Origin of the sequence: Bradyrhizobium sp. 2S1 (genome assembly GCF_011516625.5) — a bacterium.
In the GTDB taxonomy this organism is placed as follows: Bacteria; Pseudomonadota; Alphaproteobacteria; order Rhizobiales; family Xanthobacteraceae; genus Bradyrhizobium; species Bradyrhizobium septentrionale.
The window spans coordinates 6,698,911-6,756,581 of record NZ_CP147717.1 but is presented as its reverse complement, the minus strand read 5'-3'; the positions used below and the strand labels follow the sequence as shown (position 1 = coordinate 6,756,581).

Sequence of the window (57,671 nt, the reverse complement as noted above, 5' to 3'; positions counted from 1 at the left end):
CTGGGCATTATAGGCCTGAACGAAGCCATCCTTCGACTTCATGATGCGGCTTTCCGGATCGGTGAAGTTGCGTTGCGCCTTGGGATTGGGTTCCTCCGATGGCAGCGCCGCCGGTTTGCCCGGCTTCTTGCGGCCTTCGGCCTGGCGCTGCTGTTCCTTTTCGGCCTCGATGCGGCGCTCTTCCTCCGCCGCCAGTTTGGCGTCCGCTTCCAGCGCCGCCATCGCTTGCTGGATCTTCGCCAGCCGTTTCTGCTTGTCGACGGTCCAGTCCGGCAGTTCGTCGCTGTTGCCGAAAGTCTCATCCTCCGAGGCATCCGCCGCCTCGGCGGCCGCCAGCATGCGAGCGACCTCGGCCTTCAATTCCGCCTCGCGCTTCTTCATGCGCTCATAACTCATCGCCTTGTGTTTCGACGCGTTCGCCTTGATCTTCGTACCATCCAGCGCGACATGACCGAGCTTGACCAGCCCGGCCGTCTCGCACAACTTCAGAACCTGCACGAATAGCGCGCCGAGCGCCTTCAAATGTCGCTTGCGAAAGTCGCTGATCGTCCGAAAATCCGGCGCATCCAGCGCCACGATCATCACAAAATCGTTCCGCTCCCGGCAGGCCTTGGCAATCCGACGCGACGAATACAGCCCACTCGCATAGCTATGCAGCAGCAGCGCCACCATCATCCGCGGATCAAACGGCGGCTGCCCAAGCCCGCTCACATAGCTGCCCATGATCTCCCTGAGATCGAGGCTCTCCCGCACCAGATCAACCATAAACCGCGAGACATGGCCTTTCGGCACGAAGTCCTGCACATTCGGCGGCAGAAGCAGCGTCTGATCGATGTTCCAAGGCCGAAAATACTTGCTCATCGCCCAATGTTGAATCAGACCCGACCAGATTTGAACAGCGACTATCCAGACAAGCTCCTAGACTGCGCGGTTCTGCGTCGGCGAGCGGCCGCCGCCATCGGCGACCAGCACCGCCCCGGTCACGAACGACGCCTCGTCGGAGGCCAGGAACAGGCAGCACGCGGCGATCTCGGCGGGCTCGGCCATCCGCCCCAGCGCGATCCGTCGTTCGACGCCGCGGAACTCGGCATCGGCGGTGGTGCCGTTCTGCTCAGCAAGCAGCTGCATTTCATAGGCGCTCATCGGCGTCCGCACCCAGCCCGGCGCCACGGCATTTGCGCGGATGCCGTCGGCGCCGTGCGCGTAGGCCAGCGAGCGCGTGTAGGCGACGACAGCCGCCTTGCTGGCCGCGTAGCTTGCGCTAGCCGGGCTGGCATTGAACGCAGCAACCGAGGCGATGTTGACGATCGCGCCGCCGCGCGGCCGAAGCAGCGGCAGCGATGCGCGGCAGACCCGCATGGTCCCCGTGAGGTTGACGTCGAGCGTCCTGGCCCAGACCTCGTCGGAGACGCTTGCGGGCTGATCCGGCACGATCAGGCCGGCGGCATTGACGACGATGTCGAGCCACGCGCCGCAGGCAGCGACGGCCTTGGCAATGTCGTCCGGCCGGGTGACGTCGCCATGGATCGCCTGCCCTCCGCACTCGGCCGCAGCGGCCTGAAGGTCGGTGTCGCCGAGGCCGAACAACACGACGCGCGCGCCGCTCAACGCCAGCAGCGCCGCCGTGGCCCGGCCGATCCCCGTGGCTGCGCCCGTCACCAGCGCCGTCTTTCCTTCCAGCCGCGGCATCAGAGCATGATCCGGAAAAGTGGAAGCCGGTTCTCCGAAAAGATCATGCTCATCTAGAGTCCCCACTGCCGCTCGACGGCAAATCCGGTCTCCGGCAGCGTCGAGCCGCCGTCGACGACGATGGTCTGCCCGGTGACATATTTGGCCTCGGCGGAAGCGAGATAGAGCATCGCGCAGGCGATGTCGTCGGCACTCCCCATGTGTCCCATCGGAATGAAGCGTTCGAGCTTCGCCTTGTTCTCCGGCGCGCTCATGGTGCCGCGGCCCGGCTTTTCGATGAAGCCGGCCTCGACGCCATTGACGGTGATGCTGTCGCGCGCCAGCTCGAGCGCAGCACCGCGGATGAACGCGTTGACGCCGGCCTTCGCCGCCGAGTAATGCGCACCGCCGCCCATCGCGACGCGCGCCGACACTGAGGATGTCACGAGAATGCGTCCGAAGCTGACGGCGCGCATATGCGGAACTGCGGCCTGCGCGAGCCAGATGCTGGCGTTCAGATTCAGCGCCAGCGTCTCGTCGAGCTTCGCTTCATCGAGCTCCTCGATTGAGGCCCACGGACAGCCGCCGGCATTGTGCACGACGATGTCGAGCCGGCCATGCTGGGCCGCGACGCCGTCGACCATTGTGCGCAAGCTAACCCGGTCGAGCCTGTCGAACGGGACGCAATGTGCCGCCCGTCCAGCAGCCGCCAGCTCGCGCGCCAGCGCCTCGGCCACATCAGCCGTCCGGTTGGCGATCACCACGGTCGCACCGGCCTGCGCGAGGCGCCTCACAATGGCCGCGCCGATCCCGCGGCCGCCGCCGGTGACGATGGCGACCCGGCCGTCGAGATTGAAGGGAAACGCCTGCATCAGATTGCTCCCGTGCCTCGCAGCAGATCGATGAACCGCGCAAACGCCGCGGTATGCCTGTCGACGTCTTGCGCCGACGTCGCCGGACACATCAGCAGCATGGTGTGGAACGGCGTGACCAGAATGCCTTCGTTCATGTAGAACGCATGCAGCAAGGTCTCGAGATCGGGCTGCCGACCCGCAATGACGTCGGCGCCGCTGTGCGGCGGCTTTGGCATGAACATGATCTCGGCGCGCGCGCCAATCTGGGTGACGTGCCAGGGCAGACCGGCCGCCTCGATCAGCCTGCGGGCTTCCTGCGCAAGCCAGGTCGCAGTTCCGATCATCCGCTCGTAATTCTCAGGCGTCAGCACCTTCTCCAGCACCGCGCGCATGGTCGCGACCGTCAGCGCGTTGCCGGCCAGCGTGCCACCGAAACCAAGATGCGCGGACTGCCGCTCGCGCGGATTAACGTGCGGGACAATCTTCCAGAGCCGCTCGGCGATCTCCTGGCTAAGACCAAACACGCCGGCGGGGATGCCCCCCGCGATTGCCTTGCCGGCGACGAAGATGTCGGGCTCAAGCCCGTGGATCCCGGTATAGCCGCCCGGCCCGCACGACAATGTGTGCGTCTCGTCGATGATCAGGACGGTGCCGGCGCGGCGGGTCAGGTCGCGCAATGCGCTGTGAAAACCAGGATCGACCGGGATCATGCCGAAATTCGTCATCAGCGGCTCGGTCAGCACGCAGGCGATATCGCCTTGCGCAAGCGCCGCCTCCAGCGCAGCGACATCGTTGAACTCGACGACCCGGCTCACGGCGTCATGATCGATGCCGTTGGGGTGGATCATGTTGCGCAAGCCGACGCGGCCGTCGCGGATCTCGACATGCGCCTCCTCGACGCCGCCATGATAGCAACCGGAGAACACAAGCACCTTGCGCCGGCCGGTGATCATGCGCGCGATGCGGATCGCAGCGCGGTTGGCATCGGTCGCCGACGTCGTCAGTGTCCAGTACTTTGGACCGAAGCGGCGCGACAGCTCCTCTCCGACCCAGAGGCTGTCCTCGGTCGGCAGCATCATGGTCGCGCCACGCTTGAGCTGAGCCAGCACAGCCTCCGTCACCGCCTCCGGCGCGTGCCCACACATGCCGCCGGTGTCGCCGAGGCAGAAATCGAGGTAGTCGCGGCCGTCGATGTCCCTGATATGCGCGCCCTGCGCCTCGTCGGCATAAACAGGAAAACCGCCCGCCCAGCGCCGCATCCAGTGCGACGGGCCACCATAGAGATAGTGTTGCCTGCCTTGCTGCCAGGCCGCTGCCGATCGCGGATGCAGCGCCCGGAAGCGCTCCTGCTCGGCATCGAGCAATCGGTTCAGAACGCCGCTGCGCTCAGAAGTTGCAGTTGTCATAGCGCGATCCAGGCGGTCTTGAGGTCGGTATAGGCGTCGAGCGCGTGCAGCGACTTGTCACGTCCGAAGCCGGATTGCTTGAAGCCGCCGAGCGGCACCGTGATGTCAGCGCCGCCATAAGTGTTGACGTGAATGACGCCGGCCTTGACGGCGCGCACCATGCGATGCGCCGTTGACAGACGGGAGGTCCACACCGCCGACGCAAGGCCATAGGGTGTCGCATTGCCGAGCGTGATGGCATCTTCCTCGCCGTCGAACCGCGTGACTGACAGCACCGGGCCGAACACCTCCTCGCGCCAGACCTCCATCGACGGCGTCACCTAGTGAGGATCGCGGGCGCCATGAAGTTGCCGCCGCTCTCGGCGCGAATCTGCTCGCCGCCAATCAGCCGCTTCGCGCCCTGCTGTTCCGCGCGGGCAACGGCATCCAGGTTCCTGCGCAGTTGCACCTTGCTCGCGACGGCACCGATATCGGAGGTCAGTTCGAGCGGATCGCCGACCCTGAGCTTCGTGGTGGCGGCGAGCAGCTCGTCCATGAAACGATCGTAGATCGAGGACTGCACGAGCAGCCGCGAGCCGGCAACGCAGACCTGGCCCGAGTTGCGGAAGATGCCGTTCGCCGAGACCTTGGCCGCCTGCTTGATGTCGGGCACATCGGCAAAGACAATGTTGGGTGACTTGCCGCCGAGCTCGAGATGGACCCGCTTCAGGTTCGATCGCGCCGAACATTCCAGCAGGCGGCGGCCGACAGCGCCAGAGCCGGTGAAGGCGAGCGCGTCGACATCCATGTGCAGCGCGAGCGCCTCGCCGGCGGATGCGCCGCGGCCGGTCACGACGTTGAGCACGCCGTCCGGCAATCCCGCCTCCGTCGCGAGCTCGGCAAGCCGCAACAGCGTGAGCGATGCAAGCTCCGGCGGCTTGACCACGACCGAGTTTCCGGCGGCGAGCGCCGGGCCGATCTTCCAACACCCGATCATCAGCGGGAAATTCCACGGCACGATCACGCCGACGACGCCAAGCGGCTCGCGATGCACCAGCCCGAGAACGTCACCTGAGGTCGGCGCGATCTCGCCGTAGACCTTGTCGATGGCCTCGGCGTAGTAGCGGATGGTGCCCGCCGCCGACAGCGGTTCGGCCTTGTAGGCCATGCCGATCTCGGTGCCGTTGTCGCGCACGCCGAGCACCGCGATCTCGAGCGCGTGCTGCTCGATCAGATCGGCGAAGCGCAGCAGCACTTTCTTGCGTTGCGCCGGCGCCGCGCGCGACCATGCTCCCTGCTCGAACGCATCCCTGGCGCGTTTCACCGCGCGGTCGATATCGGCTGGATCGCCATCGGCGATCGTGGTCAGCACCTGGCCATCGATCGGCGACACGACATCGAGCCGTGCCTTGCTGAGCGGCGGCATCGGCCGGCCGCCGATAAAGAGGTGCTGGGCCGGAATGGCGGCCGACCGTAGTCGATCGATCTGGGCTTGCTGCATGCTACTCATTTGTGGTGACCGGAGCGGCCCTCAGCGGACCTGCTCACATGACGCAATCCTCGCCAAATCAAGGCTTTGCCAGCAATCAACCGATAGGTGGATGTCACGGCAGGCGCCGTCCCCATAGCGTGATCGCACGATGGCCGAGCGCTCCGCCTGCGCTATGCAAACCGGTTGTCACCCTCCCTTACGCCTGCCGGCGAGCCGAAGGTCATGTCCGAGATTACGCAGCCCCGCATTCTCCTGATCGGTACCGGAGACACCAAAGCCGACGAACTGCTGTTCATGAGCGAGTGCATCGCGCGTGCCGGTGGCCGAACCATCATGATGGACATCAGCGTGCTCGGCGATCCGCCGTACCAGCCCGCGCATGACAAGCACGCGGTGGCCGCCGCCGCGCAGACCACGATCGCGGCGATCGCCTCCAGCAGCGACGAGAACTCCGCGATGTCCCTGATGGCGGTCGGCGCCGCCAATCTGGCCCGCGAGCTCGCAGAGCGCGACGCCATCGACGGCGCGATCGCAATCGGCGGCACAATGGGAACCGACCTTGCGCTCGACGTCGCGCAGGCGCTGCCGCTCGGCCTGCCGAAACTGATCGTCTCGACCGTCGCCTTCTCGCATCTGATCCCGCCCGAGCGCGTCGCCGCCGATCTCATGATGATCCTGTGGGCCGGCGGCCTCTATGGCCTCAACGGCACCTGCACCGCCGTGCTGTCGCAAGCCTGCGGCGCGATCGTCGGCGCGGCGAAAAGCGCGATCAGACCGCGCAAGGACCGGCCGGTCGTTGCGATCACCTCGCTTGGCAAGAGCTGCCTGCGCTACATGGTCGAGCTCAAGCCGCAGCTCGAACGGCGCGGCTATGAGGTGGTCGTCTTCCACACCACCGGCATGGGCGGCCGCGCCATGGAATCGATCGCCGCGCAGCGCGGCTTCGCCGCGGTGCTGGACCTCAGCCTGCAGGAGGTCGCCAACCAGCTGACCGGCTCGGTGGTCAATGCCGGCGCCGACCGATTGGAGAATGCGGGCAGAGCCGGCATTCCGCAGATCGTTGCGCCCGGGGCGATCGACATGGTGGATTTCCCGGCATGGCTTGGCGTCCCGGACGAGCTGTCGGATCGTCCGTTCCACGCCCATAACCGGCTGCTCGCGTCGGCGACGTCGGGGTCCGCCGATCGCCGCCGGATCGCACAGGCGATTGCCGAAAAGCTGTCCCGCGCCAGCGCACCGGTTGCCTTCGTGTTGCCGGCCGGCGGCATCCAGCAATGGGACCGCGAAGGCGAAGCCTTGCACGATCCGGATGCCCTCGCCGCCTTTGTCGATGCGATGCGCTCGGCGGTCGCGGCACCGGTCGAGCTGCACGAGATCAAGGACCACATCAACAGCGCGGCGTTCAATGAAACCGTGCTCGGCATCTTCGACCGCTGGGTCGCGGCCGGCATTGTCCCACCCGGCCGCACCACGGTTGCCGCATGAGCCGGCCGCTCGCCCAGGCGCTGGTGCTCGACTTCGGCGGTGTGATCTCAAAAACCCTGTTCGAGACCCATGACCTGACCGAGCGCGCGCTCGGGCTCGCACCCTGCACGCTGAAATGGCTCGGACCATTCGCGCCCGACAGCGATCCGCTCTGGACGTCCATGCAGCATGGCGAGATTTCGGAACGCGACTACTGGCTGACCCGCAGCCGCGAGGTCGGCCGCATGCTCGGCGAAGATTGGCGCGACATGGAAACCTTCGTGAAACGTGCGCGCGGCGCCGATCCCGACACCGTGATCCGCACCGAGGCGGCGCGTGCGATCGACATCGCCGCCGATGCCGGATTCCGGCTCGCCATCCTCTCGAACGAGCTCGACCTGTTCTACGGCGAGGATTTTCGCAACCGTCTTTCCATCCTAGAGCGCTTCGACACCATCGTCGACGCCACCCATACCGGGATCCTGAAACCCGACCCGCGCGCCTACCAAAGCGTGCTGGACGAATTGGCGCTGCAGGCAGAAGATTGCGTTTTCGTCGACGACCAGCGCCGCAACATCACGGGCGCCGCGGCGTGCAACATGCGCACCGTGCTGTTCGACGTGCGCAGCCCCGCCGCGTCCTACAGCGAGGCGCTGCGGCATTTCGGGCTGCAATTCGAGTAAAGCGTTTTCGAGCGAAGTGGGTACCGGTTCGCGTGAAGAAAACACCTCAAAACTAGAGTCTGGAGCCCCGCTCCGATTCCATCGGAACGGAAAAGGCTCTAGCCGGACAGAGAGCGATCATGCGCGACAGAAATTTCCTGGTTGAGAACAACGCCAAGCCGATCTGGCACCCGATGGCCCACCCCGCCGAAATGCGGGCGCAGCCGCCGCGGATCGTGATGAAGGGCGAAGGCGTCGAGGTCACCGATATCGACGGCAAGACCGTGATCGATGCAGTCGGCGGCCTGTGGAACGTCAATCTCGGCTACAGCTGCGATCCGATCAAGCAGGCGATCGCGGACCAGCTCAGCGCCCTGCCGTATTATTCGGGCTTCCGCGGCACCTCGAGCGGTCCCGCGATCGAGCTCGCCTACGAGCTCACCGAATGGTTCAAGTCGGAGGGCATGGTGCGCGCCTTCTTCACCTCGGGCGGATCGGACTCGGTCGAGACGGCGCTGCGGCTGGCGCGGCAATACTGGAAGATCAAGGGCCAGGCCGACCGCACCAAGTTCCTAGCGCTGAAGAAGGGCTATCACGGCACCCATTTCGGCGGCGCCTCGGTCAACGGCAATGCCAATTTCCGCCGCAACTATGAACCGATGCTGCCGGGCGTGTTCCACATTCCCGCGCCGTCGACCTACCGTAATCCCTTCAACGAGACCGATCCCGCCAAACTCGCGCAGCTCTGTGCGGCGGCGATGGAGGAGGAGATCGCATTCCAGGGCGCCGACACCATCGCCGCCTTCATCATGGAGCCGGTGCTCGGCGCCGGCGGCGTGATCGTGCCGCCGGACAGCTTCATGAAGCTGGCGCGCGAGATTTGCGACCGTCACGGCATCCTGATGATCGCGGACGAGGTCGTCACCGGCTTCGGGCGTACCGGCGCGTGGTCGGGCTCGCGACTGTGGGGCGTGAAGCCTGACATGATGACGATGGCCAAGGCGATCACTTCAGGCTATTTCCCGCTCGGCGCGACCTTGATCGGCGAGCAGATCGCGGAGATCTTCAAGGCCGACACCACTACATTCGGCTCGATCGGCCATGGCTACACCTATTCGGGCCATCCGGTCGGCTGCGCCGCGGGCCTTGCGGCACTGGCCGAGACCCGCCGTCTCAGACTCGACGAGAATGCCGCCGCGCGCGGCGAGGACCTTGCACGGGCGCTTGCAGCGCTCAAGGCCAAACATCCGCTGGTCGGCGACGTCAGAGGCAAGGGCCTGATGGCCGCGCTCGAGCTGGTGGCCGATCGCGACAGCAAGAAGCCCGCGGACAAGAAGACAATGGCGAAGGTCGCCGACAGCGCCTACGAGGCCGGCGTGATGCTGCGCGTCTCCGGCAACAACCTCATCCTGTCGCCGCCCCTGATCCTCACCACAGCGGACGTGAGGCGGATCGCCGAAGGGATCGACGCCGGCCTCTCAGCTGCCGGCTGAGACCGCGTGTGATACGATTGGGATGCATTGCTTCCGCAAGGACGGCTGCACCCATTACCCGCAGCTTCAATCCGTCGCATGCGAGCCCATCCTCCGAGATACGGCAGTGTCGCTGTCGCTTGCGAACCCTGAACCAAAATCAATCGATGAAGACAAACCTTTATCGAGATTGCGTTGAGGTTTGCTCCCCAAACGTCGCTCGATACATGCCTCTTGGTCATTTTACATTACTATGGAGGTAGTCCATGCCGATCGTGCAATTTACTCGTTTTAAAACTGACAAGCCTGACGAGATGACCCAGATTGTTAGGCGGGCGAAGAAAATCTTCGAAAAACACGGTGCTGAATTTCTTCGGCTGTCCCGTTTCCACACTGGCGCGTGGGCGGGAGAGTTACTGGTTACGACGCGCTACTCCAGTTGGGAAGTTTACGGCAAGGTGCAGGAGGCCGTGGCAAAGGACCCGGAGTTCGCGCAGGTGCAGGCCGAGGGGATGAAGATTGCCGAACTACAGGGCCGTAACATCGCTGTTGGCATCGATCTCTAGTCGGGGCGCTGCCTAACGAGCACGTTAAGCGCGGAGGCCGCCGGACATATTGCCAGCGGCCTTCTTTCCATTTCGATGGATTGCACTGCGTTACTCCGCGCCTCGCCAACCAATGTCGACTCAGGGTCATTCGCGTCGGTCTGGGCGTATGCCAGCCACTTCCGGCCACCCTCGATGAGCCGACATATGCAGAGCGCCGGATTTCGTCGAGATGAGCTAGGAACGATCATTCGCCACGAAGATGGGGGGCGGGATATGCCAATTCAGGTATCGAACCAGCCGGACGCCTTTCGAGACTTTGAGCGAAGCGGATGGAACACGGTGTCCGAGGGTTACGAAGCTGGCTTTGGTCCGCTGACCGCCCAGTCGGTTGATGTCACGCTCGATGCAGCTGGGGTCATTGGCGGATGTGACGTGCTCGATGTCTGCACGGGACACGGCGTCTTGGCCCTGGCTGCCACCGAGCGCGGCGCGAAGGTATCCGCTGTCGACTTCTCGGACGCCATGGTTGCCGCTGCCCGTCGGAACGTTCCGTCGATGGATTGCCGCCAAGGGGACGCGCAAGATCTGCCATATCCCGATAATGCGTTCGATGCCGTCGTTTGCGGCTACGGCATCCTCCATGTGCCCGAACCGGACCGCGCTTTGGCGGAAATGCGTCGAGTTCTTCGTCCCGGCGGCCGCGCGGCGATCAGCGTTTGGGAACGACCCTCACCAGCCAATGGCTTCGGCCTTCTCTTGGGGACGGTGAAAGTTCACGGACGTGTTGACGTTCCCCTGCCGCACGGGCCCGATTTCTTCCAGTTCGGCGATCCGGAGGATATGAAGGCCGCGCTTGCGCAAGCGGACTTCTCCGATGTCGCTGCAACTACTGTGGTTCAGACGCTGCTGCTGAAAACTGCGACCGGATTGGTCAATCTGGTGTTGCAGGGAGGAGTAAGGATAAGGGCCCTTTTGCTTGCACAAGACAGCGCAGCTCTCTCGGCAATCAACGCCGCCGTCGCTGAAGGAATGGATCAGCTATTCCGAAAGGGGCACCGCTTCCAGGTCCCCATGCCTGCCATTCTTGGAAGTGGGACAAAGCCGCGGCAGTAATAGGTCCCATCCGATTTCCGATGGAGCAACGTTACGCCAATCGCTTGGCACGGTAAGTATCATCGCGCACTGACACAGGCCATGGCGCGCTCGAACGGCGCGCCGTCCGCCTCGTCGCGGTCGAGGCAATCCGCCAGCGATGCGGCCGACATCTTCTGATCGGTACAGAAGATCCGCATGAAGTCGGCTGCGAGCGCGACCTTGCGCGGTGACGGCTGCCTCGCCCAGTCGCTGCTGCTCAGATAGAGCAAGGACACATCGTCAGCGCTGCTTTCGGCTGCTGCGCCACGCGCGGCTGGCTGCGCCGCCAACACCGCGAGCAGAGCGCACGCCGCACCGATGCGATCCACGCGCCCGCTCATTTCGTTCCCTTGGCCTCGACCGCCGGCGGCACGTCGAGCGCCGGATTGCGATCGAAGAAGTTGAACGGCCTCAGCCGGAAGCCGTGCCACAGGCCGGGCATCACAGGCCAATCCTCGGCGCGCGGCACGTGGCGGAAGCCGACCGTGTACCACAGCACGAGGTCGCGGTCCTCGATCGGCCGCTTCGCCGCGGTCCATTTCGGCAGGCCATCGACCTCGGCGTTTCCGTTCGGATACATGCCCGCCGCGTAGCGCTCGTCCTTGGCGTAGGCCGAACTCCACAGCGTGTAGGCGCTGAAGCCTGCGCGGAGCTGGATCGGATCGTCATTGGCGAGCAATGAGACGTCGGAGTGACCGGGCATCAGCTGATAGCTGGTGCGATATCCCTGTTTGTTGGTCTTGCCCGTGCTCTCGACCCTGAACTGCGCCGCGTTCAGCGGCAGCGTGATCGGCCCTTCGGTCGCGACCGGCTTGCTCTCGACCTGCCAGAGGCTCTTGCGCTGGCCCTGCTCCAGCCGCCGGACGCTGAAGCGATCCTCGACCAGCCGGTTCGGGGTGCCGTCGACGTCCATGTCGATCCGGAACGTCATGTAGTGATCGTGATTGACCGCAAGCAGCCGCTCGTCGACCAACGTTCCGTAGGCGGTATCCTGCGCGGCCGTCGGGTCGCTCAGAGTTTTACTCGCCACGCCCTTGGTCGCATCGATGCCGTAGGCGCCGAGCCGGACGTCGATATTGCCGGCACGGTCGAACACATAGTCCACCAGATAGTCGTAGTTCCCGACCACCGGCGCCATCCGCACCACCAGCTCGTTGTTCGGTCGCACCTCGGCGGTGTTGTTGATCAGCTCGCTGTGGCGCCAGATCGGATCACCGGTCGGGCGCTCGAAGATGCAGACCGCGCCCTTGGAGACCACCGGCATTCCCTTGGTGTCCGAGATCGTCAGGTCGAGGAAATGCGCGCCTTCGGGGCAGTCGGCACCGGGCTGCAATTCGCTGGAGAGCACGCCAAAACCGTATTCGCCGATATCCATGTAGGCGCGGAACGACCAGGTCTCGGCCGGATCCATGTAGGGCACGAACATCTCGCTCGCCGAGATCTGGTAGGCGATGTCGCGCAACGTGCCGTGATCGTCGTAGCGGATCAGCGACAGCACCGCGCCGACGCGCGGCTCGAGCCGGACATGGAACGACCAATTGTCCCAGCGCACCTGCCCGCTCTCGACTTTCACGTTGCTGCCCTGCGGCGCGGTGATTTCGATCGGCTTCGGCGGTTTGCGGAATTTTCCCGAGTCGGAATAGGCGTGCGATGGCGTCTGCGGCGGCGGCGGCGGCACAACGCCGAGATCAGTCACCGACAGCACCGTCTTGCTCCTGAGATCGACCTGGGCGAACAGGTTCTCGATCGGCTTGCCCCAGAGATTGTTGGCGGCGCCCGACGTATCGACGCAGGGAACGTTGAGCAGGCGGCGGCCTTTCATGGCGGGATCGGTCACCGGACCGACCGTCAGCGGCAGGCACAACACGTTGCGGAAATCGGTGATGCCGCGCTTCGCCATCGCGGCGACCCAGCGCGGGTCCTGCTTCGGCAGGTCGCCGGCGGACATCAGCTCGTCGATCGTCAGCGCAGCCTCATGATCCCTGACCTCGTCCCAGCCGAGCAGGCTGCGCGCGGCGAGATCGATGTGCGCTTCATAGAGATGCCCCCCGCTCAGCAGCGTCGCGACGGCGCGGCGCGCGAATGGTTGTCCGGGCCGCCACGCCCGCACCTCGTCCTTGGGATCCTCCTCGATCGTCATCGAGACGACCCGCGTGGTGTCGTCGAACTTGCCGGCCGCGCGGAGGATGTCGGAGATCGAGCGGATCTCGTCTGTGGTGAGCCCGTCCATCGGGTGCATGGCGGCGACCTGCGGCCACATCCGACGCTCAGCTCGCGACGGAAACGGCGCCGCCAGCGTCACCACAACCAGACCGGCCAATGCCCATCCGCCAACCCGCGATATCAGCGCCATTGCGCCCTCTCCTCAAAACTGGAGCCGTCAGAATACAAGCAACGGCGACGGCGTGAAGCCTTATCCGGCCACCTGCTCCGACGGCCCCGGCTCGATCGCGGCCCCCGCCGGGCGCGGCGAGGTGCGGTGCACGTCCAGCAAACGCATGCCGAGGCGGTCGCGCAGGGCCGGCCAGATGCCGCGCGGCGCCACCATCATCACAACAACGGCAATGATGCCGAGCCCAACCAGATACCAGCCGCCGGACAGGCCCAGCGGACCGGTCATCAATTCGCGCAGGCCGAAGAAGATGATGACGCCGAGGATCGGCCCCTCCAGGGTTCCAATGCCGCCGATGATCACGATGAACATCATGTAGACCGACCAGTTGACGTCGAATGCGGCGAGCGGCGCGATGTACAGGTTGCCCATGAAGCTGAGCGCACCGGCAAGCCCGCATCCCGCCGCCGACAGCACGAAGGCGACGAAACGGTTGTGCCGGACGTCAACGCCGACGCTCATCGCCGCGAGATCATTGTCGCGCACGCTCATCAGCCCGAGCCCGAAGCTCGAGGTCATCAATTTATACAGCGCCGCGATGGTCAGAAGCGTCAGGCCGCCCGCAAGCCAGAACATGGTCGGCTCGAACCAGTCGAAATCGATCAGCTTGCTGGTGGCAAGCGGCAGGCCGGAGGTGCCGCCGACCGCCTGCGATTTCATCGTGAAGGCGCCGATGATCTCGGCGAACACCCACATCGCGATCGAGAAATAGGCGTCGCGCAGCCGGAACAGCGGAAACGCGATGATGGCGGCGACCGCGGCGGCGGCGAGCGGCGCCACCGGCAGCACCCAGATCGGCGTCACTCCGAGCCAGTCCGACATCAGGAACAGCGCATAGGCTCCGAACGCGATGAACACCTGATGGCCGAGCGAGACCAGCCCGGCATAACCCGCCAGCAGGTTCCACATCTGCGCCATGGTCAGCAGCAGCAGGCACTCGGTCGCCAGCCGCAGGAAGCCCTCGTTCAGCACGAAGGGCGCACCCGCGATCACCGCGATCAGAACGACGGCGCTGGCCAGCAGAATGGTCCGTGTCGGCATCGGCATCACACCCTGCTCGACACCAGGCCCGACGGCCGGATCAGCAACATGATGAAGAACAAGAGGTGGGCATAGAGCAGCCCTGCATTCGGATCGATCTTCAGCCCGATCAATTGCGCCATGCCGAGCGCGATGCCGCCGAGCAGCGCACCCCAGAACGAGCCGAGCCCGCCGAGCACGACGACCTCGAACGCGATCAGGAGCCGCTCGGCACCCGAGAACGGGGTGAAGCTCGAACGCACCGCGAGCAGCACGCCGCCGATCGCGCCGAGCGCCAGCGACAGCCCCATCACATAACTGTAGACCCGGTCGGGCCTCACGCCGGAGAGGCGGACGATGTCGCGGCGGTCGGCGGTGGCGCGCACGATTCGCCCGAACTCGGTATGGCGCAGCACGAGTTGCAGCGCCATGAACAATAGCGCGGCCAGCACCAGCGTCAGCAACGGCATGATGCCGATATTGAGACCGGCGATCTCGAGGCTGGCGCGGGAGAGTTCGCCGACCTGCAGGCTGCGCACGTCAGCGCCAAACATTTCGACCATCACATTGCGCAGGATCACCGAGACGCCGAAGGTCAAGAGCAACGGCGACAGCGGATCGGGCGACGTCACGACCCGGTTGACGATGAAGGCCTGGTAGAGCCATCCGACGCCGAACGACAGCGCGATCACCGGGATCAGCATCAGCAGCGGCGAGACCTGCGGAAACAGGTTGGCCAGCAGCACCGCGCAGAACGCGCTCAGCACCATGAACTCGCCATGCGCGATGTTGACGACGCGCATCACGCCGAACACCAAAGCCAGCCCGATGCCGAGCAGCGCGTAGAGCCCGCCCAGCAAGGCACCGTTGATCAATGTCTCAACCCAGATCATGTCCCATCAATCTTCTAGTTGCCGAAATAAGCATGCGTCAGCTGTTCGGGCTGCAAGCCTTGCGCCGGGCCGGTCAGCGACACCCGCCCCTTCAACAGGCAATAGATCCGTTCCGACGCCGCGAGCGCGCGATTGACGTCCTGCTCCACCAGCACGACGGCAGTGCCCTCGCCGCGAATGTCGGCAAAGGAGCGATAGATCTGCTCGACCATCACAGGCGCGAGCCCGAGCGAAATCTCGTCGCACAACAGCAGCCGCGGGTTCGACATCAGCGCGCGGCCGATCGCGGCCATCTGCTGCTGGCCGCCGGAGAGCTGGCCGGGAAACATCCGCCGCCGCTCCTCGAGGATCGGGAACAGGTCGAACACCCGCCGCAAGGTCCAGCTGCCCTTGCGCCGGTTCACCGTGCCCATCAGGAGATTCTCCTCGATCGTCAGCGAGTCGAACAGCAGCCGGCCCTCCGGCACCATGATGAGCCCGAGCCGCGAGACGTCCTCGGCCGGCATCTGCGAGATATCGACGCCATCGAAATGCACCGAGCCTTTTCGTTCCTCATTCAAGCCAACTAGTACCTACTGTTCTTAAAGCGTGAGTCGTGATTCAAGGTCGGGATGATACCCGAAGCAAGAGAAGTCCACCTTTCGAGGAAAGATCGCAAGGTGCTTGAGGCGTGTTGCCGCTCCCCGGTGACGTTGCAGCGCGATTTGAAGCGGGCGCGGATAGTTCTGTTGGCGGCGGATGGACGCAGCACTCGGTCGATCGCCAAGGAAGTTGGGGTCCAGCCGCGGATTGTCAGCCTTTGGCGGCATCGCTATGCCGACCAAGGCCTTGAAGGGCTGCAAGACAAGCCGCGACCGGGCAAGCAGCCAATCTATACGAAGGCCACCGACAAGCGGATTCTGAAGCTGCTGGACAAGCCGCCGCCGGACGGGTTCGCACGCTGGACCGGGCCCCTGCTGGCCGGGGCGCTGGGCGATGTTGACGTCCAATATGTCTGGCGGTTCCTGCGCAGCCACAAGATTGACCTCGCGGCTCGTAAGTCCTGGTGTGAGAGCAACGACCCGAACTTTACGGCCAAAGCCGCCGATGTTGTCGGCCTCTATGTCGCCCCGCCCGCGAAGGCCATTGTGCTGTGCGTGGACGAGAAGCCCTCGATCCAGGCTTTGGAGCGAGCGCAGGGTTATCTGAAGTTGCCCAATGGCCGCGCCTTGACCGGCCAGAGCCACGATTACAAGCGGCATGGCACCACAACATTGTTTGCGGCGCTCGAAGTCGCCACCGGAAAGATCATCGCGGCGCATTCAAAACGCCGACGCCGCGTCGAGTTTCTCGACTTCATGAACAGCGTCACCGCGGCTTTTCCGAACCGGAAGCTTCACGTCATCCTCGACAACCTCAACACCCACAAGAAGAACGAGCATTGGCTCAAGGCCCACCCCAACGTGCAATTTCATTTCACGCCGACAAGTGCGTCTTGGCTCAATCAGGTCGAGGTATGGTTTTCGATCTTGCAGGGGCAGTCGCTCAGCGGCACCTCCTTCACAAGCCTCACGCAGCTTCAGGAGCACATCGATGCCTACGTCAACGCATACAACGACAGAGCCGAGCCCTTCGTCTGGACCAAGAAAAAGGTCCGTCAACGCCGTTTCAAAGGCCGCCGTATCACTCAGCTCTGATTCTGGGTACTAGCGCCTTTAGGAACGTCGACTTGCCGGCGCCGTTGGCGCCGACCAGCGCCACCGCCTCGCCGTCGGCGACGGTGAAGTTCATGTCGAACACGGCCTGGAGATCGCCGTAGAAGATCTGCAGGCCATTTACGTCAAGCAACGCCATCGGCCTTCAATCCCATGTAGATCTCGCGCACCACGGCGCTGTCCATGACATCGGCCGGCGGCCCCTCCAGAACCTTGCGGCCGAAATCGAGCACCAGGATGCGATCCGAGACCGCGCGCAGCGCGTGCGGAATGTGCTCGATCCAGATCATGGCATGATCTGTCTTCACCGACTGGATGATGGCGACAAGGCGCTCGACCTCGGGCTCGGTCAGCCCGGCCGCGATCTCGTCGAGCAGGATCAGCTTCGGCTTCGAGGCCAGCGCCTTGGCGAATTCCAGCCGCTTGCGGTCGATCAGCGGCAGCGCGCCCGCGAGCTTGTCCGCCTTGGCGTCGAGCCCGGTCCGCTGCAACACCTGCATCGTCCAGGCGCAGGCTGCATCGCCATGCAGGCCGGCGCCGTAGGACGCAGCCACCAGCGCGTTCTCATAGACCGACAGATGCGGGAACGGCTGCGGGATCTGGAACGCCCGCCCGAGACCCATGCGCGCCCTCTGGTGCGGCGGCAGGCCGGTGATGTCGGCGCCGTCGAGCATGATCGAGCCGCCGTCGGCCGTGAGCAGGCCGACGATCAGGTTCAACAGCGAGCTCTTGCCGGCGCCGTTCGGGCCGATCACGCCGAGACATTCGCCGCGCGCCAGCTCAAAGCTGACGCCGTCGGCGACCACGATCTCGCCGAAGCGCTTGCAAAGCCCGCTGACGCGCAGAAGCGGTGCCATCTCAGGCCAGCTTGGACAGCAATGCGAGATCGGCCTGCTTCGGGATGAACGGCGCGGTGCCGTTGTGCACGATCAGGAGCTCGTATTTCGACTTGCCGCCCTTGGTCCTGCGCCATTGCCCGCCCGACAGCGAGGTCACCGCGACGCTCTTGATCGGGCTGTCCTTGAACTTGACCCGGCCGACCACGGTCTCCATGTCGAGGCCGGCGATCGCATCGCGCAGCGAGTTCTTGTCCTTGGGATCGCTGTTCTGCAGCGCCGCCAGCGCGACCTCCCAGAGCGCGTGGGCGTAGCCGATCGGCTGGGTCCATTGCTTGCCGGTGGTCTTCTCCCATTCCGCGGCGAGATCGCCCGCGCTCTGCCCGGTCAGCGACGACTTGAACGGATAGGCCGGCGTCCACCACACTTCGGTCGACATGCCGTCGCCGCGATCGCCGAGCGCATTCACCGCGCTCGGGAACAGGAACGCCGCCGCCACCGTGCAGATCTGCGGCTTGAAGCCGGCCTGCGCCGCCTGATTCCACAGCGTCACCCAATGATTGCCGTAGGTGAAACCGGAGACGATATCGACGCCGTTGTTCTTGAACGCCGATACCTGATTGGTGAAGTCGTCGGTCGCGATCTGGAATTTGCCGGCGGAGAATTCCTGATAGCCGGCCTGCGCGATGCCGCCGGGCAACCCGACCTTCGGATCGGAGAACGCCTGTCCGGCCGGATTGTCGATATAGAGCGTGCCGACCTTCTTGTTGGTGTCGACCGACTGCCACATGCCGAGGAAGTTCTTGACGACGTCGTCGGCGCCCCAGAAGAAATGGAAGCTGTAGGGAAAGCCCTTGTCCGGCGTCGACTTGCGCGGGAACATCCAGCCCTGCCACGGCACCATGGTCGAGATCGACGGGATCGAGCGGGCGTCCGACAGCTCCTGCACCGGCGCCTGGGCGTCGCCGTCCTCGACCAGGATGAGATCGCATTTTTCGCGCAGCACCAGCTCGCTCGCCACCACCGAGGACCGGTTCGGATCGGACTGGTTGTCCTTGAACACGAATTCGATCTGGTAGGTCTTGCCGCCGATCTTCAGGCCATCCTTCACCCGCGCCTTGATCCGCTCGTGGATCCAGGTATCGGGCTCGGCAAATGGCGCGCGGACGCCGGACAGGCATCCGACCCACCCGATCTTGATCGTGTTGCTCGCGGCGCGCGCGATATTGACCAACGGCACGTTCATGGCAGACACGAGTCCGGAGGCGCCGGCCGCCTTCAACAATGTCCGCCGGTTGAGCCGGCCGGACGAGTTCGTCTTTGAATTCTCGGTCATGTCCCTCTCCCTGAAACAAACTCTGAAGTAAGCTGGCTTTCTTTGAGCATGATCTTTTCGGAAAACCGCTTCACACTTTTCCGGATCATGCTCTAGGCCGCCGATCGCCGGATCGCCGCGCGGCTCACGGCTGCGAATTTGCACAATGTGTTTTCGATGATCTGGCGCGGGATGCCGCGCACGATGAAGACGAGCCGCGAGCGCCGGTCGGCCGACGGCCAGCCGCCCAGCGTGATCGGCGCATGGAAGACGTGCTGTACGCCATGCACCACAACAGGCGCATCGGGCTGCTCGGCGACGTGCACAATCGCCTTGAAGCGCAGCAGGTCCTCGCCTTTGAGCGCCGCGACATAGTCGAGCCAGCGCGCGAACGCGTCGCGCTGGATCGGCTCGTCGATAACAAGGCTGTAGGACGACACGCCTGCGTCGTGCGTGTGGTGGCTGTGATGGGCGCAATCCTCGGCGCCGCAATGGTGATCCCTGTGATCGTGCGTCGCGTTCGCCGCCTGCGAGGCCAGATCGAACCAGCGCACGACATCCGCCGAGCGGGCCGCCGGATCGAACAGCCCGGCATCGAGAACTCTTGCCGGATCGACCATCCCGTTCCGCACAAGAGAGCGCGTCGCCACCGGATTGATCGCCCCAAGCTGCGCATCGAGCCGCGACAGATCATCATCGGCGGCAAGATCGGTCTTGGTGACCAGCAGGCGGTCGGCAACCGCGATCTGCCTGACGGCCTCGCTGTGCGACTCGAGCGTGTGCGCGCCATTGACCGCATCGACGGTCGCGACCACGCCGTCGATCCGGTAGCGACCAATGACATCGGGCGCCGTCATCAGCGTGTGCAGCACGGGCACGGGATCGGCGAGCCCGGTGGTCTCGACCAGCACGCGGTGGAACGGCGGGATTGTCCCGGCGGCACGACGCGCTGCGAGATCGGCCAGCGTCTCGATCAGATCCTCGCGCACCGAGCAGCAGATGCAGCCATTGTCGAGCAGCGCCAGGCGGTCCTCGCTGCTTTCGACCAGCAGATGATCCAGCGCCACCTCGCCGAACTCATTGATGATGGCGACAACGCCGCCAAGCTCCGGCTGGCGCAGCAAATGGTTCAGCACCGTGGTCTTGCCGCTGCCGAGGAAGCCGGTCAGCACCGTGACCGGGATCTGATCCACTGCTCCCATCACGCCCCCCGCTGGTAGACCTTGCGGCCCTCGAAGAAGGTCATCTCGACCCGCGTGTCGGCGAGCTGATCCGGCGGGATGTCGAAGATCATCTGGTCGAGCACGATCAGGTCGGCCGATTTGCCCACCTCGATCGAGCCGATCGACCGGCCGAGCCCGGCCGCGCGCGCGGCATCGATGGTGTAGATGTCGATCACGGTGGCGAGATCGAGCGCCTGCTCGGCCCACAGCGACTTGCCGGGAAAATCCCCGGTCGGATTTTGCCGGGTCACCATGCCCTCGATGCCCTGCCAGGGATCGGGGATCGGGATCACCGGCCAGTCCGAGCCGCCGGCCATCAGCGCGCCGGCCTCTTTCAAATCCTTGTTCGGCCAAAAGCGCTGCGCACGCTCCTCGCCCATCGCGGCCTTGTGCGCCTCGAGGAAGATGGTCGGATACCAGATGATCGGCGACAGATCGGCCGCGACGCCGAGTTCGGCGAAGCGCGGGATGTCGCCCGGCGCGATGTAGCTCGCATGCGCGATCTGGTGCACCAGTTGGGTCGCCCCGTTGAAGCTGCGCACGACGTCGATCGCATCGAGCGCCTGCGTCACGGCGGCATCGCCGGCGCAATGGATCTTTGCGGCGAGCCCGAGCTTCTCGCAGCGTCCGAGCCAGCGGATCAGGTCAGGCACCGTCAGCATCGTCGAGCCGCGGAAGCAGCAGCCGCGCACGGGATCGGCGATGTAAGGCTCGTGGAACGCCGCGGTCTTGGCGCCGGGCACGCCGTCGAGGAACACCTTGACATAATCAGGCTTCACATGCGCGCCGCGATACGCTTCGCGCAGCGCGAACAGCTCCTCGCCGGCCTTGCCGAACATGAAGCCCGGCTCGACCACCGGCATGGCGCAGACCGCCCAGGCGGTGAGCTCCCCGCGGTCGTCGAGCCCCTTCAGCGCGGCCATGATCGGCTGCATGCTGGCGGCGTCGATGAAGGCGGTGACGCCATAGGTGTTGAGGACTCCGATCGAGCGCGCCACCGCCGCGCGGTCCATCTCGGCTGTGTAGTGCCCGGAGGCGGCGAGCGCCCGCTCGACCAGGCCCGAGGCGGCCTCGATCATGATCCCGGTGAGCGTCCCGCTCTTGAGGTCGCGGCCGATCTCGCCGTCGGTCGGGTTAGGGGAATCGGCCTGCACGCCGGCAAGCCGCAACGCCGCGGAGCTCGCCCAGCGATTGTGATAGCTGTCGTCGCGTAGCACCACGGGATGCCCGAGGCATGCCGCATCCAGCAGCGCGCAGGACTCCGCGGTGTTCATCTCATTCAGCAGATTGTTGCCGAACTGCCCGCCGACGATCCAGGCGCCGGGCGCCGCCGCCGACGCCGCCTTGTACAGGGTCTCGGCGATCCTTGGAATGCTGTCGGCGTTGGAGAAGCGCAGCTCGTAGAGATCGGCGTGCCCGCCCATCATGATGTGATTGTGGATGTCCACGATGCCCGGCATCGCCATCCGGCCGCCGAGATCGACGGTCGCGGTCCCCTCGCCGACCAGCTCCGCAACATCGCGTTCGTCGCCCACGGCGATGAACCGGCCGGCCTTGACCGCCGCGCAGGTCGCCCAGGGCAGCTCACGGTTCGACGTGTAAATCCGGCCGTTGCGGAAGACCGTGTCGGCGAATGTCCTGCTCATATGGATCAACTTCTCGATTGGGGAAGCCTGCAGCGATCAGCCTTTCGCCGCGCGGTGCACAGGGCTGAACCGCGCACGACGCCAGCATGATGGCCAAAGGTTCGGCATGTCGGCGTCAGGAACAATCCACCGTCCGGTGGATGCACCCGTCCTGCCGGGCTCAGGTGATGGAAACGGGCAGCCATCGGGAAGCCGCGCGATCGACGCGGCTCCCTTTTGACGTGCCTGGCGGGGTATGTCGGCGCTTGCGCTACTTGGTGAACATCGGCCGCTTCGGCGGCGTCGCTGGCTCATCCGGTGCCCAGAGACGGAAGCTCAGATTGGCGAACACCGAGTAGCCCTTGGTGATCGACGCCGTATCAATTCCGGGCGGGCCGGCGGTGCCGCCGGAGGCGTTCGAGGAGAACTCGTGCGTTGCCCAGACGGTTAGCGCTGCCGGTCCGAAATTGTAGCCAACGAGGCCGCCGCCGGCCCAGATGTTATACCGGTTGACGTTGATCGCGCCGTTAGCGCTCGACGTGTCGTTGGTCACCTGCCCGGCGTAATAGGCGATGGGACCGACGGTCCAGTTTCCAATCGTCTTGGTGGCCGTGAACTCGGCGTGGAGCACGTCGCCGGAGCGATAACCGGTGATCGAATTGCTGGTGTTGATCTCCTGAAACAGGTTCGCCGTCAGATTCCAGCCATCCTTCAGGTAGGACACCACGAACTCGGGCTGAAACGTCCACCAGGGATTGCCGACGTTGCTCAAGCCGGCCGGCCCGCTGATCGAGCCATTCGGCATATAGATGCCGAGTCCCGTCTTGATGAAGAAGCCGCTATCGCCGAGCTTCCAGCTCAGTTCGGCCGGCACAATGTAGGTGTTGTGCATGCCGGCCTGCTGGATGTTCACCGGCGAGCCGACATCGGCCATGATCCAGGGCTGCACGATGACCGCATCGTAGGTTGCACCGAGGAATGTCCAGCCCGGCACCCACAGCAAGCCCGACGCCTCGACCGCCGCATGCACCGGCGTCGCCGCCCCACCGACATTCGGCGCGCCCGGCCCGACAATGTTCGACTGATAGGTGAACGCCTGATTGAAGCTGTAAAGCCCGGGCGGCGGCGCGCCGGCCGTTCCACCGCCGAGCGTAATGCCCGGCTTCTGCGCCCAACCCGCGTAACCGAACTCGAATGCGTTGGCTGATGTCATGCCCGCCGCTGTCACGGCAAGCGCCGCGGCCGTAAGTCGTCCGTTGAAGTTCATGTTGCCCCTCCGTCCCCGATATCGCTGCGCCGCGACGCGGCGCTGCAAATCCGGGCAAACCTAGGAAAGGATCTCCGGCGTGCGTTATCCGGAATCGGCAGACCCGCCGACATGGCAAATGAAAAAGTCGTAGCGTGGGGCGGAAAGCACGTTCTGAACGGTGCGCGAGGGCAACTCGTCAAACAACAGCCGATAATTTTCGGTGAAGCGGCTCCAGTGCCAGAAACCCCACCGCGCCGCCACGTCGCCGATCGAGATCGGCCGGCCCGCCGCAGCAAGCGCGCGCAACTCGCGGCGCACGGCGTTCAGCCGCAGCGTCCGCAGATATTGCGACGGCGTGAGACCGAGCGCATCCCGAAAGCAGGCCTGCAACGTCCTGCGGCTTACACCGGCGATGCGGCACAAATCGGCGATGTTGGGCGGATCGTCGACATGCGCGAACATGTAGTCGCTGACGCGATCGACCAGTCTCTTGTGGGCGGTCGCCGCCCTGACCTCTGCCCGCGACGTCTTCGACAGGATTTCGGCGAGCGCGCCGACCACCATATCCTGGAGAGATGCGCGCGTGCGACAAAACCCGATCGTCGTCTCAAGCTGATGACCTGGATCGCAGATTTCGCGAAAACCCTGTTGGAGCGCCGGCAATCCCGGCCCACCGAATGAATGGTGCGGTTGCCGATAGCCGGAAACGAGGTCCGCGGACTGCGTCTCGCCGAGCGCGTCCAGCGATGACGCAAGATGATCGCGCGCGATCGCAATCGATACGACGTCCAGCAGGGTCGGCGTCACCAGCGGCGGCAGATCGACGCCATCGTTGAGCAATACATCGGGAAACGCCAAGGAGCGGCCGTTGAAATGTCCGTCGCTTGACGCCGCCAGCGGCAGGCTGAACACCAGAGCATCCGGCCACGCCGTACCTTGCTTGATCAGCGCTTGCGTCGTGGTCTCCCTGACGATCTCAAGGCTCTCGAGCCGGATCCTCACCAGACGTCCGGCGAACCGTCCCGACGACACCTGATCCATGCGCAACTTCCAGCCACCGAACCGGCCGGCATGCTCCGCCGCGTCGGCGGACTCCCCCACCGACACGTCGATTGCCCTGCCAGACTCTGCTTCGGAAATCGCTGCCATGAAGCGCTCCCCGACGCCGAGCTTCGGCGAACGCGGGGTGCAGCAACAATCAACCCTTGGATGGACGATTTATATCTTTCCAGAAACAATTCGCGGCCACGGCCGACCTTGGTCAGAAGCCCAGCGCCAGCCCGTCCTTGCGGTGATCGGAAGCTCCGAACAGAACGCCCCTGGCATGGTCGATGCGGATCGCCTGGCAGCCGCCGATCGGCTCCTCGGAGAAGCGCGCATCGTGGCCGCGGGCGCGCAGCTCGTCGCGGATCGCGGGCGATATCGTCGTCTCCAGCGACAGCACGCCGTCGAAGGCAAAGGAGCGCGGCGCCTCGGCCGCCGCCTGGATGTCCATCTTCATGTCAAAAATGTTCGAGAGCAGATTGGCATGACCCGCCGCCTGGTAGTGCCCGCCCATCACGCCGAACGACATCACGGTCTTGCCGTCCTTGCGGAGCAGGCCGGGGATGATCGTGTGCATCGGGCGCCTGCGCGGCCCGAGCGAATTCGGGTGTCCGGGTTTGGCGCGAAAGCTCCAGCCGCGGTTGTGCAGCAGGACGCCTGACTTCGGCGCGTAGATGCCGCTGCCGAACGGATAGAACAGCGAGTTGATCAGCGAGACGGCGTTGAGGTCGCGGTCGACCACGGTGACATAGACGGTGTCACGGTGCTCGATGTCATCCCAGGTGGCAGGTGTGGAGGCCCGCTTCATGTCGATCTTGCTGCGGATCGTCTCGATATAGTCATCGGCAAGAAATGCGGCCGGATCGACGTTGCTGACGGCGGGATCGCAGAAGAAGGCGTCGCGCGCCCGGTAGGCGGCCTTGGTCGCTTCGGCGAGCAGATGGATGCGATCGGCCTGCGCGAGCGCTGCGACGTCGAAGCCCGCGAGCGTCCGCAGGATCATCAGCGCCGCGAGCCCCTGCCCGTTCGGCGGACACTCGACCACGTCATGGTCATGATAGCGCGCCGAGATCGGGCGCACATAGTCCGAGATCTGTGCGGCGAAATCCGCAGCGCTGTGCGCCCCGCCCAGCCCGCGCAAGATGCCGGTCATCTCGTCGGCGGCCTCGCCCGCGTAGAAGGCGTCGCGCCCGTGTTGCGCGATCCTGCGCAGGGTAAGGCCGAGCGCAGGTTGCGTACGGATGTCGCCAACCTCCGGTGCCCTGCCGCCGGGAAGAAACTGCGCCGCCGCATTGGCGTCGATCTCGATGCGAGCCCGGAAGCGGCGCCAGTCCTCGGCAACGCGCGGCGTCACGCAAAAGCCCTGCTCGGCGGCCGTGATCGCCGGCCGGAAGATCTCCTCCAGCGGCTTGCTGCCGTGATCGGCCACCAGCCGGCACCATGCATCGATCGCGCCGGGCACTGTCACCGCCTCCGGCGCAGTCGGCGGAATGTCGCGCGCACTGCCCGCGGCAAATTTCTCTGCATCGGTGCCTTCAGGGGTGCGACCCGATCCGTTCAGCGCAATCGGCGCGCCGTCCCTTGGCGAAACCAGCGCAAAGCAATCGCCGCCGATCCCGGTCATCTGCGCTCGACCACGCCCTGCACCGCGACCGCCGCGACCGCGGCATCGACCGCGTTGCCACCGGCCTTCAGCATCTCGACCGCGGCGAGCGTCGCCTGCGGGTGCGAGGTTGCGGCCATGCCACGCTCGGCAACCGCCACCGAGCGACCGATGGCCATGAAATCACGCATGTCGGATCCTCTGATGTTGCGAGCGGCAGCCGCTCGCCAACATTGTCGAAAACGACACCGGTCCTTGGGGAAATTTCGGCCTGCGCGGGCGGGTGCAGCAATCAACCGTACGGTGGATCGGGTGACGCGGACGAGGCCGGCCTGCGGCTGCGCGCTTGCCGCGTGCGACAAAACAACCCGACGGGCAACTCAGCAAAACGCGTCAAGCCCTCGCAGCAAAAATATTTCGGTTTATCGGAATTGCAACTCAGTGTATGGTTCGCCCGTCTCACCCGATCGAGGGGCGCTTCGCGATCGTCACGAACGCGGTGTGAGATGCGGTGGACGCTGAGATCACGACGGACGAAGCGTGATTGAGGCGGACGGTGAAGTCGTGTGGTCCTGACGCCCTAGCGGCCGGTGTCCCCTTGTAAGACGCAATTGCGTCTTGCGAAGGCGGTGACAAGCAAGCCCAGTCTCGCCGGGGAGAGCACGAAGTAAGCCGTAACCCATCGCGCAGGGAAAGCCGGAGTTTCTGGTTACACCTGTGGTCCTACCCCCGAGCTTTCTACCCTTTGCTCGGGGCCCATGGGTGCGATCGGCACCCGGCTTTCCCTGCGCCCTCTGCTCAAGAGAGGGTGGAACGAAATCCAAAGCTCGGACGATTCATGTCGCGAGAACGCGAAGTTGCGTCCCCACCCACACTGTCATCGCCCGGCTCGACCGGGCGATCCAGTACGCCGCGGCCCATCCACTCAAGCACAACTGTCTCTGGAATACTGGATCGCCCGGTCAAGCCAGGCGATGACACCGAACAAGCGGTTTGGCAGTTGAATCACAGCGCCCGCGGCCTAATGCGGCCGCGACATCAGCGCGACAACCGCCGAGCGGGTCTCGACGCCGAGCTTCTCGAAGATATGGATCAAATGCGTCTTCACCGTCGCGAGACCGATGCTCAGGCACTCGCCGATCTCGCGATTGGTTCGGCCGCAGCACAGCAGCTCGACGACCTCCATCTCGCGCGAGGTCAGTCCGTACCGCGGCGGCTCGTCGGCATTGGACGACAGGCGGCTGGTCAGGTTGAACTCGAGATAGTCGTGGATCTTCTCGGCGATGTGCATGCTGCCGTCCGGAATCGCGCAGCCCGGCGCCCAGAGCACGCTCATTCCGGCCACGATCCGGTCGTTGCGGCGGAAGAAGAACTCGATCATGTCGGCGACGCCGCATTGGCCGGCGAAGGCGCGGTAGGTCGCCGCCTCCTGGGTCGCGCATTGATCGAGCGCGACGCTCAGCCGGGCAATCGGCCGGTTGCTCGCGGAACGCGGATGCAGCGGATCGAGCCGGTTCATGCCGGCAAGATACTGATCGTGGAAGCTCGGCGGCACGTTGCTGCTGAGCACGAAGCGGTTGAGGGTGAGGTTGCCGTCGACCTCGTAGAACGCGGTCGCGGACCCCTCGAGAATGCCGCGCGCGAACTGAATGGCCTGCGTGGTCGCCGAATCCGGTCGGCCCAGAAGCGCGATCATGACCTACCTCCCGATGTTTCCCGATGGCGGACGTCTGCGCGTCGCATGCTCGGCACGCTGGGACAGACGCAGGGCTTAGTCAAGCAATTTGCGGGCCAAGCCCGCGCCACGCACATCCTTGAAACGGTTACACCGGGGTAACCCGGCGGCCACCTCCACCATCCGGTTGATTGCGAGCGGCGCGGCGCATGCGGAACTTTCGTGAAACTTCCAATGGCATTGCTGGATCAACAATGAATTCGCGTCGCATCATGGCCGCCTTCCCTCCGGCGGCCGACGAACAAGTCACGCTGGCCAATTGGCGTCAGCATCCCTACAGCGAATGGGCGTTCCGCAACGTGCGCGAGCTCTTGCCCACCGCAAACATCGCGCGCGCCTCAGTGCCGGCGCCGCTGTCCTTTGCGCCGCGCTATCTCGACGACGTCAGCTTCGCAAACCCGCGCGGCGAGGCGGTCGGCGTCGGCCAGGCATTGCGCGCGAGCCACACCGACGGCATCGTGGTGTCGCATCGCGGCGAGATCGCGTTCGAATGGTATGCCCACGGCCTGACACCGGGCACCCCGCATTTGATCTTCTCGGTCAGCAAGTCGGTCGCCGGCACACTTGGCGGCATCCTGGCCGATCGCGGCAAGCTCGACCCCGACGCGCCGGTGACGCGCTACATCCCGGAGATGGAGGGATCGGTCTATGGCGACGGCTGCACGGTGCGGCATCTGCTCGACATGAGCGTCGGCATCCGCTTCGACGAGGATTACATGGCGCGCGACGGCGACGTCATCAACTACCGCCGCTCGACCGGCTGGGAGCCGCCGGATCCTGCCATTCCGCCAAGCAATCTGCGCGACTACCTGCGCACGCTGCGGCCAAACGGCACGCCGCATGGGCAGACCTTCCACTACGTCTCGACCAACACCGACGTGCTGGGCTGGGTCTATGAGCGCGCCTGCGGCATCTCCTACGCGAAAATCCTCTCCCACTATCTGTGGCAGCCGATGGGCGCCGAGCACGACGCCTACATCACGGTCGATTCCCGCGGTGCGGCCCGCGTCGCCGGCGGCGTCTGCGCGACATTGCGCGACCTCGCCCGTTTCGGCGAGATGATGCGCAATCACGGCATCAGCAACGGCCGACAGGTCGTGCCGGGATGGTGGATCGACGACATCAGGCACAACGGCAATGCCGAGGCGTGGTCGCGCGGCGACCTGACGAAGGTGTTTCCAAACGGCAACTACCGCAACAAGTGGTACACGCTCGACCGGCGCGAAGCCCCGTTTGCCGCAGTCGGCATTCATGGCCAGTGGATCTACATCGATCCGGTCAATGAAACCGTGATCGCGCGCGTCTCCTCGCAGCCGCTGCCGATGGATCTCGATCTCGATCACATGTGGATGCGCGGCTACCGCGCGATCGCGGCCAGGCTCAGCGGCCAGGCCTGACAGGTTGCGACAGGGGACATCATGGGACCATCGATCAACCGGCGCACCCTTCTGCAGATCGGCGCCGGCGCGAGCCTCGGCGTTGCGATGCCGCGCATCGCGCGGGCCAGTTCGAAGACGATCACTGCGGTGATGCATGCACCGCTGCGCGCCACCGACCCGATCATGACGACGGCGTGGACGGCGCGCAACCATGGCTACATGATCTATGACACGCTGTTCTCGACCAATTCGAAACTCGAGATCAAGCCGCAGATGGTCGAGGCCTGGGAGGTCTCGGCCGACAATCTGACTTACACGTTCCGTCTGCGCCCCGGCCTCAAATTCCATGACGGCAGCGCGGTGACGTCGGCCGACGTGATCCCGTCGCTGCAGCGCTGGGCCAGGCGCGACACGATGGGCCAGAAGCTGTTCGAGTTCGTCGTCGAGCTGAAGAGGGTCGACGAGCGCACCTTCCGCATGGTGCTGAAGGAGCCGTGCGGCTTCGTGCTGGCGGCGCTCGGCAAGCCGACCGCCAACGTGCCCTTCATCGTGCCGGCGCGGATTGCCGCGACACCCGCCGACCAGGCCATCACGGATCATCTCGGCTCCGGGCCATTCCGCTTCGTGACGGCGGAATTCCAGCCCGGCGTCAAGGCCGCTTACGAGAAGAATCCCGACTACATTTCGCGCGACGAGCCATCCGACGGGACCGGCGGCGGCAAGGTCGTGAAGATCGGCCGCTACGAATGGATCAGCGTGCCCGATTTCCAGATCGCGACCAACGCGCTGATGAACGACGAGATCGACTATTTCGAAGTGCCGCCGCACGACCATCATGCGATGCTGGCGCGCGCCGCGAATGTCGAGCTGACCGATTACAATACGCTTGGATTTTCCGGCATGTGCCGGATGAACTGGCTGGTGCCGCCGTTCGACCGGCCGGAGATCCGCCAGGCCGTGCTGCACGCCGTGAGCCAGAAGGACTGGCTCGACACCCAGATCGGCAATCCCGACTATTACAAGATCACGCCCGCGATCTTCGTCGCCGGCACACCGTTCGAAAGCGCGGTCGGCTGGTCGACCAAGGCCGATACGGCCAAGGCGAAGGAGCTGCTGAAGCAAGGCGGCTACAAGGGCGAGCCGATCACGATCCTGCACGCGACCGACGCGCCGATCATCACGGCGCTCGGCACCGTCACCGCCGAAGCGCTGCGCGCGATCGGCATGAACGTCAACCTGCTCGCGATGGACTGGGCGTCGGTGGTGGCGCGGCGCGCCAAGCAGTCGATGCCGGCCGAGGGCGGCTGGTCGCTCTACCACTCGACCTGGGCCAGCGCCGATTTGATCAATCCGATCGGCAACGCCTGCGTCAACGGCAAGGGCAAGAACGGCGGCTTCTTCGGCTGGGTCGAGGACGCCGAGCTCGAGCGGCTGCGCGACGGCTTTGCCCGCACCGCGGCGCCATCCGACCAGAAGGCGCTCGCCGACAAGATCCAGGCGCGCGCCTATGAGGTGGTCACCCACGTGCCCACCGGGCAATACAATCAGCCGGCCGCGACGCGGAAGGCGCTGAAGGACATCGTCCGCGCGCCGGTGCCGTTGTTCTGGAACGTCGACAAGACCGGTTGACGGCGCTCTATTCGACGAGCGGCCGCCGCGTATGCCAATCCGTCACCGACTGGAACGCGCAACCGGCGCGGACCAGCAAGTCTTCGGAGAGATGCGGACCGACCAGCTGCATGCTGAGCGGCATCTTGTCCGACGCCATGCCCATCGGCAGCGTGATGGTCGGGCTGCCCGAGAAGTCGAACACCGCGGTGAAACGCAGGATGCTCAACAACACCGTGGGATCGGCGCCGTATTCGCTCATCTTGGTGAGCGTCGGGATCGGCACCGGCATCGTCGGGATCAGCAGCAGATCGATATCCTCGAACATCGCAGCGAGGCTGCCGCTGAACTTGAGCCGTTCGCGATGGATCGCGGCAATATCGACACCACTCACCGACCTGCCCTGCTCGATCACCTGGGCGAGGTCCGGTCCGTATTCCGACTTCCGCGACGGGTAGGTGTCCAGATGCGCCTCAGCCGTCTCCACCGAGCACATCGGAATCCACTGGCTGACGAGCCTTTGATAAGGCGGGAAATGCACCTCACGGATGTCGGCACCGAGAGCGGCGAGCGTGCGCTCGGCTTCCAGCAAGGCGACCACGACCTGCCGATCGATGCCTTCCTGGGTGTACCTGCGATCGACGCCGATCCTCAAGCCCCTTATGCCATCGCCCGCTCCGGCCAGATAGTTCGGCACCGGAGCGCGCAAGGCGGTCGGATCGTTGACGTCAGCGCCCGCGATGACGCCGAGCATCGCGCCGGCATCCGCAGCGCTGCGGCACATCGGTCCGACGTGATCGAGCGAATCCGCCAACGGGAAGATGCCGTGCCGGCTGACGCGGCCCCAGGTCGGCTTGATTCCGGTCAACCCGCAGGTTGCCGACGGAAACCTGATCGAGCCGCCGGTATCGCTGCCGATCGAGCCGTAGCAGAGGCCGGCCGACGTCGCGACACCGGATCCGGTCGACGAAGAGCCGACCCAATAGTCCACATTCCACGGATTGAGTGGCGCCTGGTCGGCGGGATGGTGGCTGGTATAGGCCCCCTCCGTCATCTTGAGCTTGCCGAGCGTCACCGCGCCGGCAAGCTCGAGCCGGTCCACGATCGTGGCATTGAAGGACGGCACGAACCTGGCGTGGATCGTCGTGCCAGCCGCCGTCGGCGCAAAATTCGTGTAGCAGAGGTCCTTCAACCCGATCGGAACGCCATGCAGCGGGCCGCGCCAGATGCCCTTGGCGATCTCTGCATCGTATTGCTTGGCCTGGGCCATCGCCCGCTCCGCGAGCACGAGCGCGTAGCCATGAAACTGGCCATCCAGCTTCGCGATCCGGCCCAGGATCGCCTCCGTGACCTCCGAAGGCTTCGCCTCCTTGCGGAGGAACAGCTCGGAGATCTCGGTGATGGATTTGTAGTGCAATGGATCCGCTGACATGTCGATGTGGCCCCGGCTAGAACTGGACACCGCGCGTCAAGGCGCCGTCGACGACGAGGTTGGTCCCGGTGATGAAGCTCGCCGCCTTGCTCGCCAGGAACACAGCGGCGTTCGCCATCTCCTGCGGCGTGCCCATCCGGCCGGTCGGGTTGAGCGCCAGCGCGGTCTTGTACAGTTCGGGATTGCCGTCCTTGATCATGTTCCAGACGCCGCCCTCGAAATAGGTGTTGCCGGGCGACACCGAATTGGCCCGGATGCCCTTGGCGGCGAGCTGGTAGGCGAGGCCCTGCGTGTAGTGGATGATCGCGGCCTTGAACGTCCCGTAAGGACCGCTGGCAAAATCGACCTCGCGCCCGGACACGCTGGAGATGGTGACGATCGCAGCGGCCTTGCTCTTCTCCAGATGCGGCATCGCGGCGTTGACGAGCCGCACCGTCCCCATCATGTCGGTGGAGAATTCCTTCTCCCAGCTCTCCTCGTCCTGGCCGATCGAGAGCGCGCTGACATTGGCGACCACGACGTCGATGCCGCCGAGCTTGGACGCCATGTCAGCGACCCAGGCCTTCAGCGCCGGCCCGTTCGAGACGTCGACAGCGCTGCCGAACGCGGCAACGCCCTTGGCCTTGATCGCGGTGACCGCGGCGTCGACGTCAGCCTGGTTGCGCGCACAAATCCCGACATTGGCGCCCTCGGCCGCAAACGTATCGGCGATTGCCCTGCCGATGCCCTTGGTGCTGCCGGTGACGAGAACCTTTGCTCCCTTGAGTCCGAGATCCATGTCCATTCCCTCCATTTATTATCGATTGTCGAACGTGCGGTATCAAAGCAGCAGTTGTGCGCGAACAGTATCCGCGTTGACCTCCTCACCGGCCAGCGATCGGGTGATCTTGCCCTTTTCCATGATGTAGCAGCGCTGGGCGATCGCCAGGATGGTGTCGAGATTCTGCTCGACGAAGATGATCGTCGTCCCAAGCTCGTTCCTGAACGACTTCAAAGCCTCGCAAATGTGCTGCACGATCGACGGCTGGATGCCCTCGGAGGGCTCGTCGAGGATCATCAGCGACGGATTGCCGATCAGCGCGCGGCCGATCGCAAGCTGCTGCTGCTCGCCGCCCGACATGGTGCCTGCGATCTGCCGCCGGCGCTCCTTCAGGCGCGGAAAATACGTATAGACGAGCTCCGGCAGCTTCTTGCCGTCGGGTCCGCCGATCAGCTCACCGACCTGCAGATTTTCCTCGACGCTCATCTGCGGAAAGACGTCGCGGCCCTGCGGGATGTAGCCGAAGCCGGCGCGCGCCCGCGCGTCTGCCTCGAGCTGCGTCACGTCCTGCTCCATGAAGGTGATGGTGCCGCGCCAGGTCTGCAGCAGGCCGATCAGGCACCGCATCAGGGTCGACTTGCCGACGCCGTTGCGGCCGATCACGCCGACGATCTCGCCGCGCGAGACCGACATGCTGACACCCTGCAGGATCGGCGTCGCGCCGTAGCCCGCCCAAAGTCCCGACACGTCCAGAATGCGATCAGTGGGCATGGGTCTTACCCAAATAGATTTCCGCGACCTTCTCATCTTCCAGGATGGCTTCCAGACTGCCGCGCGCAAAGATCTTGCCAAGATGCAGAACAGTGACGCGCTGCGCGACCTGACGTACGAACGCCATGTCGTGCTCGACGACCAGCACCGTCATGCCCTCCGCATTGAACGACTTGATCAGTTCACCGGTCTTGTAGGTTTCCTCCGGCGACATGCCGGCGGTCGGCTCGTCCAGCAGCAGGAGCTGCGGCTGCAACGCCAGCGCCATGCCGATCTCGAGCCATTGCTGCTGGCCGTGCGGACAGCGCGCCGGCGAGCTTGCCGCTATCATCAGCCAGATTGAGCAGCGACAGCAGCCGCTCCTCCTCGGCGTTGCGTTCAGCGCCCGACAGCCGCTCCTGGAGCGCGATCTGGATGTTCTGCCGCACCGGCAGTTCCTTGAACACGCTCGGCGCTTGCATCTTGATGCTCATGCCGCGCTGCACCCGCGCATAGGGACGCTCATTGGTGATATCGACGGAGTCGAAGAAGATGCTGCCCGCGGTCGGCGGGTAGAGGCCGACGATCAGCTTGAACAGCGTGCTCTTCCCCGCCCCATTGGGCCCGATCAGGCAATGCACCTCGCCGACATTGACCGTCAGGTCGACGTCGGAGACGGCGGTCAATCCACCGAACCGCTTGGATACGCCTTTCACATCGACCAGCGCCATGATTCAGGTCTCATCCGATTGCAGACGGCCGGCTTCCGCCAGCGCGGGGCCTTCGTCGCGCCGTCGGCGGCGGGACCACCAATCGACGACGAGCTTGCCGATACCGAGCACAAATCCCTGCGGCGCCAGCATCACGGTGGCGAGCAGGAGCACGCCCATCAGCACCAGCGCCGCCTGCTGGCTATAGACCGTGATGGTCTGGAAGCCAAACAGCAGCAGGAACGATCCAACCAGGGTCGCGGTCAGATCGTTGCGTCCGGAGAACGCGACCCACACGATCGGCATCGCCGCCGCCGGCAGGCCGATGCTGGACGGCGTGATGAACTGGCCCCAGGACGTGTACAGCGCACCGCTGAGCCCTGCGAGGCCGCTGCCGATCACGAATGTCAGCAGCTGATACTTGCGGACGTCATAGCCGAGCATCTCGGCGCGCTGCGGATTTTCGCGCGTTGCCACGATCACGTTGCCGATGCTCGAGTTCACCAGCATGCGCAGCGCGATGTAGACGATCACGATCAGCGCGATCATGACGTAATAGAGTGCCGATCCTTCGATGGTGAAGTCACGGACGGTGAGCGGGTCCATTCCCTTCATGCCGTTGAAGCCGTTCAGCCGGGCCGGACCGATATGCCATTCCGGTCCGGCCGTCTGCCCGAGGAAGAACGCAAGCACCAGCGTCGCCGACAGCGTCACGATGCCGAAGAAGATCCCGCTAATGCCGCCCCAGATCATGAAATAGCCGAGGATCCCGGCCGCGATCATCGCGATCAGGACGGAGAGAACCAGCGCTGCGATCGTCGCCGTTCCCCCGCCCATGTTGATGGCGAGCACGCCGTAGCCGTAGCCGGCGATGCCGAAGAAGAAGGTCTGGCCGAACGACAGCATGCCGCCGTACCCCCACATCAGGCAGAGGCCGAGCGCCATGAAGATCCAGATCAGGAAGTAGGCAAAATTGCCGACATCATAGGAATCGGCGAACAACGGATAGATCAGCGCGCCCGCCAGCACAGCTAGGAAACAGGACCAGAAGATCTTGCCTCGTCCGAGCGTCTGCGGACCGTCGAGCAGCTTGGACATCCAAAATTCCCGTCTAGCGGCCACGGCGAACCAGCACGCTGGATAGTCCCTCAGGCAGGACACGTATGATCAGGATGACGGCAAACAGCATGCCGATCTGCCCGATGATTTGGCCATAACTCGCATTCAGCGCCATCCTGATCATCGCCAGGAACACCGCGGCCGGCGCAGTTCCGAGCAAGACGTTGGCGCCGCCGATCACGACGGTGACAAAACTCTCGACCACGAAGGTCGCGCCCATGGTCGGGATCAGCGTCATGGTCGGCGCGTAAAGCGCGCCGCAAAGTCCCGCAAGCGCCGTGCCGATCCCGAAGCTGATGGAATAGATCCGCCCGGTGCGCGCGCCAAGCGCCTTCGCCATGGCCGCGTTCTGCATCGTTGCGCGCGCGATCACGCCGAAGCGCGTCTTCATGAAGATGATGTAGAGGCCGGCCAGTACTGCGACTGCACAGCCGAACAGCACAAGGCGGTAGGTCGAGAACGTGTAGCCGCCGATCGCAAAGGCTCCTTCCGGCGTGCCTATGCCGCGCACCGCGGAACCGACGATCAGCAGCATCGACTGCGTCACGATCAGGCTAAGACCCCAGGTGGCAAGCAGGGAATCGAGCGGACGCTTGTAGAAACGCCGCACGATCAGGAACTCGACGATCATGCCGATGATCCCAGCGGTCAGCGCAGCCAGGATCTGGGCGATCGGAAGCGGTACGCCGAGATTGACGAGTCCCACGGTCACGTAAGCGCCGCACATGATGAACTCGCCATGCGCCATGTTGATGACGCCCATCATGCCGAACACGATGGCAAGCCCCGCCGCGGACAGGATCAGGAACGCGAAGACGTCGGCGAACTGATAGAATAACGAGAAGAGTTCAGCCGACATTCCGGTCTCCGTGATCACGGCGTCGCATCATTGCGGCGCCGGCTCGCTTCAACATCGTGACGAACAACACGAGCAAGAATCGTGCCCGCGCGCGTCACGATTTGTTGGGAAGATGACTCGGCGTGTACTGATCCTTGTCGTTCTTCTTGGTGAGATCGCAGCCGATCTCACCAAGCCAGTATGGCTGGATCGTCCCGTAGTCCTTCTCAACGGTCACCTCATGCTTTGGCCCGACCGAGATCAGGCGCATGCGGTGCGAGGTATGCTGGCTCTTCGGATCGACGCAGACCTTGCCTTCGGGCGCGTCGATGCAGGCATCGCCTGACGCGATCACCTTGCGCATGTCCTCGAGCTTGGTCGACTTCGCCTTCTCGACCAGCGTCTTGTACATGTAGAGCGCATTGTAGGCATTGTAGCCCATGTCGTTGATGTAGAGCTCATCGGGGAACTTGGCGTGCCAGCGCTTTTTGAAGTCGTTGGCTTCGGGGGTGTCGATCTCCTCGAACCAGTTGGCGGTCGCATGCATGTTGTTGAGCGCCGGCGGCTTGAACCGCTTGTGCTCGAAGCCGAGCATGACCTTGATCGAAGACCCCATCGGCAAATTGAGGTTGGCGGCAGCCGCCTGCTCGAAGAACGAATCCTGCGCGGCGCCGACATTGATCGTCAGTAACCAGTCCGGCTTCGCCTTCTGGATGTTCTGGATCGTCTGCGCGAACTGCGACACGCCGAGCGGGATGAATTCCTCGCCCACGACTTCACCGCCGAGATCCTTCATGATCTTGCGGTTCCACTCCGCGGAGATCTGGCCGAAATTATAGTCCGCGGCGATGACGTAGACCTTCTTGCCGAATTTCTGGACCATCCAGGGGATCAACGTCGAGAACTGCTGCTCCGGCACCGCGCCCATGCTGATCATGCTGGCGTCGCAAACGCCGCCTTCATACTGGTTGGTGTAGAAGTACGGCGTCGTGGTGCGATCGACGATCGGACGCAACGCCTCGCGCGAGGCAGAGGTGATGCCGCCGATCAAAACGTCGACCTTGTCGCGATTGAGCAAGCGCCTGCCGAACTCCTGGTAGCGGGCATTGTCGCCCTGCGGATCGAGATGGATCAACTCGATCTGCCGCCCGAGAATGCCGCCGCTCTTGTTGATCTCCTCGACCGCCAGCTGCGATCCGTGCAGCTTCGGCATGCCCATGAATGCGAGGTCGCCGGAGACGTCCTCCAGCAAGCCGATCTTCAACGGCGGCTCGGCTGCCCGGGCGCTACCTATTGCTGCCGTCGCCATCACGGCTCCAAGCAAAGCTATTCCGACTACACGCCCCGAAATCATCGCGATGTCCTCTCGTTGAAGGATGTTGGAAGTCACGCCTTGAGGTAATTCTTCAGGATCGACGCCCCCATCGTGTATTTGGGGTCGACCATATTGCCGAGCCGCATGCGGCCGGCCTGGCTGAGCAGCATGTAGGCGTCGATCTCGTCGAAGCCGTAGTCCGCACTCATCCACCGCACCAGCTCGCGATAGGCGATACGCGCCGCATCTTCGAGCGGCCGTGCGCTGCCGATCGTCATGATGAAGTCGCGCGTCTCGAGCCGCGGCCAGGCAAAGCTCCAGTTCTTGATCAGATCGACCTGCAGCGTGACGGTCGCGCGCTGCTCGAGCGCGACACCTGAGAGCTCGCCATCGCCTTGCGTGGCGTGGCAGTCACCGACATAGAGCAGCCCGCCCTCGGTATGCACCGGCAAATAAATGATCGCACCCGGCGCGACGTCGGGCAGGTCCATGTTGCCGCCGTGATAGTCGGGCTGCAGCGAGGAGACCGCCTCGATCTCGGGCGACACGCCGATGGTGCCGATGAACGGCTCGTAGGGCAGCGTGATCTTATCGCTCCAGCGCACCCCGTTGCGGTCGACATGCAGTTTCTTGACGCGCTCGGGCAGCGGCGGATTGAGCAACGCCGTGGATGCGGTCCCGACCAGACCGCCGAACTCCGGAATGATGCAGGTGGTGCCTGCCGGCTGTGCGCCGCGGGTCTCGACGTCGCGGATATAGACGGCGAGGCAATCGCCCTTTTTGGCGCCCTTGACCGCGATCGGTCCGCATTGCGGGTTCAGGTAAGGAAAGTTCAGCTTCGCGGTGGGGCTGTCGGTCTCGCTGGTGAGCACGCCGCCAAAGGCGTCTTCGGTCTCGACGACGACCACCCCGCCCGGATCGATCGACAGCGTCGGCTTGGCATAGGGTCCATAGACGTAATGGAAGCCGCCCTGTTGCTCGATCGTCAAACTATGGGTCGTGCCGGTCGCGCCCTTGGCGACGGCCCGCTTTGCCATGATGGAACTCTTCAACCAGTCTTCGGTCATGCCAACGGCTCCTCAACTCAGATCGCGGGATGGCGCCTGCACGGACGAGACTTGCCTCGTCGAAGTGACGGCCGACGAATTGGAAGGCGACGGGGCCGCCGCTCGGCGCGAAACCGCCGGGAAGCGTCACAGTCGGACTTCCGGTCATGTCGAACGGACAGGTGAAGCGAAGCAGCCCGGCAATCAGCGACGCGTCCTCGCCAAGCGCCGCCATTTTGGCCAGTGTCGGTGCGGCAAATGCTTGCGCCGGGACGGCGATCAGATCGACCGTCTCGAACAACAGCCGCACCGCGCCGCGGAACGCTTCGCGCCGCAGCACGATCTTCTGATAGTCCATGCCGGATTGCGCCCGACCGAGATCGAGCAGGCCCGCAAGCCCGGGGCCGTATTCGTCCTTGCGTGCCGGATAGGTCTCCTCATGCGCCACGGCCACTTCGATGCCGCACAACGGGAACCAGTCCTCGATCACGGCCTTGGGATCGGGGAACGTGATGTCCTTGATCTTGGCACCGAGATCAGCAGCAACACGCAGACCTTCGCTGAGCACCTTGCCGGCGGCATCGTCGGTGCCTTCGCTGGTCCAGCGCCGATCAACGCCGATCGTCGCGCCGCGCAGGTCTCCGGTGAGACCGGCGAGATAGTCCGGCACGGCCAGCGGCACTGATGTGGTGTCCTTGGGGTCTTGGCCGGCGATCACGGCGAGCATGGCGCCGCAATCGGCCGCGCTGCGCGCCATCGGCCCGATGTGATCCAGCGTGGCCGCAAGTTCGAAGGCCCCGTAGCGGCTGACACGTCCCCAGGTCGGCTTCAGCCCGGTGATGCCGTTGGCAGCCGAGGGAAAGCGGATCGACCCGCCGGTGTCGGTTCCGAGCGACCCGAAGCAGAGGCCCGCCGCGGTGGCGACGCCGGAACCGCTCGAGGATGCGCCGGACCACAGATCGGCGTTCCACGGGTTCTTCGGCGGATCGATCTTCGGGTGATGGTCGGCATAGGCGCCTTCGGTCTGCTGCAGCTTGCCGAGGACGATGGCGCCGGCATCCTTCAGCCGCGCGACCACCGTGGCGTCCTCGCTCGGTCGGAAATCGCGATGGATGGTCATGCCGTGCGCGGCTGGAGCGCCCTTGACCCAGCACAGGTCCTTGATCGCGATCGGTACGCCGTGCAGCGGACCCTTGACCTTGCCGGACGCGATGTCCTCTTCGGCCGCCGCCGCTTCCGCAAGCGCCGCATCGGCCATCACATAGGCGTAGCTCTTGAGCTTGCCGTCGAGCTGCTCGATCCGTCCGAGCATCGCCTTGGTCACCTCGACCGGCGAGAGCTTCTTGGCCTGGATTTGCTGCCCGACCTCGATCAGCCCGAGATAGTGAAGTTCCGTCATCGTCTCGCATCCCCGCACTTGACATGACGCAAGCGCAGGCACCGCCCATCACCGCGCATGCGCCTCCGGCTTGGCGACACGGACGTGTCGCCAATTTGTTTCGCGGCAAAAGCAAAAAGCCACCCGCCCCTCCGAAACGAAGGTGACGAATGGCTCAAATGCCGCGGCTATGAACTATCGCATCGGGCCCGGGATCGAACGGAGCACTCTGCGCGGCGACCGGGACGTCATCGGCCAAATCGACGCACGCAAGTTCGACGCCTGTAGGAGAAAATTCTAAGGAAGTGTGCAGCGCGTTGTCAACGAGGCTGGCTGCACAAATTTCGCGAGGTGCATGCGCAGCAAAGCGGCATGACCTCTTGCCCCGACCTCTGCGAAGATGGTTTGCTTCGTGGATTCAGTGAAAGCCGCCGATGACAAAGCCGTCCATACCAGTTGGCATCATCTGCTCGCAGCACGGGCCCTATCAGGCCATGGGGCGCGAGATCCTCAAGAGCGCGATGATGGCGGTCGACGAGATCAACGAGCAGGATGGATTCGATTTCTCGATATCAGCGCATGTCCGCGATCCCCGCGGGGTCATTGCGGAATACCATACGGTCTGCGACGACCTCATTCGCAATGTCGGGGTCGAGCACATCATCGGCTGCTACACATCGGCCTCGCGCAAACAGGTACTTCCGATCGTCGAGCGCACCGACCGACTGCTCTGGTATCCTGCCCGCTACGAGGGCTTCGAATGCTCCGACAACGTCATCTATGTCGGCGCCTCGCCCAATCACAACGTGCTGCCGCTGGTGCGTTACGTGCTCGACAATCTGTCGCGTGAGATCTTCTGCGTCGGCTCCAACTATGTCTGGACCTGGGAAACCAATCGCGTCACCCGCGAGCTGGTGACGGCGGCGGGAGGTCGCATTCTCGCCGAACGCCTGCTCGAACTCGGTGAGAGCGCGGTGACGCACATCGTCGACGAGATCGTACGGCGCCGGCCGCCGGTTGTCTTCAACACGCTGGTCGGCAGTTCGAGCTATGATTTTATCCGTGCCTTTCATGCCGCAACCACTGCGGCCAACCTCAACATTCCCATGCTGAGCTGCAGCCTGTGCGAGCCCGAGCTCAAGATCGCAGGCCCGGCATCGGCCGGATGCATCACATCATCAGCCTATTTCGAAAGCATTTGCCTGCCCGAGAACAAGGCTTTCGTTGCGCGCTGCAACGCGCCGGCACATCTGATATCGGCGAGGTGCGGCGCGCCGCTGCCGGCCATCGCTACAATTCGCCACAGGGTCCGGTCTGGATTGACGATAGCAACAACCACTGCGTCCTGACGCCGCGGCTGGCCGTCTCCAACGCCGAAGGACAGTTTGACATCTTCTGGGAAGCTGAAGCTCCGGTTAAGCCGGATCCCTATCTGACGCAGCTCGACGTCGCCGCCAGCCCCGCACGGGATGCAGCGTCGCCGAATGCGCCGCATTTGCGGGTTGTGAAATGAGCAAACCGTCTTCATTTTCGCTGCGCGGACGCAAGGCCCTGGTCACCATCAAGGACGAGCGCGATGCTTCGATCGTCAGGCGCCAGTTCGAGCGTCTCGGGATCGAGATTGTCACATGGGAGCCCGGCGCCAAGATCGACTGCCGACCGGACGTGACGCTGGTCGACGACGAGTTCCTGCCGCTCACCTCACCGGCGCAGCGTACCGCACTTGGACGGAGCCCCGTCATCGCCCTGCTCGGCACGGAGACGCCGAGCCGGCTGAAGCTGGTGCTCGACCTCGATCCGGCATCATTCCTGGTCAAGCCGCTGCGCTCGGCGGGCATCTATGCCGCCCTCGTGATGGCCTTCGAGCGGAACGAGCGCACCAACGAGCTGAAGCAGCAAGTGGTCAAGCTCGAACAGCGGCTTCGATCCCGTCGCATCGTGCTCGCCGCTGTGCTTCAGGTCATGCACACCCATGCGCTGGCCGAGCCGGCAGCCTTTGCGCTGATCCGGCGGGCCGCCATGGAACAGCGCAAGACAATCGAGGACATTTCTGCGGAGATTACGGCAAAGGGCTCCCTCCCGCGGGCAATAGGCTAGCTCCACCGATTACTTCTTCAGTTCCGCGTAGAGCTGCATCACCCGTTGCGGCAACACCTCGATGCGCGGCACGCGAAGCGCATAGCGTTCGCCGAAAATGCGATCGAGCTGGGGAAATCTGCCTTCACCGATGCCGAAGGCAAAGATATCGGTGCTGCGCCGCCGCAGCTGCTGCGCGGCACGGCGCGCGTCCTCAACGAGATATTGCGGATCGGGTACGTCGATGTCGGAGGTATTCCTCCGCTAAGGGCCGCCTTGTTTGATGGGCGCGAGCGCTGCAGGTCCTAGGGGTAATCCTAGGAGAAGCGCTATGACGATTTCGAGGGCGGAGGTGATCACAACGGTCGAGCGGCGGCGCCGGTGGTCGCAGGATGAGAAGGAACGGCTCGTCGCAGCGTCGCTCGAGCCCGGCGCCAATGTTTCCGAGGTGGCTCGCGTGGCCGGGCTTCATGTGAGCCAACTGTTCAGGTGGCGTAAGGAGCTTTGCAGGCACGGCGAAGCGAGCATAGCGCCGTTTGTTCCGGTCGAGATTGGGCCGTCTGCGCTACCGCGGGAGGTGGCCGAAGCGGCGTTGACGCCAACGGCGCGTCGACGCAAGAGCCAGGGCATCATCGAGATTGATCTTGGTAGCGGGCACCGCATCCGGGTCGATGGCGACGTTGATGGAGATGCGCTACGTCGCGTTCTCGATGCTTTGGTCCGCCGATGATCCCGGTTCCGACGGGCGCGCGAGTGTGGCTCGCGACAGGCTACACGGACATGCGCCGAGGCTTTCCGTCGTTGGCGCTCCAAGTGCAGGAGGTGCTGCACAAAGACCCGCTCAGCGGTCATTTGTTTGTCTTCCGCGGTCGCCGCAGCGATCTTGTGAAGCTGATCTGGCACGACGGCCAAGGAGCATGCCTTTTTACCAAAAGACTCGAGCGAGGAAGGTTCATCTGGCCATCGGTTGGCGGTGAAACGGTAACGATCTCGCCGGCGCAGTTGAGTTATCTGTTGTCCGGAATCGATTGGCGCACCCCGCAAGAAACCCAGCGTCCGACGCGGGTCGGATAACCGTTTTGGGTTTGAATCTGCTGCTCGATCTGATTCAATGGCTTCATGAGCTCGAAGCCAGACGATCTTCCTGCGGATCTTGCGAGCGCCTACATGGCGCTGCTGGCCGAGCGCAAGGCGTTGCAAGTTGAGCGCGATATCGCAGTCGCGGATGCCGCCAGCGCGCGGGCGGAGCTGTCGGACAACGAAGCGTTGATCGCACATCTCGAACTGCGGATCGAGAAGCTCAAACGCGAACTGTACGGGCCGCGGTCCGAGCGCACGGCGCGGCTGATCGAGCAATTGGAATTGGAGCTCGAAGAACTCATCACCATGGCGAGTGAGGATGAGCTCGCCGCGCGTGCCGCGGCTGCAAAGGTACAGAACGTTCGGGCCTTCACGCGCAAGCGGCCGGTGCGCAAGCCTTGGCCGGACGACATCGAACGCGAGCGGGTCGTCATTGAGGCGCCAACGAGCTGCGCCTGCTGCGGCGGATCGCGCCTGGCGAAGCTGGGCGAGGATGTGACCGAGACGTTGGAGGAGATCCCGCGCCGGTTCAAGCTGATCGAGACGGTGCGGGAAAAGTTCACCTGCCGCGATTGTGAGAAGATCAGCCAGCCGCCCGCGCCGTTCCATGCCACACCGCGTGGCTTCATCGGTCCGCAACTGCTGGCGACAATCCTGTTCGACAAGTTCGGCATGCATATCCCGCTCAACCGTCAGAGCGTGCGCTTTAAGGCCGAGAGGATCGATCTGCCGCTGTCGACGCTGGCCGACCAGGTCGGCCACGGAACCTTCGCCGTTATGCCGCTGTTCCAGCTGATCGAGCACCATGTGCTCGCGGCCGAGCGCCTACATGGCGACGACACCACCATCCGCATCCTGGCGAAGGGCAAGTGCACGACTGGGCGGATCTGGACGTATGTGCGGGATGACCAGCCGTTCGCCGGGCCTGCGCCGCCGGCGGCGGTCTATTACGCCTCGAGCGACCGACGGGGCGAACATCCCCAGAAGCATCTGGCCGCCTTCGCCGGTATCTTGCAGGCGGATTGCTATAGCGGCTTCGAGCCGTTGTTCGATCCGAAAAGAAAAGCGATGCCGATCACGCCCGCATTTTGCCTGGCCCATGCGCGGCGGGGATTCTTCGAGCTGGCCGACATCGAGAAAACGGCCAGGGAAGGCCGCAAGGGCAAACCGGTCTCCCCGATCGCGCTGGAGGCGGTCAGGCGTCTTGACGCTCTGTTCGAGATCGAGCGCGCCATCAACGGCCGCAATGCCGACGAGCGGCGTGCCGTACGCCAGGAGAGGAGCAAGCCGCTTCTCGATGACTTGCACGACTGGCTGCTCCGCGAGCGAGAAGCCCTGTCGCGCTCCTCCGAGGTCCTGAAGCCCATGAACTACATGCTCAGGCGCTGGGACGACTTCTCCCGCTTCCTCGATGATGGCAGGATCTGCCTCAGCAATAATGCCGCTGAAAGAGCGTTGCGCGGCATCGCGTTGGGCAGGCGCAACTGGACCTTCGCCGGCAGCCTGCGCGGCGCCGACCGCGCTGCCATCATGCTGACGATGATCACGACCTGCCGCCTGAACAACGTCGATCCCAAAGCCTGGCTCGCCGACGTCCTCGCCCGGATCGCCGATCTTCCCACTTCGCGTCTGCGCGAACTGCTGCCCTGGGAATGGAAGCTCCTGCGGCAAGCCAACAACCCCACCGATCAGCAGGCCGCCTGACCTTCACCCAACGCTATCTTACAGATCGCCACGCCCACGCGCATGCGTCAATCAGGCGGCCTTCGTCGTATGCGTACTGTCGGAGGGCTCGCCGTCGGTCAGGACCAGCAGCACCTTGCGGAACGCACGTCGTCCAGCGAGGTAGCCGCCCGCATGGCGCAAGGCCGCACCAAGCCGGGTGGAATGGCTGCTGGCAACGCCCGCGAGGCGCGACCGTACCACAGCGTCCATCGGCTCCTCGAAGTCCTTGATGCGCAGATAACGCACGCGTTCGCGGCCGTCGGAGCTGAAGCCATGCACTGCGATCGCGTCATTGGCGGCCTCGACCGCCGTCGCCATGATCGCGGCTGCCTTACGCTCGACGTCGAGAACGGTCCGGCCGCGGCGATCGCGGTCGGCGGTCGATTGCGACAGATCCATCAGCAGCAGGATGGCGAGATCGCGCGGTCCCGGCGCATCGCGCTGATAGACCCTGGGCTCGCCAGTGTTGCCGGCACGCCGCTCGATCGTCACGGCGACTGCCGCATCGATGTCGAGCGCCTCGCCGTCGCGCTGGCCCTTGTGGCGGATGCGGCGGCCAATCGACGCATCGCGGGTCAAGCGTGTGACCCAGCGCATCGTGTCCGTGTCCGCCGGCAGATCGAACGGCTTCGCGGAAACGGCGGCATCGGCCTCCAGAATGGTGGTCCAGTCCGCCCGCTCGGCGCGCGCGGCATAGTCCCATTCCGGATAGGTTGCGGCTGGAAATCCGTCCAGCAGCGTGACTGCGCGGGCCTTCGCACGCAGCGTCTCGTCCGGCTTGGCGTCGTCATCGGCCGACTGTGCGGCTGGATCATCGCGCCGCTCGATCCGCACGGAATCGACCGCGAGCTCGATCGTCTCGGCCGGGCTGTCCGGCTGATCGCCGAAATCCCACAGTGCCAGATTGTCGTCGCGATAGGCCGGTTCGACGACATAGCTCTTGGCGTTGAACTGCAGCCGCATCTGCCCGATGTCATTGCCGAGCAGCCCGCCGATCTCGCGGCTGATGGCGGGATCGGTCCAGCGGTCGGCGGCGGCAGCAAACAGCTGCTGTCCCTTGGTGACCCACGCATCCGGGTCCTGATAATCCGGGTCGATCAGCGCCCGCGCCAGCCGCGTCATCAGCCCGGCCGCCGTCGCCTGGCCGGATGGCGTCGCGGTGTGAAATGGCAGCCACAGCCGGCGCAGGCCGGGCAGTTCACGAAGCGCCAGCGTCTCGACCCGGGCATCCTCGATCAGCGAGACCAGCGCGATCTGCAGCGCCTTCAATCGCCCGACCGGAAAGCGGACGGTGGAATGCACGAGATGCGCCCCGGCGTGCGCGACCGCTGCGAGATAGATCGCGTCCGCCCCCTCGCCTTCGAAGCCGGGAAACGTCTCCGGCAGGCCGATGAAGCCGGCCGCGAGCGAGGTCCGCCGCGGCACCGGCGTCGGTGCAACGGCCAGTTTGCGGAGACGCGGCTTTCTGTTCCACAACGCAACGGTCGTTGCGGCGAGACGCGTCTCCAGCCGCGCAAAATCATCCCCTCTCCGCCCGGCTGCGAACAGACGCGCCGAGAGCGGATCGTCGAGCGCGAAATAGGCCCGCCGCCGCGCCGCGCGGCCGCCGCTCGCGCGCAAGCCGGCGGAGACCCAGGCGGAGAACGCCTCGCCGCCGGACTGTGCCAGAAACGGCTCCAGCCGAACGATCGCAAGGCCGGCCGACTCCGGCCCCGTGTCGGCGAGTTGTTCGAACGCGGCGAGAACCGCGGTGAGCTCTCCGGCACCCGCAAGCCGCAGCAGCACCTTGGACAGCTCCGTCAGCAACGCGTGAGCGACGCGGCTTCCGGCGCTGCGGCCGATGTCGCCGACCGCACGGCCGATCGCGACCAGGTCGTCGGCCGGTCGCTGCGCCGGCCAGCGTTCCGATAGCCTGAGATAGCCGAGCACCACGGCTGCGCCGAGATTGGCCGCGAACAGGCCGTGCACAGCCTCGTCCCAGGCCGCGAGATGATCGAACGAGACGACGGGCTGCAATGTGGCGCGCGCCGCCTGCACTGCCGCGGCGATCTCGTCGTGACCGCGCAACAGTGCCGCAAGCCGGCGTCCGGACCGGAAGCCATCGAGCGAACTGATTTGCGCGACCGCCACCTCGAGGCTTCCATTCACGCGGAGGCCGAGATCACGTCGCGCAACGTGTTCCTGGTGTCAGCATCGTCGGTCAAGGGAACGATGATCGTGGTCTCACACGCCTTTTCGAGGCTGATGCCGCATCCGATCAGCCGGCCGGCGTTGACCAGCATCCGGGTCGAGGCGCCCTCGTCGAGACCCTGGCCCTTCAGGTTGCGGCTGTGCTGGGCGATCTTCACCAGGAGATCGGCGAGGTTGGGCTCGATGCCGGCCTCGCGCGACACCACCTCGGTCTCCGCCGACCGGTCCGGATACCCGAAATCCAGCGCCGCAAAACGCTGCTTGGTGGATTCCTTGAGGTCCTTGATCGCGCTCTGGTAGCCCGGATTATAGGAAATCACGAGCTGGAAGTCGGAATGGGCGTGGATCAGTTCCCCACGCTTTTCCAGCGGCAGGACACGACGATCATCGGTCAGGGGATGAATCACGACGGTAGTGTCCTGGCGCGCCTCGACGATCTCGTCGAGGTAGCAGATCGCGCCAAGGCGCACGGCCGTCGTGAGCGGACCGTCGCTCCACACCGTACCCTGCGCATCGAGCAGCCAGCGCCCCACCAGATCGGCCGCCGTCATGTCCTCGTGACAGGCGACCGTGATGAGCGGGCGGCCGAGCCGCCACGCCATGTATTCGATGAACCGGGTCTTGCCGCAGCCGGTGGGGCCTTTCAGCATCACCGGCATGCGGTTCGCATAGGCTGCACCGAACAGTTCGACCTCATCCTTGAGCGGCCGGTAATACGGCTCCTCCCGGATGCGGTACTGGTCGAGCAGCAGAGCGGGATTGGACAAGCTCACGCCTCCCATGATCGCGCAGGCAACCGTTCGATTTCACGATGCGAGCAATTCCTTGAGCTTGGTGTCGATGAAGGCGACATCGACCGGGTTGGTTCCCGGCCCGCCCGCGAAATGCCCCCAGATCGACGGCACCGGCACGAACTTGGCGTTCGGCATGTTCGCCACTTCGATCTCGCTATCCTCCGGCGGGAAATAAAGGTCGGTCTGGCCCGGCATGACATAAGCCTTGGCCTTGATGGCCCTGAGCGCAGCCTTGAAGTCGCCATTGTAGATCTCATTGGCACTGATGTCGCCGTTCTGCCAGGTCCACAGCATGGTGAGCAGGTTGTTGGGATCCTTCGGCAGGAAGAAGCCTTCCCAGAACGCCACCAAAAAATCCTCCAGTGACGAATAGCCCAGCGTCTTGATGTCGAGCTGCTCGCGATAGAAGGCCTGCGAAAAGCCCCAGCCGGCATAGACCCGCGCGGCGGCGCGCAGGCCGCGGGCCGGCTTGTCGGTGTACCAGCCCTCCTTCCATGCGGCATCCGCCGTGAGTGCTGCCTTGACGCCCTCGAGGAACACGTAGTTGTGGCGCGAGCATTTGGCCGAGCCGCAGAACGGCGCCAGCAGGTCCATCATGTCGGGATAGAGCGCGCCCCAATGGAAGGTCTGCAGTGCCCCCATCGACCAGCCGACCACCAGACGGATGTGCTTGATGCCGAATTGCTCGGTCACCAGCCGGTGCTGGGCGCGCACATTGTCATAGGCCGTCACCTGCGGGAAACGCGGCCCGTTATACGGCTCCGGCGTGTTGCTCGGCGATGACGACAGGCCGTTGCCGAGCATGTTGGGTATGATGATGCAGTATTTTGCCGGATCGAGTGCCATGCCCGGCCCGATCAGCCATTCATTGTCGTAGTGCTGGCCGGAGTACCAGGTCGGATAGACGATCACGTTGTCCTTGGCCGCGTTGAGCTGGCCAAACGTCTTGTAGGCGAGCTTGCAGTCGCGGATGGTCGCGCCGCGCTGCAAGGTCAGATTGCCAAGATCGTAGATCTGATAGTCGACGCTCATTGATGCATCCTTTTTGCTTGATTGAGCCTGTCGCTTATGCGGGACGCGCCACCTTTTCGGCGGACGACTCCACCCGTGCGATCGCCCCGTACACGATGCCGGCGACCAGCGCGGCCGAGATCGCAGTGGACAGCCCCGGCATCAGGTTTTCAACTGCAAAGGCACACAGCGACCCGATGCCCCAGGCAATGAACGGCTTCGCACGCCAGTCCACGTCCGCCCGCGCACCGGCGCGCAGCAGGTACTGGTCGACCAGGATGATCGCACCGATCGGCGGCACGAGGATGCCGAGCAGCGACAGCCACTGGATGAAGAACGCCCAGACATTGCCAGCCGCAACGACGATGCCGATGGCGCCAAGTATCACGGCCATCAGGCGCATGTTGGTGCCCAGAATGCGCGACCAGCCGGTGGCCGCATTGTACAGGCAGTGCGAGCAGACCGAGCCGAGATTGGCGTAGAGGAAGATGAACGCGAGAATGCTGAGCCAGGTCAGCTGCTTGCCGTTCATGTAGCCGAACATGTTGTCGACGCCGAACGGATTGGCGTTCGGCACGGCGAGCGCCGCGGTCATCACGCCACCGACCAGCATCGCCACCAGATTGGCAAACGGAAACGCGCTGAAGGTGGCAAACAGCGACGCCCGTGGACTCGGCGCCCAGCGGTTGAAGTCGGCAGTCACCGTGCCGGCGTCGATGAACAGCGCGAGCACCACCGTGAGACCGACGCCCATCGACATGCTGGCCACGCCATTGTTGCCGGCATAGCCAAAGATCGCCGCCGATGTCGTGGTCGAGGCGGCGTCGGCCGCGACCCAGAGGCCGAGCACGACAAACAGCGGCACCGACGCCAGCCCGATATAGTGCAGGCCCTTCACGCCGACGAAGGTGATGCCGATATAGAGCACGCCGGCCACGATGGTCATCGCCACGTAATTGAGGCCGTAGGTCGAGGAGATCAAGGCGCCCGTGATGCCGGTCTGCACGGCGTACCAGCCGAGCAGCAGCGTCGACAGCAGGCCCGACGCCAGCACATAGCCCTTCTTGCCGAACACAATGCTCGCGATCAGCGCGAAGTTCATGCCGCGCCGGGTACCGATCAGGCCGAGCGCGCCCACATAGGCGAACATAATCAAATTGCCGACGATCATCGCTACCAGCGCATTCTTGAACCCCATGCCCAGCACGAGCAGCGATCCGGTCATCGCGCCGGTGATGATCATCGGAAAGCCCAGCCACACCATGGTGACCGAGAAGGCGCTGCGCCGGGCGTTCATCGGCACCGGCTCGTGCTCGAACTCATGACCGAGAAGGTCGTCGATCTGGCCCTCGGTCTGATGAACCAGCCCGCTATTCGATTGACTGCTCATGATATCGCCCCTGCTTCCCCTGTGTGGAAATGCCCGCCGTTGCCTCGAACCACGCCGGCGCGCAAACGTCGCGCCGGCGCCGATCGTCGATGTCGCCTAGCGATGCGCGACTTTCTGGTTCGGAATGCCCTCGATCGGACATTCGTCGGTCCCAACGGTCGGACGGGTCATGGCCTCGACCATTTCCCGCGTCCCCTCGGGGTCCGTGATCCAGTTCTTGTAGAAAGTGTAGGGGCAGACCGCGTGGCCGCGATCACCATCACCGGAGTTGATCAGGCCGGTATAGCCGCGGTGCATCAGCTTGAAGAGATGGTTCTGCGACTGCATGTTACGGCGGGCGTCGCGGATCAGCGACACCGAGAGCTGGGCGTACTGGATGCCGTTGTCCTCGGTGCCGCACTCGCCGAGCGTCCGGCCGTCGAAACCGATGATCGCGGAATGGCCGAAATAGGAATAGACGCCGTCGAAGCCCGAGGCGTTGGCGACCGCGACGTAGCAATTGTTGGCCCAGGCCATCGACTTCGAGATCTGGATCTGCTGCTCCTTGGCCGGATACATGTAGCCCTGGCAGCGGACGATCAGCTCGGCGCCGCGCATGGCGCAGTCACGCCAAATCTCGGGATAGTTGCCGTCGTCGCAGATGATCAGACTGATCTTCAGCCCCTTCGGCCCTTCCGAGACGTAGGTGCAATCGCCGGGATACCAGCCCTCGATCGGCACCCATGGCATGATCTTGCGATATTTCTGGACGATCTCGCCCTTGTCGTTCATCAGGATCAGGGTGTTGTACGGCGCCTTGTTGGGATGCTCCTCGTGGCGCTCGCCGGTCAGCGAGAACACGCCCCAGACCTTGGCCTTGCGGCAGGCGTCGGCGAAGATGCGGGTTTCCTCGCCCGGCACCGACGACGCCGTCTCGTACATCTCCTTGGAGTCGTACATGATGCCGTGGGTCGAGTATTCCGGGAAGATCACCAGGTCCATGCCCGGCAGGCCGAGCTTCATGCCCTCGACCATGTTGGCGATGTTGCGCGCGTTATCCAGCACCTGCGCCTTGGTGTGCAGGCGTGGCATCTTGTAATTGACCACGGCGACGCCGACCGTGTCCTTGCTGCTCGATATGTCTCCATGCAACATGTCTCGACTCCCTTTCTTGAACGATAGTTCCCGCTACACAGCCATGTGCAGCTGGATGAGATCATCGGTGAGCTCACCGATCGCGCCCTTGGCGACGACGCGTCCCTTTTCGAGCAGCGCGAAGCGGTGAGACGCACGCCGCGCGAACGCGACATTCTGTTCGACCAGCACGACCGTGATGCCGCGCTCGCGGTTGAGGCGGACGATCACGTCCTCGATCTGCTCGACGATGTTCGGCTGGATGCCCTCGGTCGGCTCGTCCAGCAGGATGACCTTGGGCTGGGCGAGCAGCGCACGCGCGATCGCAAGCTGCTGCTGCTGGCCGCCGGAGAGATTGCCGCCGTAGCGATTGAGAAAATCCTTGAGCACCGGAAACAGCTCGAGCACCCACTCCTCGATGCCGTTGGCCGATTTCGCGGCGAAGGTGCCGAGCGTCAGGTTCTCCCGCACGGTGAAGCGCGGCAGGATGCCGCGGCCCTGCGGCACATAGGCGATGCCGGCCTTGGCGCGCTGATAGGTCCGCAACGGCGAGATGTCGGCGCCGTCGAGCGACAGCCGTCCGGTGACGCGGTCCATCAGGCCGAGGATGCTGCGCATCAGCGTGGTCTTGCCGACGCCGTTGCGGCCGAGCACCGAGAGGAACTCGCCATTGCCGACCATCAGGTTGATGCCCTGCAGGGCGCGGCTGTTGCCGTAGAAGGCATCGACGTCGGTCAGCTCAAGCATGGCTGATGCCTCCCGATCCGAGGTAGGCGCGGCGGACTTCGGGATGCGCCTCGACCTCCGCCGCGGTGCCCTCGGCCAGCATATGGCCCATATGCATCACCGAGATGATGTCGCCGATCGCCTTCACAAAACCCATGTCGTGCTCGACCACGATCAGCGTGTGCTTGCCTTTCAGCCGCGCGAACAGTTCGGCGGTCTTGCGGGTTTCCTGCGCCGTCATGCCCGCGGTGGGCTCGTCCATCAGGATCAGCTCGGCGTCCTGGGCGACCAGCATGCCGATCTCGAGCCATTGGGCCTGGCCGTGCGACAGATAGGCGGCGGGCCGATCGAGCTGCTCGGTGAGCCCGACCAGTTCGGCAAGACGTTCAACGTCCGGGCGCCCGGAATTGCCGACATTCCAGCGAAGGTTGCCGAACACGGAGGTGCGGCGCGCCCGGGCCACTTCAAGATTCTCGGAGACCGAGAGCTCGCGGAACACGCTCGGCACCTGGAACTTGCGGCCAACACCGGCGCGAGCGATCTCGTATTCCTCGAGATTCTGCAACGCGGTGCCGTCAAAGCTGACGGTGCCGCCGCTCGGCTTGACCTTGCCGCAGATGATGTCCAGCGCCGTGGTCTTACCCGCGCCGTTCGGCCCAATCAGGCAGCGCAGCTCGCCCTTGCGGACGCTCATGTTGAGGCCATTGATCGCCTTGAAGCCGTTGAAGCTGACCGAGATGTCGCGTAGTTCGAGATGGGAGGTCATGTGCTGCCCTCCGTCTGGCCGACGCCTTGCGCAACACCACGGCCGGTGGCCTGCCGGCGTTGCACGATCCAGCGCACGACGACCTGGGCGAGGCCGGCGAGCCCCTTCGGCAGGAACAGCACCACGAGCACGAACAACGCGCCCATCACCAGCGTCCAGGTTTCCAGGAACGCCGCGGATTCCGACAGCGCACCCTGCATGCCCGCCACCAGCACCGCGCCGAGGAACGCACCGACCAGGCTCTGCCGGCCGCCGACCGCGCACCACACCACCACCGACAGCGAAATCTGCACGCCAAGGAAGGTCGGCGAGGCAAACTCCATCACCACGGTGTAGAGCATGCCGGCGAGGCCTGCGATCGCAGCCGACAGTGCGAACACGAAGATCTGGTAGAGCGCGACGTCGTAGCCGAAATAGCGCACCCGGCTCTCATGGTCGCGGATCGCCTGCACGATCAGGCCGGCTCTGGACTTCGTGAAGGCAAAGGCGACCAGCAGGCTGAGCAGCACGCAAGTCGCGACGAGATAGTAGGTCGCGCGGCCATAGGCATCGAACGCGACGCCGAAAATCTCGAGCTGGGCGAGATCGGTGATGCCGTTGAAGCCGCCGGTGTAGCTCTGCTGGTCGATGATCACGAGATTGATCACCACCATGGTGGCGAGCGTGATGATCGAGACATAGACGCCGGTCACACGTCCGCGGAACATGAACCAGCCGAGCGCCGCCGCGACCAGCGCCGGCACGAGCAGGCCCGCCGCGATGGCAAAGGTCAGCGAGCGGAACGGCTCCCAGAACCACGGCAGGTGCGCGACATTGTTCCAGACCATGAAGTCCGGAAGCCCGCTCGCCCCCGTATGCACCGGGACGGTCTTGAGCTTCAGCGCCATCGCCATGGCGTAGGAGCCGAGCCCGAAGCTCATCGCCTGGCCGAGGTTCAGGATGCCGCCGAAGCCCCAGGACAATCCGAGCGACACCGTGAGGATGCCCAGCACCAGATAACGCGCGACCTTGTTGAGCAGGAAGTCATTGTTGAGCAGCACCGGCAGCGCGAACACCAGCGCGCAGACGATGAGCAGCGGGGCAAGCTGCGCGATCAGGCGCTGCAATCCGCTGGAGGTAGTCGTATTCGACGGCATGAATGAGCGATCTGTCTCAGGCCCGCACGCGTGCGGTGAAAAGCCCTTCGGGGCGGAAACGGATGAGGACGACGATGGCGAGCAGCACGATTGCCTTTGCCACCGTGTCGTTCTGCAGGAAGGCAATGCCGCCGGAGAGCTCGCCGAGGATGAAGGCGCTTGCCACGGTGCCGGCGAGGCTCTGCACGCCGCCGAGCACGACCACCATGAAGGCATCGACCACATAGCCGGTGCCCATATCGGGCGACACGCTCTTGAGCGGCGACACCAGTGCGCCGGCAAGGCCCGCAAGTCCGGCACCATAAGCAAACGTCAGCGCATAGACCCGCTTGGCGTTGATGCCGAACGAGGCGGCGACCGAACGGTCCTGGATGATCGCCCGCAACTTCATCCCGACCGTCGTGCGGTTCATGAGCAACCACGTCGCCATGAACAGCGCGATCGACACCACGAACAGGAACACCCGATACGACGATATCGGGATGCCGAACACGTTCATGCTGTCGGACAGCGCCGGCGGCAGCTGCACGTAGCGCAGCTCGCTGCCGACCATCAGCCGCACCGCCTGCTGCAGCATGATGCCGACGCCCCAGGTCGCAAGAATCGTATCCAGCGGCCGGTTGTTGAGCAGGCTCAGCACATAGCGTTCGATGACCCAGCCGAACGCGGCAACCACGAGGAAGATCGGAACCAGGCTCGTCAGCAGACTCCACCCGAAATAGGTGTGAAACACCCAGGCGGCGTAAGCACCGAGCATCACGAACTCGCCATGGGCGAGATTGATGATGCCCATCGAACCGTAGATGATCGACAGTCCCAGCGCGACCAGCAGCAGGATCGACCCGATGCTGAGGCCCGTGACGATTTGTTCGATGAATTGGTCCACGTCGGGATCCGCTCTTCAATGTTGGTGCGCCTGCCCCTCGCACGCATGCATGCGAGAGGCACATTTGCTGCGGGACGCCGGCCGCCGGCGCCGCACGCCAACGGCCTTGGTCAGCCCCGGTCGTCAGCTCTTCTCGACCAGGCCCTTCTCGGTGCAGGACTGCCCGGGATAGGCCGCGTAAGGTACGGGCTTCAGCCATTCCTTGGATTCGACGAGAATCTCGAACTGGCCGTTCGACTTCGCTTGGGCGATCTTCGGCCATAGCCAGGTGTGCAGGTTCTCCGACTCGATCTGGACCTTGCCCTGCGGCGCAATCATTCCCTCGCCCTTGACCGCGTCGCGAATGTTCGGCGGCGTCAGGTCGCTGGTCGCAAGCTTCTCGACCGCCTGTTTGAACAAATAGGTCTGGAAGTAGCAGGCCTCCGACACGAAATGCGTGACCTTGTCGGCGCCCCAGCGCTTCTTGTAGGCCGCGACGAACTTCTCGTTCTCCGGCGACTTGTGCACCATGAAGTACGGCGCCGAAGTGAAGTGACCGGCGGCAGCCTCGCCGCCCATCGCCGCGACCTCATTCTCGGACGTGGTGAGGCTCGCCATCGGCATCTTCTCGGGATCGAGGCCGGCAGCTCGATACTGGCGATGCAGCGCGACCACGGAATCGCCGACCACGGTGGAGAAGATCACATTCGGCTGGGTCGAGCGGATCTTGTTGATGACGGAAGAGAATTCGGAATGGCCGAGCGGCACATATTCTTCCGCAACGACCTCGCCACCGAGTTTCTCGAGCAGCTTCTTGCAGTAGTTGTTCTCTTCCTTCGGGTAGATGTAGTTGGAGCCGATCAGATAGAACTTCTTGCCGAACTTCTTGACCAGCCAGGGCACGAACTCGTCCTGCTGCTGGTTCGGCACGGCGCCGGTGTAGATCACGTTCTTCGAGCACTCGCGGCCTTCATAGAGCGTCGGATACCAATAGAGATTGTTCTGCCGCTCGAACACCGGGAGCACCGCCTTGCGGCTCGCCGAGGTGTAGGAGCCGAACACGCTGACGCATTTGTCGCCGACGACAAGCTTGCGGGCCTTCTCCGAGAAGGTCGCGGGATCGGACGCAGGATCCTCGACGATCGGCACGATCTTGCTGCCCTTGATGCCGCCCGCGGCGTTGATTTCCTCGATGGCGAGCAGCGTCGCCTTGTTGAGCGATTCCTCGATGATCGCGGTCGTTCCCGTCAGCGAGAACAGCACGCCGACCTTGATTTCGCCGCCCGCGGCGTAAGCGAGGTCGGCGTTCTTGATCCAGATGTGCGGCAGTCCGGCGCCGGCAAACGCGCCAAGCGCCGCGGTATTCCTCAGCAAAGTCCGCCGTGAAATGCTCATCCCTAGGAGCTTGTCTGGATAGTCGCTGTTCAAATCTGGTCGGGTCTGATTCAACATTGGGCGATGAGCAAGTATTTTCGGCCTTGGAACATCGATCAGACGCTGCTTCTGCCGCCGAATGTGCAGGACTTCGTGCCGAAAGGCCATGTCTCGCGGTTTATGGTTGATCTGGTGCGGGAGAGCCTCGATCTCAGGGAGATCATGGGCAGCTATGTGAGCGGGCTTGGGCAGCCGCCGTTTGATCCGCGGATGATGGTGGCGCTGCTGCTGCATAGCTATGCGAGTGGGCTGTATTCGTCGCGTCGGATTGCCAAGGCCTGCCGGGAGCGGAACGATTTTGTGATGATCGTGGCGCTGGATGCGCCGGATTTTCGGACGATCAGCGACTTTCGCAAGCGACATTTGAAGGCGCTCGGCGCGCTATTCGTGCAGGTTCTGAAGTTGTGCGAGACGGCCGGGCTGGTCAAGCTCGGTCATGTCGCGCTGGATGGTACGAAGATCAAGGCGAACGCGTCGAAACACAAGGCGATGAGTTATGAGCGCATGAAGAAGCGCGAGGCGGAATTGAAGGCCGAGGTCGCTCGCATGCTGGCGGCCGCCGAGGCGGCGGATGCCTCGGAGGATGAGACTTTCGGCAACAGCGACGAACTGCCGGACTGGACCGTCGACAAGCAGAAACGGCTGGCGAAGATCCAGCAAGCGATGGCGGCGCTGGAAGCGGACGCCAAACTGGCGGCGGAGGAAGAGCGCCGCATCGAGGCCGAAAAGGAACAGCAGCGCCAGGCCGAAGGCCGCAAGAAGCCGGGCAAACCGGCGGCGCTGCCATCGGAGGAACCCAATCCCAAGGCGCAACGCAACTTCACCGATCCGGAAAGCCGCATCATGAAGTCGAAGGATGGCTTCGTTCAGGCCTATAATCCCCAGGCGGCCGTCGATGCACATGCCCAGATCATTGTCGCGCAAGAACTGACCCAGCACGGCAGCGATCAGGGCCAGTTGGTGCCCCTGATCGAGGCCATCGAGAGCAATCTTGGCCGCAAGCCGCGGCAGGCCTCAGCGGATTCCGGCTACTGCAGCGAAGCCAATCTCGAAGCGCTCGACACACGCAGCATCGATGGCTATGTCGCGCCCGGACGCGCCAAGCACCCGACAGTAGCGAACGGAAAAGTCGGCGGCCCGCTGACACAGGCCATGCGAAAGAAGATCGACGATGGCGGCTTCGAAACACCCTACCGATTGCGAAAGCAAGTGGTGGAGCCGGTGTTCGGGCAGATCAAACAGGCAAGAGGCTTCCGCCAGTTCCTGTTGCGGGGCATCGAGAAAGTGCGCGCCGAGTGGACAATGATCTGCACCGTCCATAACCTCCTCAAGCTGTTCAACCTCGCAAACGCAGCCTGAGCCTGCTACTCTACAACAAATGCCCGTCACGAAAACATATCTGGACGGGCTCCTAGCTCCCTTCAGGACTGAAAAAACAAAAAGCCCTCCCGATGCGCGCTTACGCGAGCATTGGGAGGGCTTTGTTGCCGGTTGTGTCGAAGGCGGCGCTGTCGCCGCCGGCCCCGCTATTGGGGCTTACTGTTGATGATCGTAGCCAAGCAGTTCGAACGAGTCAACAATCGCCGCAGCGACGGCGCTCGCCGACACCCGACGATCCATCGCCTGTCGTCTGATGAAGCCATAGGCTTCGGTTTCCGGCATCTGCCGCGTCGCCATCAGGATGGCCTTGGCGCGTTCCACCGTGCGCATCGAGCGCAGATT

The 57,671-nt window shown here is 64.3% G+C and carries 50 protein-coding genes and 4 pseudogenes (2 of these 54 only partly in view); 15 read left to right on the top strand and 39 right to left on the bottom strand.

Features of this window, described 5'->3' with window-relative positions; genetic code table 11:
* From HAP54_RS31775 to HAP54_RS31755, 5 genes and pseudogenes are all read right to left on the bottom strand, one after another.
* A protein-coding gene (locus HAP54_RS31775) for an IS1182 family transposase (RefSeq protein WP_166202952.1) crosses the window boundary here: on the bottom strand, window positions 1-861 show its 5' portion. 474 nt of this gene lie to the left of the window's left edge; 861 of the gene's 1,335 nt are visible here — the first part of the coding sequence; its start codon is at window positions 859-861; the stop codon falls past the left edge of the window.
* A gap of 57 nt (window positions 862-918) precedes the next feature.
* Window positions 919-1,689: an SDR family NAD(P)-dependent oxidoreductase gene (locus HAP54_RS31770; RefSeq protein ID WP_166294168.1), complete on the bottom strand. Its 771-nt coding sequence runs from the start codon at window positions 1,687-1,689 to the stop codon at window positions 919-921.
* Between the two features lie 53 nt (window positions 1,690-1,742).
* A complete protein-coding gene (locus HAP54_RS31765; RefSeq protein WP_166294166.1) occupies window positions 1,743-2,540 on the bottom strand; it encodes an SDR family oxidoreductase in 798 nt (265 codons plus the stop codon).
* The gene (locus HAP54_RS31760) at window positions 2,540-3,928 is read right to left on the bottom strand and encodes a transaminase (RefSeq protein ID WP_166294164.1); all 1,389 of its coding nucleotides are present in this window, start codon (window positions 3,926-3,928) and stop codon (window positions 2,540-2,542) included. Before HAP54_RS31760 ends, HAP54_RS31765 begins: the two co-directional genes overlap by 1 nt.
* Window positions 3,925-5,408 (bottom strand): annotated as a pseudogene (locus HAP54_RS31755) (aldehyde dehydrogenase). Before HAP54_RS31755 ends, HAP54_RS31760 begins: the two are co-directional and overlap by 4 nt.
* A gap of 213 nt (window positions 5,409-5,621) precedes the next feature.
* On the opposite strand from HAP54_RS31755, the gene HAP54_RS31750 reads away from it, so the two are divergent.
* From HAP54_RS31750 to HAP54_RS31730, 5 genes are all read left to right on the top strand, one after another.
* Window positions 5,622-6,884 (top strand): Tm-1-like ATP-binding domain-containing protein, encoded by a 1,263-nt coding sequence (locus HAP54_RS31750; protein WP_166294162.1) that lies wholly within the window; start codon window positions 5,622-5,624, stop codon window positions 6,882-6,884.
* Complete coding sequence (locus tag HAP54_RS31745; RefSeq protein WP_166294160.1) at window positions 6,881-7,546, top strand: HAD family hydrolase; 666 nt, start codon at window positions 6,881-6,883, stop codon at window positions 7,544-7,546. The genes HAP54_RS31750 and HAP54_RS31745 overlap by 4 nt, the downstream gene beginning before the upstream one ends.
* Before the next feature lie 119 nt (window positions 7,547-7,665).
* Window positions 7,666-9,018, top strand: a complete 1,353-nt coding sequence (locus HAP54_RS31740) for an aminotransferase class III-fold pyridoxal phosphate-dependent enzyme (RefSeq protein WP_166294158.1) — start codon at window positions 7,666-7,668, stop codon at window positions 9,016-9,018.
* A 245-nt stretch (window positions 9,019-9,263) separates the two neighbouring features.
* Complete coding sequence (locus HAP54_RS31735; RefSeq protein WP_029080595.1) at window positions 9,264-9,563, top strand: hypothetical protein; 300 nt, start codon at window positions 9,264-9,266, stop codon at window positions 9,561-9,563.
* Window positions 9,564-9,737: 174 nt separating this feature from the next.
* On the top strand, window positions 9,738-10,658 hold the full coding sequence (locus HAP54_RS31730) for a class I SAM-dependent methyltransferase (protein WP_166294156.1): 921 nt from the start codon (window positions 9,738-9,740) through the stop codon (window positions 10,656-10,658).
* A gap of 59 nt (window positions 10,659-10,717) precedes the next feature.
* On the opposite strand, the gene HAP54_RS31725 is transcribed toward HAP54_RS31730, so the two are convergent.
* From HAP54_RS31725 to HAP54_RS31705, 5 genes are read right to left on the bottom strand one after another with little or no spacing between them, the layout of a single operon-like run.
* Window positions 10,718-11,020 carry a hypothetical protein gene (locus tag HAP54_RS31725; protein WP_166294154.1) on the bottom strand — a complete coding sequence of 101 codons (303 nt, stop codon included), beginning with the start codon at window positions 11,018-11,020 and terminating at the stop codon, window positions 10,718-10,720.
* A complete protein-coding gene (locus HAP54_RS31720) occupies window positions 11,017-13,032 on the bottom strand; it encodes a tyramine oxidase (RefSeq protein WP_166294152.1) in 2,016 nt (671 codons plus the stop codon). The genes HAP54_RS31725 and HAP54_RS31720 overlap by 4 nt, the downstream gene beginning before the upstream one ends.
* Before the next feature lie 60 nt (window positions 13,033-13,092).
* Complete coding sequence (locus tag HAP54_RS31715; protein WP_210297514.1) at window positions 13,093-14,118, bottom strand: branched-chain amino acid ABC transporter permease; 1,026 nt, start codon at window positions 14,116-14,118, stop codon at window positions 13,093-13,095.
* Entirely contained in the window at window positions 14,118-14,984 is an 867-nt protein-coding gene (locus HAP54_RS31710) for a branched-chain amino acid ABC transporter permease (RefSeq protein ID WP_166294148.1), read from the bottom strand. Before HAP54_RS31710 ends, HAP54_RS31715 begins: the two co-directional genes overlap by 1 nt.
* Window positions 14,985-14,998: 14 nt before the next feature.
* A complete protein-coding gene (locus HAP54_RS31705; RefSeq protein WP_224741700.1) occupies window positions 14,999-15,544 on the bottom strand; it encodes an ABC transporter ATP-binding protein in 546 nt (181 codons plus the stop codon).
* A gap of 51 nt (window positions 15,545-15,595) precedes the next feature.
* Here HAP54_RS31705 and HAP54_RS31700 point away from each other — a divergent pair, with 51 nt between their 5' ends.
* Entirely contained in the window at window positions 15,596-16,660 is a 1,065-nt protein-coding gene (locus tag HAP54_RS31700; RefSeq protein WP_166204319.1) for an IS630 family transposase, read from the top strand.
* On the opposite strand, the gene HAP54_RS31695 is transcribed toward HAP54_RS31700, so the two are convergent.
* The 9 genes and pseudogenes from HAP54_RS31695 to HAP54_RS31655 all read right to left on the bottom strand — a co-directional run bounded on the left by HAP54_RS31695 (window position 16,647) and on the right by HAP54_RS31655 (window position 27,269).
* Window positions 16,647-16,811 (bottom strand): ATP-binding cassette domain-containing protein, encoded by a 165-nt coding sequence (locus HAP54_RS31695; RefSeq protein WP_283843180.1) that lies wholly within the window; start codon window positions 16,809-16,811, stop codon window positions 16,647-16,649. The two genes, HAP54_RS31700 and HAP54_RS31695, sit on opposite strands and share 14 nt — an antisense overlap.
* Complete coding sequence (locus tag HAP54_RS31690; protein WP_166294146.1) at window positions 16,804-17,535, bottom strand: ABC transporter ATP-binding protein; 732 nt, start codon at window positions 17,533-17,535, stop codon at window positions 16,804-16,806. Before HAP54_RS31690 ends, HAP54_RS31695 begins: the two co-directional genes overlap by 8 nt.
* 1 nt (window position 17,536) lies before the next feature.
* Window positions 17,537-18,850 carry an ABC transporter substrate-binding protein gene (locus HAP54_RS31685; protein ID WP_224741701.1) on the bottom strand — a complete coding sequence of 438 codons (1,314 nt, stop codon included), beginning with the start codon at window positions 18,848-18,850 and terminating at the stop codon, window positions 17,537-17,539.
* A 92-nt stretch (window positions 18,851-18,942) separates the two neighbouring features.
* Window positions 18,943-20,031, bottom strand: coding sequence for a CobW family GTP-binding protein (locus HAP54_RS31680; protein WP_166294144.1), 1,089 nt, complete (start codon window positions 20,029-20,031; stop codon window positions 18,943-18,945).
* Window positions 20,031-21,698, bottom strand: coding sequence for an amidohydrolase (locus tag HAP54_RS31675; protein ID WP_166294142.1), 1,668 nt, complete (start codon window positions 21,696-21,698; stop codon window positions 20,031-20,033). The genes HAP54_RS31680 and HAP54_RS31675 overlap by 1 nt, the downstream gene beginning before the upstream one ends.
* A gap of 250 nt (window positions 21,699-21,948) precedes the next feature.
* Window positions 21,949-22,944, bottom strand: a complete 996-nt coding sequence (locus HAP54_RS31670) for a SphA family protein (protein ID WP_166294140.1) — start codon at window positions 22,942-22,944, stop codon at window positions 21,949-21,951.
* An 84-nt stretch (window positions 22,945-23,028) separates the two neighbouring features.
* Window positions 23,029-24,075, bottom strand: a complete 1,047-nt coding sequence (locus HAP54_RS31665) for a helix-turn-helix domain-containing protein (RefSeq protein WP_166294138.1) — start codon at window positions 24,073-24,075, stop codon at window positions 23,029-23,031.
* Between the two features lie 112 nt (window positions 24,076-24,187).
* A pseudogene (locus HAP54_RS31660) lies at window positions 24,188-25,764 on the bottom strand (gamma-glutamyltransferase family protein).
* 830 nt (window positions 25,765-26,594) lie between these two features.
* Complete coding sequence (locus HAP54_RS31655; protein ID WP_166294136.1) at window positions 26,595-27,269, bottom strand: helix-turn-helix transcriptional regulator; 675 nt, start codon at window positions 27,267-27,269, stop codon at window positions 26,595-26,597.
* Window positions 27,270-27,502: 233 nt separating this feature from the next.
* Between HAP54_RS31655 and HAP54_RS31650 the strand changes: the two genes are divergently transcribed.
* Window positions 27,503-28,705, top strand: a complete 1,203-nt coding sequence (locus tag HAP54_RS31650; RefSeq protein ID WP_166294134.1) for a serine hydrolase domain-containing protein — start codon at window positions 27,503-27,505, stop codon at window positions 28,703-28,705.
* A gap of 21 nt (window positions 28,706-28,726) precedes the next feature.
* Entirely contained in the window at window positions 28,727-30,316 is a 1,590-nt protein-coding gene (locus HAP54_RS31645; protein ID WP_166294132.1) for an ABC transporter substrate-binding protein, read from the top strand.
* 7 nt (window positions 30,317-30,323) lie between these two features.
* On the opposite strand, the gene HAP54_RS31640 is transcribed toward HAP54_RS31645, so the two are convergent.
* From HAP54_RS31640 to HAP54_RS31600, 9 genes and pseudogenes are all read right to left on the bottom strand, one after another.
* Entirely contained in the window at window positions 30,324-31,727 is a 1,404-nt protein-coding gene (locus tag HAP54_RS31640; RefSeq protein ID WP_166294130.1) for an amidase, read from the bottom strand.
* A gap of 16 nt (window positions 31,728-31,743) precedes the next feature.
* The gene (locus tag HAP54_RS31635; RefSeq protein ID WP_166294128.1) at window positions 31,744-32,505 is read right to left on the bottom strand and encodes an SDR family NAD(P)-dependent oxidoreductase; all 762 of its coding nucleotides are present in this window, start codon (window positions 32,503-32,505) and stop codon (window positions 31,744-31,746) included.
* 42 nt (window positions 32,506-32,547) lie between these two features.
* Complete coding sequence (locus HAP54_RS31630; protein WP_166294126.1) at window positions 32,548-33,258, bottom strand: ABC transporter ATP-binding protein; 711 nt, start codon at window positions 33,256-33,258, stop codon at window positions 32,548-32,550.
* Window positions 33,248-33,968: pseudogene (locus HAP54_RS31625) on the bottom strand (ATP-binding cassette domain-containing protein). Before HAP54_RS31625 ends, HAP54_RS31630 begins: the two are co-directional and overlap by 11 nt.
* Window positions 33,969-33,971: 3 nt before the next feature.
* Window positions 33,972-35,045: a branched-chain amino acid ABC transporter permease gene (locus tag HAP54_RS31620; RefSeq protein WP_166294124.1), complete on the bottom strand. Its 1,074-nt coding sequence runs from the start codon at window positions 35,043-35,045 to the stop codon at window positions 33,972-33,974.
* 13 nt (window positions 35,046-35,058) lie between these two features.
* On the bottom strand, window positions 35,059-35,925 hold the full coding sequence (locus HAP54_RS31615; RefSeq protein ID WP_166294123.1) for an ABC transporter permease subunit: 867 nt from the start codon (window positions 35,923-35,925) through the stop codon (window positions 35,059-35,061).
* A 94-nt stretch (window positions 35,926-36,019) separates the two neighbouring features.
* A complete protein-coding gene (locus HAP54_RS31610; protein ID WP_166294121.1) occupies window positions 36,020-37,258 on the bottom strand; it encodes an urea ABC transporter substrate-binding protein in 1,239 nt (412 codons plus the stop codon).
* A 32-nt stretch (window positions 37,259-37,290) separates the two neighbouring features.
* Entirely contained in the window at window positions 37,291-38,286 is a 996-nt protein-coding gene (locus HAP54_RS31605) for an acetamidase/formamidase family protein (protein WP_166294119.1), read from the bottom strand.
* Window positions 38,210-39,664, bottom strand: coding sequence for an amidase (locus tag HAP54_RS31600; RefSeq protein ID WP_210297515.1), 1,455 nt, complete (start codon window positions 39,662-39,664; stop codon window positions 38,210-38,212). The genes HAP54_RS31605 and HAP54_RS31600 overlap by 77 nt, the downstream gene beginning before the upstream one ends.
* Before the next feature lie 413 nt (window positions 39,665-40,077).
* Between HAP54_RS31600 and HAP54_RS31595 the strand changes: the two are divergent.
* From HAP54_RS31595 to tnpC, 6 genes and pseudogenes are all read left to right on the top strand, one after another.
* A pseudogene (locus HAP54_RS31595) lies at window positions 40,078-41,156 on the top strand (transporter substrate-binding protein).
* Window positions 41,153-41,740 (top strand): ANTAR domain-containing response regulator, encoded by a 588-nt coding sequence (locus HAP54_RS31590; protein ID WP_166294118.1) that lies wholly within the window; start codon window positions 41,153-41,155, stop codon window positions 41,738-41,740. Before HAP54_RS31595 ends, HAP54_RS31590 begins: the two are co-directional and overlap by 4 nt.
* A 45-nt stretch (window positions 41,741-41,785) precedes the next feature.
* Window positions 41,786-42,028 (top strand): hypothetical protein, encoded by a 243-nt coding sequence (locus HAP54_RS31585; RefSeq protein ID WP_166294116.1) that lies wholly within the window; start codon window positions 41,786-41,788, stop codon window positions 42,026-42,028.
* Window positions 42,029-42,050: 22 nt separating this feature from the next.
* Complete coding sequence (gene tnpA / locus HAP54_RS31580) at window positions 42,051-42,449, top strand: IS66-like element accessory protein TnpA (protein WP_166294114.1); 399 nt, start codon at window positions 42,051-42,053, stop codon at window positions 42,447-42,449.
* Window positions 42,446-42,793 (top strand): IS66 family insertion sequence element accessory protein TnpB, encoded by a 348-nt coding sequence (tnpB, locus tag HAP54_RS31575; protein ID WP_028182053.1) that lies wholly within the window; start codon window positions 42,446-42,448, stop codon window positions 42,791-42,793. Before tnpA ends, tnpB begins: the two co-directional genes overlap by 4 nt.
* A gap of 45 nt (window positions 42,794-42,838) precedes the next feature.
* Window positions 42,839-44,503, top strand: coding sequence for an IS66 family transposase (gene tnpC / locus HAP54_RS31570; protein WP_166294112.1), 1,665 nt, complete (start codon window positions 42,839-42,841; stop codon window positions 44,501-44,503).
* Between the two features lie 51 nt (window positions 44,504-44,554).
* On the opposite strand, the gene HAP54_RS31565 is transcribed toward tnpC, so the two are convergent.
* The 10 genes from HAP54_RS31565 to HAP54_RS31520 all read right to left on the bottom strand — a co-directional run bounded on the left by HAP54_RS31565 (window position 44,555) and on the right by HAP54_RS31520 (window position 55,910).
* Window positions 44,555-46,654, bottom strand: coding sequence for a nitric oxide reductase activation protein NorD (locus HAP54_RS31565; protein WP_166294110.1), 2,100 nt, complete (start codon window positions 46,652-46,654; stop codon window positions 44,555-44,557).
* A 14-nt stretch (window positions 46,655-46,668) separates the two neighbouring features.
* Entirely contained in the window at window positions 46,669-47,481 is an 813-nt protein-coding gene (locus HAP54_RS31560) for a CbbQ/NirQ/NorQ/GpvN family protein (RefSeq protein ID WP_283843181.1), read from the bottom strand.
* 39 nt (window positions 47,482-47,520) lie between these two features.
* The gene (locus HAP54_RS31555; protein ID WP_166294106.1) at window positions 47,521-48,540 is read right to left on the bottom strand and encodes an alpha/beta fold hydrolase; all 1,020 of its coding nucleotides are present in this window, start codon (window positions 48,538-48,540) and stop codon (window positions 47,521-47,523) included.
* A gap of 34 nt (window positions 48,541-48,574) precedes the next feature.
* Window positions 48,575-49,909 (bottom strand): purine-cytosine permease family protein, encoded by a 1,335-nt coding sequence (locus tag HAP54_RS31550; protein WP_166294104.1) that lies wholly within the window; start codon window positions 49,907-49,909, stop codon window positions 48,575-48,577.
* A gap of 96 nt (window positions 49,910-50,005) precedes the next feature.
* A complete protein-coding gene (locus tag HAP54_RS31545; RefSeq protein ID WP_029080622.1) occupies window positions 50,006-51,043 on the bottom strand; it encodes an aliphatic amidase in 1,038 nt (345 codons plus the stop codon).
* A 33-nt stretch (window positions 51,044-51,076) separates the two neighbouring features.
* Entirely contained in the window at window positions 51,077-51,769 is a 693-nt protein-coding gene (gene urtE, locus HAP54_RS31540) for an urea ABC transporter ATP-binding subunit UrtE (protein WP_029080623.1), read from the bottom strand.
* Window positions 51,762-52,514, bottom strand: a complete 753-nt coding sequence (urtD, locus tag HAP54_RS31535) for an urea ABC transporter ATP-binding protein UrtD (RefSeq protein WP_166294102.1) — start codon at window positions 52,512-52,514, stop codon at window positions 51,762-51,764. Before urtD ends, urtE begins: the two co-directional genes overlap by 8 nt.
* Window positions 52,511-53,650: an urea ABC transporter permease subunit UrtC gene (gene urtC / locus HAP54_RS31530; protein WP_166294100.1), complete on the bottom strand. Its 1,140-nt coding sequence runs from the start codon at window positions 53,648-53,650 to the stop codon at window positions 52,511-52,513. The genes urtD and urtC overlap by 4 nt, the downstream gene beginning before the upstream one ends.
* Window positions 53,651-53,666: 16 nt before the next feature.
* Window positions 53,667-54,536, bottom strand: a complete 870-nt coding sequence (gene urtB, locus HAP54_RS31525) for an urea ABC transporter permease subunit UrtB (protein ID WP_029080626.1) — start codon at window positions 54,534-54,536, stop codon at window positions 53,667-53,669.
* 123 nt (window positions 54,537-54,659) lie between these two features.
* Window positions 54,660-55,910, bottom strand: a complete 1,251-nt coding sequence (locus HAP54_RS31520) for a transporter substrate-binding domain-containing protein (RefSeq protein WP_175619249.1) — start codon at window positions 55,908-55,910, stop codon at window positions 54,660-54,662.
* 63 nt (window positions 55,911-55,973) lie between these two features.
* Here HAP54_RS31520 and HAP54_RS31515 point away from each other — a divergent pair, with 63 nt between their 5' ends.
* Window positions 55,974-57,308, top strand: coding sequence for an IS1182 family transposase (locus tag HAP54_RS31515; RefSeq protein WP_166294098.1), 1,335 nt, complete (start codon window positions 55,974-55,976; stop codon window positions 57,306-57,308).
* Window positions 57,309-57,485: 177 nt separating this feature from the next.
* On the opposite strand, the gene HAP54_RS31510 is transcribed toward HAP54_RS31515, so the two are convergent.
* Window positions 57,486-57,671, bottom strand: the final stretch of a protein-coding gene (locus tag HAP54_RS31510; RefSeq protein WP_029080628.1) for an ANTAR domain-containing response regulator. It continues 456 nt past the right edge of the window; 186 of the gene's 642 nt are visible here — the last part of the coding sequence; its start codon lies beyond the right edge, outside the window; its stop codon occupies window positions 57,486-57,488.

Bases quoted from the DNA above. Each gene is read 5' to 3' on its own strand.
- HAP54_RS31655 (WP_166294136.1), bottom strand. From the start codon at position 27,269: ATGATCGCGCTTCTGGGCCGACCGGATTCGGCGACCACGCAGGCCATT.
- HAP54_RS31615 (WP_166294123.1), bottom strand. From the start codon at position 35,925: ATGTCGGCTGAACTCTTCTCGTTATTCTATCAGTTCGCCGACGTCTTC.
- HAP54_RS31685 (WP_224741701.1), bottom strand. From the start codon at position 18,850: ATGACCGAGAATTCAAAGACGAACTCGTCCGGCCGGCTCAACCGGCGG.
- HAP54_RS31665 (WP_166294138.1), bottom strand. From the start codon at position 24,075: ATGGCAGCGATTTCCGAAGCAGAGTCTGGCAGGGCAATCGACGTGTCG.
- HAP54_RS31545 (WP_029080622.1), bottom strand. From the start codon at position 51,043: ATGTTGCATGGAGACATATCGAGCAGCAAGGACACGGTCGGCGTCGCC.
- HAP54_RS31620 (WP_166294124.1), bottom strand. From the start codon at position 35,045: ATGTCCAAGCTGCTCGACGGTCCGCAGACGCTCGGACGAGGCAAGATC.
- HAP54_RS31735 (WP_029080595.1), top strand. From the start codon at position 9,264: ATGCCGATCGTGCAATTTACTCGTTTTAAAACTGACAAGCCTGACGAG.
- HAP54_RS31725 (WP_166294154.1), bottom strand. From the start codon at position 11,020: ATGAGCGGGCGCGTGGATCGCATCGGTGCGGCGTGCGCTCTGCTCGCG.
- HAP54_RS31730 (WP_166294156.1), top strand. From the start codon at position 9,738: ATGAGCCGACATATGCAGAGCGCCGGATTTCGTCGAGATGAGCTAGGA.
- HAP54_RS31550 (WP_166294104.1), bottom strand. From the start codon at position 49,909: ATGAGCAGTCAATCGAATAGCGGGCTGGTTCATCAGACCGAGGGCCAG.
- HAP54_RS31720 (WP_166294152.1), bottom strand. From the start codon at position 13,032: ATGGCGCTGATATCGCGGGTTGGCGGATGGGCATTGGCCGGTCTGGTT.
- HAP54_RS31750 (WP_166294162.1), top strand. From the start codon at position 5,622: ATGTCCGAGATTACGCAGCCCCGCATTCTCCTGATCGGTACCGGAGAC.
- HAP54_RS31675 (WP_166294142.1), bottom strand. From the start codon at position 21,698: ATGAGCAGGACATTCGCCGACACGGTCTTCCGCAACGGCCGGATTTAC.
- HAP54_RS31700 (WP_166204319.1), top strand. From the start codon at position 15,596: ATGATACCCGAAGCAAGAGAAGTCCACCTTTCGAGGAAAGATCGCAAG.
- urtE (WP_029080623.1), bottom strand. From the start codon at position 51,769: ATGCTTGAGCTGACCGACGTCGATGCCTTCTACGGCAACAGCCGCGCC.
- HAP54_RS31710 (WP_166294148.1), bottom strand. From the start codon at position 14,984: ATGATCTGGGTTGAGACATTGATCAACGGTGCCTTGCTGGGCGGGCTC.
- HAP54_RS31715 (WP_210297514.1), bottom strand. From the start codon at position 14,118: ATGCCGATGCCGACACGGACCATTCTGCTGGCCAGCGCCGTCGTTCTG.
- HAP54_RS31605 (WP_166294119.1), bottom strand. From the start codon at position 38,286: ATGACCGAAGACTGGTTGAAGAGTTCCATCATGGCAAAGCGGGCCGTC.
- HAP54_RS31590 (WP_166294118.1), top strand. From the start codon at position 41,153: ATGAGCAAACCGTCTTCATTTTCGCTGCGCGGACGCAAGGCCCTGGTC.
- HAP54_RS31670 (WP_166294140.1), bottom strand. From the start codon at position 22,944: ATGAACTTCAACGGACGACTTACGGCCGCGGCGCTTGCCGTGACAGCG.
- HAP54_RS31690 (WP_166294146.1), bottom strand. From the start codon at position 17,535: ATGGCACCGCTTCTGCGCGTCAGCGGGCTTTGCAAGCGCTTCGGCGAG.
- HAP54_RS31600 (WP_210297515.1), bottom strand. From the start codon at position 39,664: ATGACGGAACTTCACTATCTCGGGCTGATCGAGGTCGGGCAGCAAATC.
- HAP54_RS31635 (WP_166294128.1), bottom strand. From the start codon at position 32,505: ATGGATCTCGGACTCAAGGGAGCAAAGGTTCTCGTCACCGGCAGCACC.
- tnpC (WP_166294112.1), top strand. From the start codon at position 42,839: ATGAGCTCGAAGCCAGACGATCTTCCTGCGGATCTTGCGAGCGCCTAC.
- HAP54_RS31645 (WP_166294132.1), top strand. From the start codon at position 28,727: ATGGGACCATCGATCAACCGGCGCACCCTTCTGCAGATCGGCGCCGGC.
- HAP54_RS31680 (WP_166294144.1), bottom strand. From the start codon at position 20,031: ATGGGAGCAGTGGATCAGATCCCGGTCACGGTGCTGACCGGCTTCCTC.
- HAP54_RS31760 (WP_166294164.1), bottom strand. From the start codon at position 3,928: ATGACAACTGCAACTTCTGAGCGCAGCGGCGTTCTGAACCGATTGCTC.
- HAP54_RS31765 (WP_166294166.1), bottom strand. From the start codon at position 2,540: ATGCAGGCGTTTCCCTTCAATCTCGACGGCCGGGTCGCCATCGTCACC.
- HAP54_RS31740 (WP_166294158.1), top strand. From the start codon at position 7,666: ATGCGCGACAGAAATTTCCTGGTTGAGAACAACGCCAAGCCGATCTGG.
- HAP54_RS31610 (WP_166294121.1), bottom strand. From the start codon at position 37,258: ATGATTTCGGGGCGTGTAGTCGGAATAGCTTTGCTTGGAGCCGTGATG.
- urtC (WP_166294100.1), bottom strand. From the start codon at position 53,650: ATGCCGTCGAATACGACTACCTCCAGCGGATTGCAGCGCCTGATCGCG.
- HAP54_RS31640 (WP_166294130.1), bottom strand. From the start codon at position 31,727: ATGTCAGCGGATCCATTGCACTACAAATCCATCACCGAGATCTCCGAG.
- HAP54_RS31555 (WP_166294106.1), bottom strand. From the start codon at position 48,540: ATGAGCGTCGACTATCAGATCTACGATCTTGGCAATCTGACCTTGCAG.
- urtD (WP_166294102.1), bottom strand. From the start codon at position 52,514: ATGACCTCCCATCTCGAACTACGCGACATCTCGGTCAGCTTCAACGGC.
- tnpB (WP_028182053.1), top strand. From the start codon at position 42,446: ATGATCCCGGTTCCGACGGGCGCGCGAGTGTGGCTCGCGACAGGCTAC.
- HAP54_RS31630 (WP_166294126.1), bottom strand. From the start codon at position 33,258: ATGCCCACTGATCGCATTCTGGACGTGTCGGGACTTTGGGCGGGCTAC.
- HAP54_RS31770 (WP_166294168.1), bottom strand. From the start codon at position 1,689: ATGCCGCGGCTGGAAGGAAAGACGGCGCTGGTGACGGGCGCAGCCACG.
- HAP54_RS31745 (WP_166294160.1), top strand. From the start codon at position 6,881: ATGAGCCGGCCGCTCGCCCAGGCGCTGGTGCTCGACTTCGGCGGTGTG.
- HAP54_RS31515 (WP_166294098.1), top strand. From the start codon at position 55,974: ATGAGCAAGTATTTTCGGCCTTGGAACATCGATCAGACGCTGCTTCTG.
- tnpA (WP_166294114.1), top strand. From the start codon at position 42,051: ATGACGATTTCGAGGGCGGAGGTGATCACAACGGTCGAGCGGCGGCGC.
- HAP54_RS31650 (WP_166294134.1), top strand. From the start codon at position 27,503: ATGAATTCGCGTCGCATCATGGCCGCCTTCCCTCCGGCGGCCGACGAA.
- HAP54_RS31520 (WP_175619249.1), bottom strand. From the start codon at position 55,910: ATGAGCATTTCACGGCGGACTTTGCTGAGGAATACCGCGGCGCTTGGC.